This is a genomic window from Paenibacillus barcinonensis (assembly GCF_003217495.1).
Classification (GTDB): Bacteria; Bacillota; Bacilli; order Paenibacillales; family Paenibacillaceae; genus Paenibacillus; species Paenibacillus barcinonensis.
In genome coordinates, this window is sequence record NZ_QJSW01000016.1 from 57,672 (window position 1) to 114,797 (window position 57,126).

A 57,126-nucleotide genomic window follows, 5' to 3' on the forward strand; every position below is an offset into this window, starting at 1 on the left:
CGTTATCTGTGTTTCCGGCTGAGTGATAGATACCTTTGTTTCCGGGTTTTCAATCACGAACCCTTCAGCTTTCGTTTCTACAAGTGTATACACACCGTAAGTGAGGTTGCTGAATTCAATGATCCCCTGTTGGTTCGTAACTCCGGTATCAACAACGCTATTGGCAGAATCACGTAGTTCGAATTCAACCCTGCTTAATGGAGACTGATCCTTGGCATTCACTTTTGTCAGGGTCAGTTTACCTCCTGTACCGATCTGATTTGTTTTTGTAAGTGTCACAATCTGTGTCTGGTTCACTGTAATGGTGAATGGAATCGGTGTACTATCCACCATGTAGAAATCGGGTGCCTGAATTTCAACCAATTCATACGTGCCTGCTTCCAGATCTCCCTTGGCAATTCTGCCGCTCACTCCTGTCGTAAGCTCATCGAGCTTCTCACGCGTGGAGCCCTGAATGTGATATAGCGCAAAAACGGCTCCCTCCAGCACCTTGGTGGAGTCGGCTGCATCCCTCTTGGTCAGCTCAAAACCCTGGTGGATTTGTTCGTTGATGATCTCGAAGGCTGCTTCTGCATCCTTGAATAAAATGGTTTGACCTGAAGCCGAAGCAAAATTCGGATCTGGCAGATATCCTGCAGGCGCTGTAACCTCCTTCAGTCGGTAAGGAACACCATTTGTCAGATGCAAACGATACTTCCGGCTGCTTTCAGCCATGCCGTTCTCATCCGTCGCTTTCAACGTTTCCAGAAGAATCGTGCCGGATGCATTGTAGATGGCAAAGACAGCTCCTTCCAGTGGCTGCCCGGTGTCATCCACCTTATACACTTTCACTTTACCCATACCGGTGGATGCACCGCCACCTGCACCTGCCATCGAAACCCGAATACCTGACTGGTTGCCTTCTCCCACAACGGATGAAGACTGACCAGCATATTCAACCTTGTTCTCAATTCTCTCTCCGTGATCTGCGTTAATAAAGGACTGGTACTCCAAAAGATATGCTGTGTTTATATCGTTCTTAAATGTGAAGGTAAAGGTGTTGCCCTCCACCACCAGCTCATATTTCGATGGATCAACCAACCCGGCCTTCACCGAAATATTGCCCGAATTGTTTGCAGGCAATTGCACCTCGTACAGCTTCAATGAATCGGCAAGCAAAATCTGATTATCGGACAAGGTGTCGGTTAATCGAGAACCGGCAGCAACAAAGGACTGGCTCGGATTCATATTTACAACCCATGAAGCCAGATCGGATGTCCCTACCTGATGCCCTGTTTTGTTCACATATACTCCGCCATGAGCAGGTGTAACGGCTGCTGTTTTATCAAAACGTACAGGCCCGCCTGCACCATCTGTCAGCACAGCATGATTGCTGTACGAGCCCTCTACTGCAAATTCTCCATCCAGACTGGTTTGATACACTACGCGGTAAGCCTTTTTACCGATGTCACCTAGGTTAAGCGTGAAGCCTTTGCCATCCGGGTCAAGCTGGAATTGTGCCGATGATATCGTGACTTCGTCCCCAACCGAAGTAACGTTGTTGGCGCCCTTCAATTCAAGCTCATACACCTTCAATGATCCATCCACAAAGGATTGATTTCCAGTATAAGCATCCTTGAGAATAGCATGCTGAATATCAAACAGATTGTAATTCACATCAATTGTCCAGGTCATCGCTTTGTCTCTGGCGCTATAATCCCCCCGCTTGTTACCATTCTCAATCGTATAGTTTTGAGGTCTGACCACAGCAGATTTGGTTATGGCGGTCTGTGCAACGTCTGCTTCCTTCCAATTCAACGTTGCTGTGTTGCGATATTCATTGTTTGTTGGCATGCCTGCCGTTGGATCAAAGCTTGTTTTATACGTGATCACATGCTGTTTATCAATGATGCCGTCCGGCTTCAGACGAATTGTGAACCCTTTTTCAAAATTCACATCCGACGGGTCAGCCACAGCAGGTGCCAGCTCAAACTGGTCCTGCTGATCACCAGTGATTCGCAGACTGCCCGGAACAAGCTTCATGTGTCTGCCTGTATAATCATCCGTGATGACAATATCCGTCATCTCTTTCTGATCCCGATTCAGCACAATCTGCCACTCGATCTCTTTGGCATTGAAATCTTCACTTTTTACACTCTTCGCCAAAATGACTTCTTCAATATTTTTACGACCTTCCTTGGTCGTGCCATCCTGTGTATTCACGGTATTCACTACTGTCTCATTAGCGTATATACGCGGTATCGCTTGCGTTTTGTATTCAATCTCATAAGCTTTGTTAATATCACTGTTGAATTGAAGCTTGAACCCCTCCTCAAAGCCTGTGCCAGCACCACTCACTGTGTAATCAGAGGCAACAGCCAGCGTTTTTGCCCCAGGGCGACCATCCGATTGAATCTCGACTTCATACACATTCAGTGATCCTGCTACAAGTCTTTGCTTCGCCGTATCAAAACGATCCTCCAGCCACGCATTAGCTTGTGCAATCGTTTGCTGATTATAGTTATACTGCACCTTCCAAGTAATCGTCTGAGTAGCCGGATCGTATGCACTCTCTTGTCCCGACTTGTTCAGAGGTTCATTGAAACTGACCGTCACACGGCCAACATCGGATTCCTTGTACTCGCTTTGATCCGCAGTCAGCGTCACCTCATTGGCATACACTACTCCCGTATAAGGAGCACTCGTTGGTGCCTGAACACTTGTTGTGTAGGTGATGCGATATGCTTTGTCGATATTGCCCAGGTTCACTGGGAACTGAGTTGCTGTGTTGACAATCTGGCCTTCCTTCACAGAACCGTTTAACTGAACCTGCAGCTCGCGGATCTCGATACTCCCCTGAAGCGAAAGCTCTGGTGGCAGTGTATCCTCCAGAACAACATTGGTCATGCTCTTCTCGCCTTGGTTAAAATCTACTGTCCATTCAATCTCATCCGAGTTGAAATTATTTTTGTTTGCTTTTCCGAACTTCTGAAGTTCATCCTTTGCGGTATTTGCAAAATTTACATCAATAGGGCCTTGGCCTACACCGCTAAAGTCAATCCTCTGTTTCAGTCCGTCTTCCATCTTGCTCTCGTCAAATTTAAGCCACACATAGAAGTTCCCTTCCAATTGGGCGTGTTCGAGCATCTCATTAAAAGTAAATGCAATTGTACCGTCCGGGTTCACGACGTATTCGCCAACACCCCCATCCAGATTGCCTCTCAGCTGTGAGCCTATAATAAATTTGTCAGGCAAACGGAAAGTAAAGGTCGATCCATCTCCGTAAGAGTGGGCATCATTCTCAAACGCCCATTTGAAAACAACTGCAACCTCATCCGATATTCGTGGACGAATATCTTCAATCTTGTCTCCTTTAACTTCGATCTGACCGTTGCCATTGTATTCCGGCTTCTGATTGTACATTTGTACATCGGTAATCAGGTTCTCCTGAATTTCTGAAGCTACGGCAGCGGCAGCCAAGGGAGATACACTTGCCGTTTCGGATTTGTCGGGAGTTGCAGTAAGTTCCGTCTCCTCGGTCTCCAGCGATGTTTTTCCATCCGCAGTAGCATCAGCACCATTATCTACCTGATGTTCAGGAAGCTTGCTCTCCTCCTCTGCAGATGGTGAAGATGGATCATTCATTGTACCGACTGACATATGATTTGTGTCATCCTGAGCATACACCGTTGATGTTAAGACCAGCCCTTGCAGCAATTGCGTCACCAGCAACAGTGCAATCAACATGATGCTCACTCGTTTCTTCATGTTCCACGTATCCTCCTCGTTCATATGGTTAGCCAACGCCGAGGAATAGAATAACAGGGCGACCTATACAAATCATAGACAACGAACAATCGCGCAAAACGTTTACCAATTCATATGACAACGCTTGGTAGTTTAATGAAATACACACCGTTCAGTGCGTCCTACCCTCCTCATATCTCGAAAGTCTTGATAAAGTTCCTCGCGCTCTTGGAGAGGTAACGATCCTTGATCCATATCAAACCCACTTCCGAATAGAGCTCTGTATGCGATAGTTCATACAAGGCAATACTCGTCAGCGGAAACGAAGCGAGTACCGACTTCGGCAGGATCGTCGCACCGATACCTGCGGTCACCAACGCGAGAATAATTGCGACGCTGGAACACTCGCATAAAATATGTGGTTCATGGCCAGACTCACGAAACGACTTCAATACACGGTCATGCATGCCGGTGGTCAAATCACTTTTCAAGCTGAGAAAAGGATACTGAGCCATCTCGCCCATCTCCAACCTTCGATCTTCTGAAGCTTGAGGCCAACTACTGGGTATTAGGGCGACGAACGGATCGGGAGGCAGGTGTATTACAGTGTAACGATCAGGATCGGAAGCAGCTTCAAAAGGAAGACGTGCAACAATGAGCTCCAGGTTCCGTTTCTCGAGTTGGTCCCCAAGAAGGAAGTGGTCACCTTCGTTGATTTTGAAGGTAACGCGTGGGTACAGTTCGTGGAACCGCTCGATCCGCTGTGGCAGTAGAGAAACGCAAGAAACGACCGAGCCGATCGAGAGCGTACCATGAACACCCTCGTCCAGTTCCTGCACCTCCTCGATCGTCTCTTGGAACTGGCATAGAAGCTGCTCTGCTCGTTGACGTAGAAGCTGGCCCGCGTGCGTGAGTGTCAGGCGTTTGCCGCTGCGGTCAAACAAAGTAACGCCAAGCTCACTCTCAAGAAGCTTCATCTGCCTGCTGAGAGGCGGCTGCTCCATATTCAAACGCTTGGCTGCGCTGGTAACTTGTCCTTCCTCAGCGACTGCAACAAAATATCGAAGCTGGCGAATATCCATTCGATGCGTAGGCCTCCTTGTCATATACCTTAAAGGTATATTCTTTCTACAAAATAGATATTTCCAATATACCTTGCTAATAGTTACTATACAATTAACAAATACATCAACTAAGGGTGGCGTAACAATGATGCAGCCAATTCATATCGAACACACGAGCGCTCCTAAACCAAGACCGAAGGCTAGCGACATAGGGTTTGGAAAATATTTTACGGATCATATGTTCATTCTCGACTATGATGCTGCGAGAGGATGGCATGATGCGCGAATTTTACCGTACCAGCCGATTACACTGGATCCAGCGGCCAAAGTATTCCACTATGGGCAGTCGATCTTCGAAGGGCTTAAAGCGTACAGGACCGAAGCAGGTAATCTCGTGCTGTTCCGTCCCGAAATGAACATAAAGCGATTAAACCTCTCGAATGACCGAATGAGTATCCCGGTAATTGATGAGGAACTGGTGCTTGAAGCGCTGCATCAGTTGGTCTTGATCGATCAACATTGGATTCCGGACGCGCCCGGGACGTCACTCTATATTAGGCCTTTTGTGATCGCAACAGAGGAGCTGTTGGGAGTCTCGCCATCGGAACAGTATAAGTTCATGATCATCATGTCGCCAGTCGGAGCTTATTATGAAGAGGGAGTCAAGCCTGTTTCTATCTATGTAGAATCTGAGTTTGTTCGTGCAGTGGCGGGCGGGGTTGGTCATGTGAAAACCGCCGGTAATTATGCGGCAGGGCTAAAAGCGCAGGAGGGCGCGACGTTGCAGGGCTGCGCGCAGGTGCTCTGGCTCGATGGGATACATCGCAAATATGTGGAGGAAGTTGGCAGCATGAATGTGTTCTTCCACCTCGGCGACAAGATCGTAACGCCTGCGTTGACAGGTGGTCTGTTGCCAGGTATTACGCGGGATTCCGTCATCCATTTGCTACGGTATTGGGGGTTGAAGGTGGAAGAGCGTCTGTTCTCAATCGACGAACTGGTTCAGGTGCAGAAGGACGGTAATCTCAAGGAGATGTTTGGCACTGGTACAGCGGCGGTTATTTCCCCGGTCGGATCGTTAGTTTGGAAAGGCGAGAGGCTGACGATCGGTGACGGATCAATCGGTGAGCTGGCTGCACACTTGTATGAGACGATAACAGGTATCCAAATCGGACGAATCGAGGACCCATTCAATTGGCGGGTCGTTCTTAAATAGCAAATGTAAAAAGGATAGAGTGTACAGATGTAATCTGAATCTCTATCCTTTTTATATTTCATCAATAGTATATCTAAAATTGTATTCCATTCCATCAGGCTACTGGTTAGAGTAGGATTTTTCCGATTTTTATAAAATCCTTCAGGCTGCCCTTGTTAGAGTGGTGCATTTGATTAATATTACGGTGTAGATGAGACGCTTGATTGATGTTATAACCTGGCTGTGTGCTCTCTACTATAAGGCCCAGGTGATTTTGACACGCAGGTCTGTAGTGCCCTCCATTTTAGATACAAAATAAGATATTGATTTCATGCCTAATTGATACAAGTCCTGCAAATCTTCAATTAGACTACTCTCGGTGCCCTTATACCTGAACGTCAGCGAGGTACCGCCATCCTTCAGCACCGTTTGAACTTTGGTTTTCAGCACCTTTCGCTCCTTAACGGCGTCCTGCTCGTCATATAAAGAATACTCCAGTGCATGATAGAGCTTCTCATAGGCCTCCTTCTTGCTTCCTCCAGCCTTCACCAGTTGAAGCAATGCATCGCGGTAAGGCGCAGATGCCACAGGATACTTGTTGTTGCCTGTCCAGACGTGATCACGCGCCATCTCCTTGTCACTTAACAAGTAGTAGCTGTGGCTCACGATGCCTTTGCGGTCAGGCGTCGGGTCATCCCACGTTGTATCCATGTGATACCATTTGCCGTCCAGCTTCACCAGGTTCCAGGCGTGGAGCTGTCCGCCTGCTGTTCCTTCAACGATACGATTTTCAATTCCCACACGCTCCAGCATGCGGTAAGCAAGCAAGGAATATCCCTGACATACGGTACTGCCTGTGGCCAGACCGTCATATGCTGTATATTTTTTCAAAGAAGTATCATAAGATAGATTAAGCACAATCCAATCATGAATCACTTTTACTTTCTCATGGCTGGTCATGCCGGGTTTGATAATTTCTTTGAGTACATTAGCAACTTTCTGGTTCACATAATCGGTCTGTGCTTTGGTCTCACGATAAGAGAGTGTCACATTGACCTCGGCTGAAGTATTCGAGCCTTTATAGTTAAACGCATAGCTTTTCACCGTATATTGAATATAGGGGTCACTCTTCATCGCTTCGTCGATGGAGGTCTGTAGCTGTTTCTTGAGGCCCTTCACATTGCCCTTGTAGGTAAACACCAGTTCCTCTGTACGCTGTGACATCGCATTTAACAACGTCTGACGTAAATCCGTCGCTGTAGACAGTTCCGAATTACCTGAGGCGGCATATAATTGATCCAGGTCAACCGTACGCGGCAGCCAGGCCGCAATGAGACAACCTGCCAGTAATAAGGTCATCACTCGTTTACCATTTTTGCCCATGAAAGGAACCCACCCCTCTTCGCTACATGATCATGCTTTATTGTATCATAAAACCTTTTGCTTTCCCCGTTCTATATTTCTTATTTTAACATGCACAAAAGAAACAGGAACCTCCTACGGAAGGTCCCTTAATCTTTCATTCATGCATCACATTTCCCGCTTCATTCATCCTATGTCTTCTCTGTGAAAAATATGAGAAGCACTGCTAAATGGCAGAGGAATGACAGTGCATCGAAACTTCTGTCTGATATTAATAGAGGCGACTGCTACTCATAAAGTGGTCTGTCTTCCCCTGTAGCTTGGCAAGACGTTCGAGGACCTGGGCCGCTTCAGCTACCGTTACTTTACGGGCAGGCATAAATCTGCCCTCAATGGAAGGTAGCAATCCAAGCTTGAGGCTTAGCGATACCGCTCCCTTGTTGCTGATCGCACCAGCATCTGCAATGTTAGGCAAATCGGATGGCAGTGCATAGAATCCAGCCATCTTCTCGTAACGCAGAATGCGTACAAGCAGTACCGCCAGTTCTTCGCGAGTCATCTCTTCCTCGGGCTTCAGCTTCTTCTCAACATCTGCCAAGCCAAGCCAGCGCTGATCCAACAGCACTTTTACAGACTTGTAATACGGACTATCTATCGTAACGTCAGCAAAAAGCTTGTTACTGCTATCGCTGTTATAATACATATCCATGTTCGGGTTGATTGCCCGCGCCAAGTAGTCAAACCAATCACCACGGGTAATCACCCGATCTGGGAATACACGTCCCTGCTCATCCGGTAGCAATACACGGTGCTTTGTCATGCTTTGCAAGGCTGATTCGGCAATATGACCAGCGATGTCTGCCGGCTCTGCCGGAGGTGCTGAATCAGCTCCAAAATTCGTGAAGAACCATTCGCCTTTATTGGCATCCAGCATCTCATACAGATTATAGATGGACTTCATGTCGCTGACAGGTACGTAAGCCAGGTTAATACCCAAAGGTGCTGGTTCATTATAGCCTAGAATGTATCCACCATAACGTGCGTAATTCAGCATTAATTTGTACTTTTGCAAATAAAGCTGCTTGGCCTGCTCCTCGCTAATCTCCGGTTTGATGCTCGCAGGAAGCTGTTCAGACGTTGCCACCACATGTGTATAGAACTCATTAATCGCTCCGTCGTTCATAACCTGCACTTGTGCCGTGTCATCCTGAACCTGAATACCATTCATATAACGCTGGAACAGGAAGGTACGGGCATTGTCCGTTTCAATAACTTTTTTCAGCCGGAACTGCTCTTTGGCATTCGGGACAACGGAGATCATTGTATTCATTGCCAGCTTCTCAGCCTGCTGTGCAGTGATTTCCTTACGCTGCTTCTCCTGATCCGGCTTCTCCTGTCCCATCTCTGGTCCGACCCGATGCATCAATGTATAGCTGTATATCTGGCCGGTCACCGCGTCAACCTGAGCCGAAATGTCCCGCATGAACATGTAGGATATGTTCGCATTGCGATTGCTCCAGCTCAGACTCCATACCTGATTGTTTGTGCTCCCATAATCCCCCTTGTTTAACTGGCTATGATCGAGCTTGTAATCCTTCGGTATTTCAAAGTGGGCTGCTACACGCTCCGCCGCCTGCTGTACATTCAAGCGTGAGCCACTTGCTGCGGTAAAGGCCGATGCCGTCCCCGTTACTTTTTTATTTTGCAGCTCTCCGCTCTTGTTCTCCGCTTTACCCGTCAATGTGTCAATTCGCTCTAATGTATTGGCATTGATCGGCCCCATGCTGTTGCCCTTTGGCAAATAACCAAGAATATAGGACTGGCCAAGCTTGGAAGAAAGACGGGTCTTGGAGATATACGCAAGCTCGACTTCGAACTCATTTTCAAAGATCTTTCTCGCTTGCTCCTCTGATGCCTTTGGCTGGGAGGAAGGATATTTCGCCGCGATGGTTGTACGTGAATAAGCTGTCGCCTGTCCTCTTTCATCCACACTTATGTAGACTCTCTCTGCCTCGGATACGATGCCGTCATGTTTGAGCTGGTAGGCAAACTGATATTGTTTGCGGCCAAACAGTGCTTCCTGCTCCATCGGAGAATAAAGATCACCCAAACTCACATACTCGTCTGCCTTAAGTCCGGGAATAGCCTGGTACATCATGTCCAAAGCGGTCTTCTCTGCTTCTTCCCTCGTCAGTCGAGTATTGGAAGCCTCCAGGTGATTTTCTACAAATTCAGAGGGCAGATGAACATTTAATACTTCCCCTGTACCTGCATGTACGCTCGCTCCGAATCCCATAGAATGGTTGCCCTGTGTAATCTGGAATCCGATATCCCAAGCCTTGTAATCCGGCGGAGGATACGAACTCGGCGAATCAAATTTGACAGACGAGATCGTTGCCTTTTTTAATATTGGAAATAGCTTTAATATATTGTCAGCGGCTTGCCTGGATGAGATCTTTGCACCCTGCGGCACGTCATTGCTTGTTGCATCCTGTTGATTATTTCCCCCTGTTACGGCTTCATTCACTGAGCCAGCTTCCGCCTGAGCAGCGGATGCGCTGCCTGTCAAGCCCGGCGCCTGTGTCGTAAACAGCAGTGTCGCCATCGCAGTGGCTGCGGCCTTGGCTGTGAACGTTTTAAGCCTTCCATTCATGTTCCAATCCCAACTCAAAATGGTTACCTCTCCCTTCATTTTCATGCGAAATGCATGATGAATACTTTTGTATGAATTTTACCATTCAACTCTATGATACCATAAGCTTCCTTTTTAATCGCTGTTTTCCGGGTAATTTACAATTGTGAATTTTTGTATAGTTTATCTTCATAACAAAAAAACGCCAATTCCATTGGCGCCTTCTCATAGGTACTCATTTCTTTAATACATCAGGATACAACGGCTTAGTTCTCTGTGCTGCTTCTGCCCGGCTCCGAACAGCCGGGTGTTACATGGAACGAACATGCGTCTTGAGGAACGGAATAACCGTATCCCAGAAGGCAGGGTCCTCCTCAGAGCAGCTGTGACCTTCACTATTGACCCAAAGATGCTCTACAGGCGGATCGGCCTTGGACATAAAATATTCCAGTTCGCTAGGCGGAATAAAATTATCCCCTTTGGAATGTACCATAAGGAGTGGCAACTGCACGCCTTTTCGTCGTTCGTTAAGCAGCATCACCGGATCATTCTGCTGATAGGTCTTCAAGGACTCGCCCAAACGCCAAAACCAGATTCGCGGAATGACCTGTGCCAGCGGAAACAATGGCAAACGCCGCCGTCTCAGCTCTGAACTAACGATGACCTGAAACTGCGATGGCATGGAATCGGTTATCACAGCCGCTACCGGAATGCCCTCTGTCAGTGCGAGAATTGTTCCCAGTCCGCCCAGCGAATGTCCTAACACACCGATAGCTTCCGGGTTAATTTCGGGTCTGCCAGATACGTAGGTCAGCGCGGCCAACAGATCATCCCGAAACAGATAGGCCGAGGCTGCGCGGACCGGGTCACTGGCACCGTGGCTGCGTACATCATACATGAGCAATGCATATCCGGCTTCCCAGATCGGACGTGCGTATCGTAGCACACGGGAGCGGTTGGAGCCCCAGCCATGTGCAATAATGACAAGCGGCCAAGGCTTGGCAAGATCGGATTTTGCCGGAATGAACCAGCCCTGCACCTGTCCTCCGCCGCTCTCAAACGTAATATCCTCAAAGGGCATTGGTGGCTTTACCGTAATCGGAATTTTTTTGGGTGTCTGGCTTTTGACCGCCGCCTGCCATAATCCTCCCGCCGTCACAGCAGCTACAGCCAGCATACTGCCTATCATGGTTCTCGCTTTCACAAGTCATCTCTCCTTCCCGGCTTCTGACATCAAGTCATCCTATAACAACATTAACTTGAATTTGAAAATGATGCATTTTTCCGCCCCTGAACCGATCATCTTTTTGCAGCTTCTACAAATGCCTGAGCACGAGCGACAATCTGTTCCGCATCGCCTGAAGCCAGTGCTTCCTTGGGTAGAAGCGCACTGCCCAAGCCTACTGCGGCTGCACCCGCCGCATAATATGTCTCAATATTCTCCAAGGTCGCTCCACCCGTGGCCAGCAGCGGAATATGATCCAGAGGTGCCTTAATCTCACGCAAATATGGGATGCCCAGACTGGCCATAGGAAACAGCTTTACTGCCCGTGCTCCTGCTTCATGCGCAGCAACAATCTCCGTTGGTGTCATCGCTCCTGGCCATATCTCTATGCCGTGTTCTACAGCATATTCAATGACAGAGAGATCGACATTGGGTGACACCAGAAATTGTGCTCCTGCGGCAACTGCCTCTTTTGCCATGCTCACGTTCAGCACGGTGCCTGCACCGATATAGGCTTGTCCTTCATGACGTTCACGCCAATCAGCAATAATCTGATGCGCATTCGACGTGTTGAGCGTCACTTCCATAAGGCGAATGCCCCCGCTCGTCATGCCATCTCCGGCTGTTACCGCCTCATCCCGGCTTATCCCACGTACAATGGCAACAAGTCTGGATTCCAATAGTATTTCGGTCAAGTTCATGTCTACTCATTTCCCCTTGCTTCGTTCAAATTCGGTAGCCGAGGACCCGCCGTCGTGTTCATCGCTTTTCCGTTAATAACTATTGTAATGCATATTCTCTCCAGGATAAAATACATTAATCCATCTTTCCCTTCAGGATCAAAGCCGTATGTACATGCATAGGGACTATTCATTTCCCTTTTTCCATACAAACAAAAAACCTCTTCCAGACTACGAAGAGGCATAACAAAAGAATTACAATAGAAACAGACCGTTATCAGTTTATTTTGCTGATATACCACGCTGATTACCAGCACTCCGTCATGCCTATCCTTGAATGCTTATTGCTTATGCGTTCTCCAGCACATTTTCCTTCTGCAAATCCTTAAAATATTGATCATTATACAGCATGCTTGGATGCGTTGGATGATACGTGAGCGCAATATCGTTGTGCTCCTTCGCCTTCGCCCGATTGCCCATTCGGTCATAACATACGCATAATTGCAGATGTGGCATCCAGGTCCAGGCCGCTTCGTTCAGCACCACCATCGGATCAGCCGGACGTGTCGCCTGAACAGCCTGTTCGTACCAGAACACCGCTTTGCGGTAATCTTCTCTGTCGGCAAAATATCCCCCCAGACGGCAGCAGACCTCCGCCCTCGGCAGATCGTATAGAAAGGAGCGGAACAGCGCTCTTGCTTCCTGTTCTGAACGACTTGATGCCGCTTCACAATCTGCGATTTTCTGGCATGCCGCAATCTGATCCTCGATCCAGCCTAATCCGGTATCCAAAAACTTGCCATAATAGATTATCGCATCCTCATATTGACCGTGATCCTTCAGCTCATTGCCAAAATAATATAAATCCCGCGGTGAGAACTCTTCCCCCGCCTGCTCGCGTTTGCGATAAATACGCAGATTGCGATCGGTGTATTCCTTGTCTTTTTTATGCGTCACGGCGATATCGCTATGCAGCAGATGACCCGCTACAGCCAGGTATTCATGCACCGCACCAATCCAGCGAAACTGACGATCACGCCGCACCAGCCGATTCCGCCGCAGACTATAGGCCACGCTGCCCTCTGCGGTAAAAGAAAGGTTGTAATCCATCGTCACACTATCTACCGCCGGATCAAGGTTCCGCTTCAGTGCAATCAGCTTGGCCCGATCCTGCACTTCAAATACATCATCTGCATCCAGCCACAGGATGTATTCACAGGATGCCTGATCAAAGGCAAAATTACGGGCTGCAGCAAAATCATCTACCCATTCAAAATCATAAATACAGTCCGTGTAGCGGGCCGCGATCTGACGTGTCCGGTCAGTGGACCCTGTGTCCACAATAACGATCTCATCGGCAATACCATTCACCGAGTCCAGACACCGGGCAAGAGAATTCTCTTCATTTTTTACAATCATGCACAAAGTAATCGTAATCGTCTCTTCTCCCCGTCGAGCCCTGCGGTTATACGCAGCCACACCTGGCAGTTCAGATAAACGATAGATGTGGTAGGCTGGCATATGAGTATCCACAAACAGTTTAAACCCGTGTGCCTGGGCTCGGATGCAGAAATGACGATCCTCCCCCCAGAACGATACATTCGGAATACGGTCAAAATTCACTCCTGCTTCTAGCACAGACCGTCGAATCAATGTACAAGCGCCTAGCCCGCCGACCTCATAACACCCCGGAATGCGCAGCTGGTTTAGAAAAGCGCTTGATTGTGCCCCCTCGTCCTCCGACGCTGCACCCGGAAAGGCTGGCCCCCCGCGCCGATAAAGCGCGTACTCATCCTGCAGCCATACCTGCGGCATTTCCTTGGCTTCCGGCTGCCATCGAGTCCAGAAAATGTTGGATATAATCTCATTCCCACTGGAAGCAAGCTGTTCCAGCGTTCGCGGATGCAGCACCAGATCGGAATCAATCAGGAAGACGGCATCGTATCCATGCGCTAGGGCGTATTGCAACATGTTATTTTTCAGCCGGGCGACACGCCAGATTTGCTCGGTTTTCCAATAATGTCCGCCCTCATCCTTGGCGTAAATGCCCTGATCTACCGCTCCCTCATCATCAAATAAATCACGGGCATGGATCACCTCGCTGGTCCCATCATGTCGAAGCACAAAATCACGCAGCATCTGGGAGGAAGCCTCTTCCTCGTTATCATCCACAAATAAATAGTTCGTCCGCACGGTCTCCCGCTCAAGCATCTGCAATGAATCCAGAAATTCATGCAGCACAGCAGCCGTCTGCCGCACAGGGCTCGCAATCAAAATACGCTCCCGATTATTTTGCATGCTGCTCGTATCTGTTTGCTGAATCGTCTGTTTATCCTTTGCTTCTTTATTCAACTAGCCCTCTCTCCCTTCAACCTTAATCCGTCCATGGAACAAGCCGGGGCTCTGCATCCAAAATGGACTCATACTGCTCCTTCCAGCCGTATCGCGCCTCCGGATCGAGTGTCTGGTATCTGACGTATTTGCGGACACGATCCTCCTCTCTGGCCCAGCCGTAATGCTTCACCCGCGGCACATGACATGCATAAGGCAGATGCTGTATGCTCAATGGAAAGCGGCCACAATGCTGCGGTGTTTCCTTCCACTCGTAGGACATACTAGGCCGGTATTTGATCAGGAAGGGTCGATAATACGCATGAGCCTGCCAAAAGGCATCCTCCCGGTACGCCGTCTCATTCCACATATCAAACAATCGAAAATAAATAGCTTCCTCGGTTCCATTCAATAACTCATCCCGCAGCTCCCCGAAGTCCGCTGTTAAAATCTCGTCCGCATCCAGATTGAGAATCCACTCCGGGTTAGTCGCAATCGTCTCCTCCCACTGTTGCTTTCTTAACCTCACTTCATCGGAAAAACGAGAGACCGGATTCTCCACCAGCACCAGCGGGATTCCATCCAACAGTTCCCTGCACAGGGCAGCGGTCCCGTCTGTACTTCCATCATCAATAATGACAGCCTGATCAATCCATGGCCGATGAGTTTCCAGTGCCTGTCTCAAATAACGCCTCTCCTCATTGCAAACAATCATTGACAAAGTGATCTGCGGCCTGTTTCTCGCAAGCTGCTCCTGTTCATCCAAAATCTCACCTCCGCGCTTACTTCTCTGTCACATATCAAACTCTCTCTCCCTAATCTATGCGAAGCCTGAATCCAGATATGCTGATCATCCTGCTTCAAGCTGCCAACGACAAAAAAGAAGCACCCGCGCTCAGCGAATGCTTCGTATAAAATGCTCTCTTGGTTAACAGTTCAGCTACATATGAGGTCAAAAAAACCACAAGCACACGCTTCTCATTAACGATATGCCGCCAAACGATCATTCAAGCCGCGTGTCTGCCCATACACTTCCTGATAAAGGGCGAACAAGCCGTCATATACAGCTACTGTTTCTGGATTAGGTACATAAGACTTCGCAGGACGAATAAAGGCTTCCGCACATTGCTGCAAAGTCGGGAACCAGCCACTGCCGTAAGCCGCCAGCATCGCAGCCCCCATGGCCGGGCCCTGCTCACTCTCCAGCTTGACAATCGTTGCATTAAAAATGTCGGCCTGCATCTGTAGCCAAGCCTCATTTTTGGCTCCGCCGCCAATGGAAATAACCTCGTTCACCGTTTTGCCAGCGCCGCGTAAAATATCAATTGACTCGCGCAGCGAGAACGTAATACCCTCCATGACCGCGCGTCCAAAATGCTCCAGATGATGCCCGGCATCCATACCGATAAAGCTGCCACGGATATTGGCATCCGGGTGAGGTGTCCGTTCTCCAACAATATATGGCGTAAACAGCAGACCGTTGCTTCCTGCCGGAATCTCATCAATGCCCTGCAACAACACATCGAAGGATTTCTCCGCTGCAAAGGTATCCTTGAACCAGGATAGGCTGTAGCCTGCCGCCAGTGTCACCCCCATAATATAGAAGGCATCTTTCTCCCCGTGATTAAAAAAGTGTACCTTCCCTTCGAAATCCAGGTCTTTCCGTTCTTCGTACGAGAGAACCACCCCGGACGTACCGATGCTGCACATCGTTTGTCCTTCACTCAGGATGCCTGCGCCTATCGCTCCGCAGGCATTATCTGCGCCACCGGCAAATACCTTGGTCGCTTGCGCCAAACCGGTTTGCTCTGCAATGTCAGGCAGCAGTGTGCCCACTTGCTCGAACGATTCAACCAAGCGCGGACACAGGGACATCGGCAGGTTAAATGCAGCCGCAATCTCCTTACTCCACTGCTTGCCTGTCACATCTAACAGCAGTGTACCTGCTGCATCGGAGTAATCCATAGCATAGTCGCCTGTCAGACGGTAACGAACGTAGTCTTTAGGCAGCAGGAACAATGCCGCTTGATCAAGCAGCTCCTGTTCGTTTTCCTGAACCCACAAAATTTTGGGCAATGTAAAACCTTCCAATGCACGATTTCGGGCAATGCTGAGCAGCTTGCTGTCCAGTGCCTTCTCGATCCGGCGGCACTGCGCTGTCGTTCTGGTGTCATTCCACAGGATCGCATTGCGCAGCGGCTGGCCTGCTGCATCCACCAGCACCAGCCCGTGCATTTGCCCCGAGAAGCTCATGCCTTCAATCTCGGATGGCTGCACGCCTGATACCTCAAGCAGCTTGCGAAGCGACACAATAGTCTGCTCCACCCAATCCTCCGGATTTTGCTCACTGTATCCAGCCTTAGGCTGGTATAGCGGATATGCCTCCGATGCTTCAAATGCCACTTTTCCTTCGCGATTGACCAGCACGGTTTTGACCGCACTTGTGCCGAGATCGACGCCGATGACGTAACTCATAAGTAGACTCCTTTCGTTTATACAGGATTGAACGGGAACCTTTGGGGCGGCTTGGATGGACACTCCGTGGTCAGAAAACCCTCCGTTCGCCCTTACCCCCGGATTTTTTCATTCCCCTTCTTCAAGGGTGAAATCCGGTTGTAAATGCGAGCTTATGCTTACGATGCCAGCTTTCCTCTAGAAAGCTTTCAGCTTCGCTTCTCCGGGTCCTTTCTGCCCACTTCGTTCTGCATGCCGCTTCTAGACGTTCCTTCAAACGGTACTAACGCACTCGTTGAAGGGCATTGACGCTGCAATGACAACAAACCGTTCCCGCCTTCCCGGAGGAAAGCGGGGACGGTTTGAATGTCACGCTTATTCAACGTCCAAGGCACAAGCTTGAATTTGCACCAGGTAGGAAGCTGTATGTCCCTGCTCCTTGCCTATGATCTCCAGCAGAAGCAAGCTGCAGACCAAGACATACGCCTCTTCCTCTATGACTGTTATTAGTCAGCCAGAATGTATTGGTTCAGTTTTGCTCTTAGCAATTCCTGACGTCCGGATTGATTTTTGCGCGGGCTTTCGTTGTTCAGAGCGTACTCAGCCAAGGAAGCAAGTGTTGCTTTGCCTGCAACAACATCGGCACCGACGCCTTCGTTGAAGCTGCTGTAACGCTGCTCGATGAATTCATCAAATACGCGGTCTTCGATCAGCTTGGAAGCTACCTTCAAACCTTTCGCGTACGTATCCATACCTGCGATATGAGCCAGGAACAGGTCTTCAGGCTCGAATGAACCACGGCGAACCTTCGCATCGAAGTTGACGCCGCCTTTACCCAGACCACCGTTTTTCAATACTTCATACATGGTCAATGTTGCATCATACATATCCACCGGGAATTCATCCGTATCCCATCCGATCAGCAAATCGCCTTGGTTGGCATCCAGGGAACCAAGCATTCCATTGATGCGGGCTACACGGATTTCATGGTCAAACGTATGACCTGCCAGTGTTGCATGGTTCGCTTCCAGGTTCAGCTTGAACTGTTTGTCGAGATCATATTTTTGCAAGAACGCAATGGAAGTGGCTGCGTCAAAGTCATATTGGTGCTTCGTTGGCTCTTTTGGTTTAGGCTCGATCAGGAACTGAGCGTCAAAGCCGATTTCTTTGGCGTAATCCACTGCCATATGGAACATACGAGCAATGTTGTCCTGCTCCAACTGCATGTCCGTGTTCAGCAAGGTATCGTAACCTTCACGACCACCCCAGAAGACATAGTTTTCTGCGCCGAGACGTTTACCTACTTCCAGACCTTTCTTGATCTGAGCTGCTGCATGAGCATATACATCTGCGTTACACGTCGATGCTGCACCGAACATAAAACGCGGGTTGGAGAACATGTTTGCCGTATTCCACAGCAGCTTTTTGCCGCTTGCTTTCATGTGTTCTTCCAACAGATCAACGATCGTATCAATGTTGCTGTAGAATTCCCGCAGCGTTGCACCTTCCGGAGCGATGTCTACATCGTGGAAGCAGTAGTAAGGCAGATTCATTTTTTCCATAAATTCAAAAGCCGCCTCTACGCGAACTTTAGCTTTATCCAGACCGGAGTAGCTATCCCATGCACGCACTGCTGTTTCAGCACCGAACGGATCGCTACCGCCTGCTGTTAATGTGTGCCAGTAAGCCATACCGAAACGGAAGTGCTCTTCCATCGTTTTGCCAGCGACAACCTCTTGCGGATTATAATGTTTAAAAGCAAATGGATTCTTGGAATCTTTACCTTCGAATGCAATCTTATTAACGGATTCAAAATAGGCCATGTCGTAAATGCCTCCTCAATAGTTTTAAAAGAGTTTATAAAGAAATCGTTTACAACGTTATCCTAACACATCGTTTTGACTTTGTCTATCGGTTAAACAAAGTTAAAATAAAATTGTTTTTTCCGCGTTTGTTTACGCTATAATAGTCGAATAGCTTCTTAGCGGATAAGCATGAGTGGCCTTTACTTATATAAGTTAGACGATTTAATTTACACATGAACGGAGAGGACAGAAAAACATGTAGATGCGACGTGTTCGCGTTTATCACCGGATTTCCCCGTTCAATTTATATAAAAAGAGAAAGAATAGGAGTGCCTAAGCGATATGAAAATTACTGGAGACCAGATGCTGGTCAAAAAAATAAACAAGTCGATCGTACTTGATACGATCCGCCGTCACGCCCCCCTTTCACGGGCCAAGGTATCCGAAGTGACCGGGCTTAACAAGGCAACGGTATCCAACCTGGTTGCGGATCTGATCGGTGACGAACTGGTGCAGGAGATTGGTCCGGGGGAATCCAGCGGTGGACGCAAGCCGTTGATGCTGCTTTTTCGCGGAACAGCAGGTTATGCAGTCGGTTTGGAGCTGACCGTCACCCGCTTGAAAGGCGTGCTTACCGACCTTGAGGGTCATATCGTTGCGGAATATGCCACCGATCTGGTGCAGCATGATGCAGCGTCTGTATTCGAACAATTAAAGCTGGCAACCGATTATCTGATGAGGCAGGCTCCTGCCTCCCCGCATGGTGTAATTGGTATCGGAATCGGTGTTCCCGGTATGGTCGATGAGCAAGGCACGGTACTGTTTGCACCTAACCTGAAGTGGGAAATGGTTCCCCTGCGAGCGATGATGGAGGACAGCTTCAAGCTGCCTGTTACGATTGATAATGAAGCCAACGCAGGAGCGCGCGGAGAGCTGAATTTTGGTGCAGGTGTCGGCGTGCGCCATCTGATCTATATCAGTGCAGGCATCGGGATTGGTTCAGGCATCATTGTGGATGGTGAATTATATAAGGGTGCATGGGGATATGCAGGCGAGACAGGGCACATGTCCATTGAAGCAGAGGGTCTGCCCTGCTCTTGCGGTAATCGGGGGTGCTGGGAATTATACGCCTCGGAAAAAGTATATGAGCACCCGGATCAGCAGCATCTGCCTGCACATACGACCAAGGAGCTGATCGAACTCGCTCAGGAGGGCCATGAGGACGTACTAACCCTGTACGAAACAGTTGGACGCAAGCTCGGCATCGGCATTACCAACATCGTCAACAGCTTCAACCCGGAACGCATTATTATCGGCGGACCGCTTTCGGAGGCTAAGCCCTGGGTTGAATCGGCGCTCAAACAGGTGGTAGAGGAACGTACCCTGCCTTATCACCGCCGCAGTCTGCAAGTCGAATGGGCTGCACTGGGCAGCCGCTCAACCCGAATTGGGGCAGCTTATGCTGCTATATCCCAATTTTTAGGTAATGTACGGGTGTCAGTTTAATAATTAGCTAATAATCAGTTGAAATTGACAAGATTTTGCCCCATTTCCTCCCTTTTTGTTAAAGAAATCCAGAGGTATAATGAGACTATGTGATTTTTGTCATGGCAGCGCTCTCGCTGCTGTGTTATCCGATAATGAAACGGAGTGAAAACTCGTGACCTACGTGGATACATCAGATATCTCGGCGCAAATGTTTGTCACCGTACTCCTGTTCCTGATTGTGCTTGCGCCCCTGTTCAGCCTAGGCATACTTCGTTTTTTTCAGAGCAAAAAGAAGGCTGGTTTCATGTACATGCTGTCAGGCTTGCTGGTGTATGTCGTTTTTCAGACGTTTATGAGTATTTTTTTCTAGCGTGAACTAACAGAATATCTTAAATGAAAAATCCCCTTGTAGGTTGTGTACAAGGGGATTTTTCAGATTTCGTTATTCACCAAATGACATTAATTAAATTAGTATAAAAAAATATTCATTCCCTTCTGTCTTCTACTATTTTAATGGGATGTTCGTTTTTTGGTTTGAGAAATAGCAATTGATGTGACTAAACCAATAAAAAAAGGGAATATAAACCACGTAATAATAAGTAACAAACCTGTGACTGGAGAAGGATTCTCTCCTGCCCTAATAATTGGTAAATAGAGTCTGTTTAGAACAATTAAAATCACATAAAAAGGAATCCATATCATCATTGACCAATATGCTATTGAAACCCGATCATTGAATAACTTTCGAGTGAGTACATAAAGAGTAATCGTCATAGCTATGAATAATAAAATACAAACTATCGTTATAGCAATACTTGTAAAGTCATATGTCCATCCAGTTAGTCTTGCGATCCGGTAGAAATTACCTTGAGGCAAAAACAAAAAGTAAAGAAAAAACGCATTATGTATCCCTAACAATAGCAATTTAGTCAATTGATTCATAATACAACTCCTTTTTTCTATACTACTCATATATAACTTTAATTTCAATATTCAACAAAATATTCATAAAAATATTAAATACCAATAATCCCCTTGTTATAACACACCTTATAACAAGTTGTGGACAGCAAGAGTGAAGAACGGAACTCAATTTAGTACTTCTGAATGGTTTGGAAACTATAACTATCGATTTACAGGAAAAGAATTATTCTCTCTTAGCATTTTATTTGCTGGTGGAGATGGTGCAGGAATCGTCTTTGGAAGCGGACCAGACGATGAGAACGATAAGGCAGCCATTAGACAAGGGTACAATGAGTCTCCGTAAAAACTTGGCTGTTCATCTCTCAGAAATGCACTATAGTGCTTGACAAAGTAGAGATAACCACATTAAATAAGCAATCGCAGCTTGGCTGAAATGTTATAGTACTCGATACTTAATCTGAGAGTAATTAAAGAATAACTGTCTGTTAGAGACAATAATAAATTCAGGCCTTGATCCAGACTAGGATCAAGGCCTTCTTCATTTCTATATTCAAACGGCTCGCGCGAACCGGAATAGCTTTAATTCTTTTATCACACTTCTTGAAATCCACACAAATTTAAAACATATCTTATATCAATCTCACCATGCTCCACAGGGTCAGTCCATATAGCAAATATGCGCTAATTAAGCTTCCAGCACCTTTGCAAATTGCGTTTTGTTCATACCCAGAATGCGGTGTTCACCGATTACAGTCAAAGGAACCGCGCGTACGCCCATGTCCCATACTTGTTGTGCAAACTCGTCGCTGGTTTCGATGTTGCGCTCTTCGTAAGCAATGCCTTTATCAGCCAGGAAAGTCTTGACGGATTTGCAGTTCGGGCAGTTCGTGGATGTGTATACAATTACGTTTTCCATGTTCATTTCACCTCATAATGATTATTTAATTTATACGGTTAATTCTTTATAAGCTTAATGTTGCATTACTCAAACACCGGACTTTTAACGTTTAATCGAATACCCGTTTATCAAATGACTCTGAATTACAGTGCAACCGCGCTGTGCTCCAGGCTTTCAATGAATTTCTCAGCATCCATCGCAGCCATACATCCGCTTCCTGCTGCAGTAATCGCTTGTTTGTAGCGTGTATCCTGAACGTCACCACATGCGAATACACCTGGAATGTTTGTTTCAGAAGTGCCTGGTGTTGTCAAAATATAACCATGATCGTCGGTTGTAATCTGACCGCCAAGGAAGCCTGTGTTTGGTGTGTGACCAATGGCTACAAATACGCCGCTTGCCGAAAGAATTTCTTCTTCCCCTGTCGCATTGTTGAGCACTTTCAGACCTGTCACGCCATTCTCGCCCGCAATAACTTCAAGTGGTGTACGGTTAAGCGCCATGTCCACTTTTTCGTTGCTGCGTGCACGATCCTGCATGATTTTGGAGCCGCGCAGCTCTTCACGACGGTGAACCAGCGTTACTTTGGAGCCGAAACGGGACAGGAAGTTTGCTTCCTCCAACGCGGAATCGCCACCACCGATAACGATAATCTCTTTGTTGCGGAAGAAGAAGCCATCACATGTTGCACATGTGCTGACACCACGACCTACGTTTGTTTCTTCTCCTGGAATGCCCAAATATTTAGCAGATGCGCCTGTGGACAAAATCAAGGTTTCGGATACGAGTTCTCCCATACCTTCCACTTGAATTTTGAACGGACGCTCGCTCATATCAACGCTGTTTACCCAGCCTGTGCGGAATTCTGCACCGAAACGCTCGGCTTGCTTGCGCATATTGTCCATCAGTTCAGGCCCCATGATCCCGTCAGGGAAACCAGGGAAGTTCTCAACTTCCGTTGTTGTTGTAAGCTGTCCGCCAGGTTGCGGTCCTTCAATAACGAGCGGGTTCAGGTTGGCGCGTGCCAGATAGATTGCTGCTGTCAGCCCAGCAGGGCCTGTTCCGATAATAATTGATTTATACATGTATAGTTCCTCCCCCAGGTTCTGCAAAAAGGTCAGGTTCTCCGGCATCAAAAGTGCGGGCGGTTGCATACACTAAAACGGATAGCCCACATCATGTCCACCAGAACTGCCCGCGAATTGACGATTCACCTATGCAGAAACGGAATTCTAATTTATAATCATTCTAATCTGTTGTTCATTATGATCTCTTTTATGTACGGTGTCAATGCTCGGCAGCGATTATGAAGAAGTCTTCATCAGGAGGGAAAATGGAAGCATGAACGACGCTTTAATAGGCAGTATTATTTCGGCCATGTCTACCGGACTTGGGGCCGTGCCCATTTTATTTATGCGTAAAATCTCACATCGGCTGCGCGACATTCTGCTCGCTTACGCAGCAGGCATTATGACCTCGGCATCGGTGTACAATCTCATTCCTGAATCGCTCGGGCAATCCAATCTGTTTGTACTCGCTTTTGGCATTATGCTCGGCAGTCTGGTGCTGCTTGTGCTGGAGATGCGGATTCCTCACGTCGACCTGGAAAATCCAGAGAAGATGCCCTTCAAAATCGAAGGCAAAGCCTTCATGATTATTGCCGCAATTACCATGCACAACTTGCCGGAGGGATTGTCTGTTGGTGTAAGTTACGCCAGTACCGATGAGAATCTGGGCAACCTGATTGCCTTTTCCATAGGTCTGCAAAATGCACCCGAAGGATTTCTGGTCGCTCTCTTTCTGGTCAATCAGAACATCGGACGCTTCAAAGCTCTTGGTATCGCCACATTGACCGGAGCTGTTGAGATCGTCACCGCCATGATCGGATATACGCTTAGCAGTCTGGTCGCTGGTCTTGTACCGTATGGTCTGGCGTTTGCAGCCGGTGCGATGATGTTTATCGTTTACAAGGAGCTCATCCCTGAAAGTCATGGCGATGGCAACGCGCGTGTAGCCACCATCTCCTTCCTGCTGGGTCTGATCACGATGATCGGACTGACCGAGCTGTTCTAAATGAAGCTACGCATGGAACAAATCAAAGAACCCGAACACCAGCCACACGCTGAAGTCGGGTTCTTTATTTTGCCACAAATGAAGATTCCATGAAATTACTGCAATCCTGTTCATCGTTGATCAAGATTGAATAAATCGAATCAGTTCGGCATTATATTTTTCCAATTCATCATAGAATGCACCGTGTCCACTCTCTTCAAACACAACCAATTCCGCGGTTGGAATTGCCTTATGCATCTGTTCAGCGAATTCGAACGGGCAGATCTCATCCTGTTTACCGTGGAAAATCGCCGTGGGCACCTGAATTGTCTCCAGCTCCCCGCGTAAATCCTCATCCCGCAGCGCCATCGCACTGCTGATCGTAGCATAAGACGAGGCCTCCATGCCGAGTGCATGGAACCAATTCATGAAGGGCTTGCTGTGCTCTTTTGCAAAAAACATACCGCCAAACGTTTCCAGCAGCTTCGCTCGGTCTGCAAAGATTGGCTCAATAATCTGCTCGTTCAGCTCTTCCGGCGTCAAGCCGTACGGATAACCTTCACGCTGTGTAAATACAGGTGCGGCTGCCGATAACAGCGCAAGCTTGGATACCCCATGTCCCTGATGACGGGCCATATAATGCGCTGCAATTGCACCGCCCATAGAGAAGCCGGCAAGCACGGCATCCTTCAGCCCCAGATCATCAATGACAGCACGAACATCGTCAGCCATGCGGTCATAATCATATCCAGTGGACGGCTTATCCGATAAGCCGTAGCCCCTGAAATCCATCGCAATAGTGCGAATGTCGTGGTTCGGCAAAACATTTAACTGGTATTCAAACATTTTATAATTCACAGGCCAGCCGTGCAAAAAGAGTACCGGAGTCCCTTCACCAATATCTTCAACATATACTTTTACATTTGGTTCTACTTGTACATAACGGCCCATTATTCACAGCTCCCTTATCATTAGTAATAATCGTTCATCCCAGATACGTCATAACGTCTCATCGACTATTACCCTCTGACCACAGCTTCAAACGGGAGCCACGGGAGCCTATTATGCCTAGCAGTTTCTGCGTTCTAGCTGCTTCTACGTTTGAACGTATATTCAATGACAGATACCTGCTCATTAAAACCTCTATATACATTTGCCGTTATGGCCTTGCTGCTCCATATTGAACCATGAAGCCGTTGATAATTGGGTAACGTACCCGTTTTACATCTTATCGCAGCAGTCTTAGTCCATTCAGAATAACCAGAATTGTACTCCCTTCGTGGCCCACTACCCCAAGCGGCAGTGCCACATCTTGCAGGAAATTCCCCGCGATCAATACCAGAATCACCGTGATGGCAAACCACATATTGTGCTTCACGGTACGTTCTGCCCGCCGAGCCTGCCCGATGACCCAGGCAATCTCTTCAATGTTATCGTTCATCAGCACCGCATCAGCCACTTCGATGGCCGTGCCACTCCCGGACAACCCCATGCCCATTCCTACCGTTGCTGCTGCAAGTGCAGGCGCATCGTTAACCCCGTCACCAACCATCAACACATGACCATACTGCTCGCGGAGCCTTTGCACCTGCTTGACCTTATCTTCAGGCAGCAGGTCTGCATAGACCATACTAACCCCGGTTTCACCTGCGATCACCGATGCTGAACGGGCACGGTCACCGGTTAACATCGCTACTCGGACACCCATACTCTCCAGCTTCTTCACGGCAGCGGCAGCTTGGGGACGAATCATATCCCGCATTGCAATCAAGCCCGCAAACTCACCATCGACGGTTACAACAGAGATGGTTTTCCCTTCCTGCTCCAATCGAGCACATACCTTCTCCCAATCTGTTGCTCCGTTCACCGCCGTTCCGTCCAGCCGGCCAATCTTCCATACGGCACCATGTACCGTACCTTCAATGCCATGTCCCGTAATGGACTGCACATGCTCTGCCTCCTGCAGAGGCAAATTCTCCTTGCTCGCCTGTTCAACAATCGCCCGGGCAAGAGGGTGCATAGAGAGATTTTCAACGGACGCCACAGCGGACAATAATTGCTCTCTGCTTACATGGGAGGCTGTCAGGATATCCGTAACTTGTGGTGTTCCCATCGTGAGTGTGCCTGTTTTGTCAAAAGCGACAACCTGAGTCCGTGCCATATTCTCCATATGTGCCCCTCCCTTGAACAAAATGCCACGGCGTGCGCTGCTGGACATTGCAGACAGCATGACAGGCATAATGGAGGACACAAGCGCGCAAGGTGAAGCCACCACCAGAAAGACCATCGCTTTGTAAAAGGCTTCATTCCACGTCCACCCCAAGAGCAGCGGTGTTCCTGCAATCACAAGCAATGTGACCCCAACCACAATCCGTGCATAAATGCCTTCAAAACGTTCCATAAAACGCTGTGAATCCGGCACCTCAGCCTGCGCCTCCTCCACCAGCTTGATAATTTTGCCGAACAGCGATCCTTCAGCCGACTTGGTGACCTCGACATATAATGCCCCCTCGCCGTTCACCGTACCTGCGTACACTTCATCACCTGTATTTTTATCTATGGGCATGGATTCCCCGGTAATCGAAGCTTGATTGATAGAAGAGCTTCCCCGATAAACCACACCATCCGCAGGAATCAGCTCCCCCGGCTTCACCAGCAGCAAATCTCCCGCTTTCAAATCCTCGATAGCAACGACATTCATCTGTCCATCCTCAATGCGCAATGCCGTCTCCGGCTTGAGTGCCAGCAAGGATGAGATGTCTTTGTGACTGCGCTCGGTTGCGTAACTTTCCAGTGCTCCACTAAGGGCAAAGATAAAGATCAGCATCGCTCCTTCATTCCAGTACCCAATCGCTGCTGCTCCGAGCGAAGCAGCAATCATCAGCAGGTTAACGTCCAGATCACGGTCTTTAACCAGCGTTTCGATGCCCTCCTTGGCCTTGGTCCAGCCCCCGATAGCATAAGCCGCGATGTAGAGTATGACAGATAATGTCGCAAAATAAGGGGCAATGCCCCAGGCAATCAGCATCATAACCCCGCTGCCCAATGCCGCCTGCATCTCCTTGTTCTGCAGCATCGCACGGAAGTCAGGTTTCTTGCCCCGGTTAGGACCGGGGGTGTTAGCCGGCTGCTGTTTTGCTTGTTGTTTTCCTTTTAAAGATTGATGTATCGCTTGCATATGAATCACGTTCCTTTCGCGTATGAGTTTTAGCGTGGTGACGCTACTTTTTCGTCTCTGCTTGTAATGCACTGAATCCAACGTTTCGACTGTTGCCCCAGCTTCTCATCTGACTGCCTTAGCCCAAGTTGTATTGAGAATGAGAGCCATTGTTATTGCCCTAAAAATGGCACATGCTGCTGCGGGAATCCCGCAGCAGCATGGTTTAGAGATGATTTTGCATTCTCAGCGAATCAAAGATTCAGTGAGAATGATAATCATTTTTGTGCTTATGCAATTATTTTTACTCAATACAACTTTTGTTTTATTATATGCCTGTGTGATGCATTTGTAAATGGGTACTCCATATCAAATTCCATACATAACCTCAACACATGAGCATTAGAGGAATTACACATAGTTTCAGGAAAAGGCTGAAAAATGATACCATAGCGTCGCTGGGATCGTTAGAATCTTAATCCCAGCAAAAATAGTCAAATAAGGCTTCTGCGGATCGTTAGAACACCAAAAGTAAGCCTCACCCCATCCCCTGATTTGAATCCTGCCTGCCTACTTGCCTACCTGAGCCTCATCCTCCATTGCATAAGCAACGTGTCCTTACACTTTGCGCTCCTTACACGAAAAGGGTCAAAGCACGCTTAACGCGGCTTTGACCCTTGGTGGAATACTGTAATTCTCGTCTAACTAGTGTAATATTCTTTACGCGCCTACACTTGCTCCTTGGCTCGCTTTGATCGCTTGCTCCAGATCGTAGATGATGTCCTGAATATTCTCTGTACCGATAGACAGACGAATCAGCTCTGGGTTAACCCCAGCTGCGGTCTGCTCCTCATCGGTCAACTGGGCATGTGTAGTGCTTGCCGGATGAATGATCAGTGACTTGGAATCACCCACGTTTGCGAGGTGAGAGAACAATTTTACATTTTCGATCAGTTTACGGCCCGCATCCACGCCACCTTTGATACCAAAGGTTAAAATGGCACCTTGCCCTCTTGGCAGATACTTCTGCGCAAGCTCGTAGGATGGGTGACTTGGCAAACCTGCGTAGCTTACCCACAGAACATCTTCATGTTTCTCCAAGTATTCCGCAACAGCCAGTGCATTCGTGCTATGACGCTCTACGCGCAGATGTAATGTCTCCAAGCCTTGCAGCAGCATCCATGAGTTGAATGGAGAGATCGACGCGCCCAGGTCACGCAGCAACTGTACACGTGCTTTGATAATATAAGCAATTGGTCCAACCGCTTCCGTATAAACAACCCCGTGGTAGCTCGGGTCCGGCTCCGTCAAACCAGGGAATTTGCCGCTTGCTTTCCAATCAAATTTACCGCTATCTACGATGACACCGCCAATGGATGTACCGTGTCCGCCAATAAACTTGGTTGCCGAATGAACAACAATGTCTGCTCCATGTTCAATTGGACGAAGCAGATACGGGCTTGGGAATGTGTTATCTACGATTAAAGGAATGCCATGCTCATGAGCAATCGCCGCTACAGCTTCAATATCAAGTACATTACCTTGCGGGTTACCAATCGTTTCAGCGTACAATGCTTTGGTTTTATCCGTAATTGCTGCCCGGAAGTTCTCAGGATTACTGGAATCCACGAATTTCACATCGATACCCAGCTTGGGCAGTGTGATGGAGAACAAGTTATACGTACCACCATACAAACTTGCTGCAGATACAATCTCATCTCCAGCACCAGCGATGTTCAACAACGAGAACGTAATCGCTGCTTGACCGGAAGCTGTTGCGAGTGCTCCGGCTCCACCTTCCAAGGCAGCAATGCGCTGCTCGAACACATCGGTCGTCGGGTTCATCAGACGTGTGTAAATGTTGCCAAACTCTTTCAAACCAAACAGATTAGCAGCGTGCTCCGTATCCCGGAATCCATACGATGTTGTCTGGTACAAAGGTACAGCTCTAGCATGAGTTGTCGGATCAATCTCTTGGCCTGCATGGATAGCTAATGTTTCAAATGAAAGCTCACGTTCGTTTGACATAAATCTGAATCCTCCCTTGATATCTGCATTATGATGTTTCAATTAATTCTCGATTCTAGGCTTCGTGATGTCTTCTCATGGCAGTTTATGTTTTACATATTCTCTCATAAGATGTCGGTTTTGAAAAGAGTTATTTCCGATTTTTCCGATATGAAATAAAAATTATCATCAAACCCTAATCCGACTTGCTAACTAACATCACCAGTCAGCCAATTAACCTAACTATACCATTAACACTTTAAAACGTTAATACCAAAAAAGCCTTTGCTTGCGCAAAGACTTTTCCATACGTCCTATCACTTGTCGATACTTGCTTCATTCCATCACACTTTAACCGAATTCCAAACCGCCCGCAGATGCTTAGCAGCAGGTATAGCCTCTTCTGCATTCACACCTTCCAGCGAGATATCAATATGTGGTTTATAGGTTTTCAGCAGTTCGAAGAACAAAGGATAATCTAGAATTCCCGCACCAGGAACAGGATTGTACTTCTCCCCCTGTGCGTTGAAGGCTACATCCTTCGCATGAATTACGATAATCCGCTCATAGAGCTTCTCCATCACTTCACGCAAAAACGCACCTTGATCCGCCGTATGATGGTACTTGATCAGATTGCACGGATCAAACAGCATGCCGAGATTGGATGAAGGGATCTCTTCAAACAAACGAGTCATATGCTCATGCGTATGAAGCGTATGGGTCGCAACCGGTTCAATAGCGGCATGCACGCCCCACTTTTCGGCTTCCTCCGTGATCTCCTCAAGCGTATCCTTCAGCACACTCCAGGACTTCTCATCATAGTTATCCGGGTGAGTGTCACGATACGTTGTGCGCTCCCCTGTTTCGGTGGCCACCATGCTGCAGCCAAAATCTCGGGCATAACGCAGATGCTCCTTAAAGCGATTAATGTCTGCGCGGCGACTCACAGGATCAGGATCAATAGGGTTAATATAACAGCCGAGCACGGCGATTTTCACCCCACGGCTGGCGAATTGCTCCCCAACCTCATTAGCCAGACCTGGGCTCAGTTTGCCGTTCGCAGAATCGACATCCGACAAGGCTTTCGCCAGAGCCAGCTGCACAGCATTGAATCCATTGTCGGCAATAATCTGCGCAAGTTCGGCGGTAGGTCGCTTGCCAAACGTGTGTGCAAGAACGCCAAGTTTCATCTCACTGCCTCCTTGTGCAAAATGGATATTGGCATTGAATTATCGCTTAACGCGCCATCCATCCGCCGTCCACATTCAGTACGTGACCGTTCAAATAATCCGAGGCGGAGGAAGCCAGGAATACAACCGGGCCCTTCAAGTCCTCTGGTGTGCCCCAACGACCTGCTGGAATACGCGCTGTAATATCGCGGTAACGATTCTCATCGGCACGGATTTGCGTTGTGTTATCTGTTTCCATATACCCTGGAGCTATGCCGTTAATTTGAATTCCCTTGCCGGCCCATTCATTGGCAAGTGCCTTCGTTAATCCGGCAACGCCGTGTTTGCTCGCTGTATATCCTGGAACATTAATGCCACCTTGATAGGAGAGCATTGATGCAATGTTAATGATTTTACCGCTTCCGCGTTCGATCATATGTCTGCCAGCCAACTGACTCAGGAAAAATACACTATTCAGGTTCAAGGCGATGACATCATGCCAGTCCTGATGTGCATGATCTGCTGCCGGAGTACGGCGAATGATACCAGCATTGTTGACAAGAATATCAATCTTACCTTGGAACGACAGTGCTTTTTCGAACACAGCCGTCAGTTCCTCTTCCTTGCTCAGATCCGCTTCAATGATATATGCTTTACGTCCCAGCGCTTCGATTGCAGCTGCCGTTTCGGCAGGTTTAGAGTAAGACACCAGCACCACATCAGCGCCAGCTTCCGCGAGGCCAACAGCCATCCCTTGCCCTAGCCCTCCTGAAGTACCTGTAACCATTGCAACCTGTCCGCTTAAATCAAATGGGTTCATGAACGATTCCTCCGCCTGTCTTTGATATGCAAACAACAACATCAATTGATTATGTTTTATACCGTTAAAGATATATGAAGTTAACTTTGGTAATCCACCTGAACACCACTCTGCCTGTATAACGCCGCTGTCTCTTCATCCAGATGCCGGTCACTGATAATATAATCCAGTTCAGCACACTGTGCGAAGGTACGAAGAGCAAATTGCCCGAACTTGTAATGATCCACCACACCAAATACTTGCTGTGCAGCGGCAATCATCGCTTTTTTCAACGGAACCAGATCCCCTGTATAGATGGAAAGCCCGAATTCAGGATGAAGCGCCGTCGTTGAGATAAAAGCCTTATGAATGTTCAGACCGGAGATAAATGCCGCTGTATCGTCACCTACCAGCATGTTACGCACACGCGCGCCACCAGGCACGACCAGCCTGATCTGCTCCTTTTTGGTTAGCTCCGCAATGACGTACAGATCACTTGTGATGACGGTCAGCGGCTGGTTATCGAGCCGCTTCGCCATCTCCAGCGTGGTGCTACCGCCATCGAGCGCTACAATATCACCAGGCTTGATATACGCAAGAGCACGCTCGGCAATCTCCGTTTTCTCGGACTGATGCTTCTCCAGCGCTCCCCGACTGTTCAGAATACCATATTGGTCGTTCTGAGCCAGCATAGCCCCGCCATGCACACGCACAAGCAATCCCATGCTCTCCAGCTTATCCAGATCCTCACGTACCGTCTTGCCTGTCACCTGCAGCAGCTCGCTCAGATCACTGACCGTAACCTCCTGGCGCTCCAGCAGAGCCTCCATTATTTTTTCATGTCGTTTCAATGGATTCATCTAATCAACTTCCTATACCTCCGAGTTACCCTGTCAAATTAACTCAGACATCTGTAATTTCTTATTTCAGGTCCTTCATCGCTACGCCATCCATATCCTCGAACGTTTGATTTTCTCCAGCCATCGCCCAGCAGAATGTATAGTTGCTTGTACCCACACCACTGTGAATGGACCAGCTTGGAGAGATGATCGCTTGACGATCGCGCACCACGAGGTGACGTGTCTCATTCGGTTCACCCATCATGTGGAATACAACGCCATCTTCAGGCAGGTTCCAGTACAGGTAAACTTCGGAACGACGGTTGTGCGTATGCGCTGGCATCGTGTTCCACATATTGCCTTTGTTCAGCTCCGTGATACCCATTACCAGCTGACAGCTCTTGATTCCGCCCTCACCCTGGTGAATGTAACGATAAATGGTACGCTCGTTGGAGCTTTCAATGCTGCCGAGGTGGTTCGGCTGTGCTTGCTCTTGAGTTGCTTTTACCGTCGGATAGGTATGGTGAGCTGGTGTGGAGACAAAATAGAACTGAGCCGCTTGCTCTGTACCATTGCTCTTGAACACAACTTCCTTAACCCCTTTACCGATGTAGAGGCACTCTTTGGCTCCGATCTCATACACTTCTCCATCCGCTGTAACTGTACCTTGTCCACCAACGTTAATGATCCCGATCTCGCGACGCTCCAGGAAAAAGTCTGTTCCGATATCTTTCAGATTGACTTCGAGTGCGATATCCTTGCTTTGTGTTACAGCCGTTCCTACAATATAACGATCCACATGGGAGTAGACAGTTACCAGTTCATCCTTCGCAAACAATTGCTCCATGAGGAATTCCTCACGCAAACGAGCTGTATCATATTTCTTTACCTCATTCGGGTGTGCTGCATAACGGTTTTCCATCTGTAATCCATTCCTTTCGTCTTGTGAGATGAGTTAGTGTACGCCTGATGGCGCCTGATGACCTTGGATGATGTTCACTGATGTTCATTAAAGTTTATATAAGTTCATTTTAGTTCATTTTGTATCATTTGTGTACCTTTATTTTATATAATGATCAAAATCATTGGATCGGGTTGGCAATGTCCAGAAGCCTTGTGGATTGCTCCGTTACTTCAAACGGTACAGCCGTATGATGGTTACTTCTCGTAAACGCTATCATGCGGAGGCCGATAATCTTCGCTAGTTGTGCAAAAATGCGTCCAATTGCCGAGCCACCCGCATTCACAAGCAAAGTGCTCTCGGACGTAAGATTAAGAACCCGAGTACATAATAACCATGCGGTTATCGGATTAATGTAGATTTGGCTGGCGGATGAATCACGAATATCATCAGGTACGATGATGGTGTAAATTCTTTAGTTCAACTTATATAGAAACAAAAAAGAGCCTCCCCGCCTGATATCAGACGAGAAGGCTCTCTATTACAGCATATTAATGTGCAACTGCGTTGTTAAGCATGATCCAGATGGAACCAATGACGATGGTCAACATGATCAGCAGGCCGAAGATCAGAGCCATAACGTTCCAGCGTGGTTTCTCTGTCTCACGAATATGCATGAAGAAGAAGAGTTGAACCACAAACTGCAAAGCTGCTGTACCCAGAATGACAATCATTGTTCCAGTCTTACCCATCATGTCGTTCAGCACCACAACCAAAGGAATGATGGTCAGAACGATAGACAGGATGAAGCCGATGACATACGACTTCAATGATCCATGCTGCTCGTGGCCGTGCGTATCATGTGAGTTATGTCCTGCCATCTTACATCACCCCCATGAGATAGACGATCGACAGGAGGAAAATCCATACGACGTCCAAGAAGTGCCAGTACAAGCTGATTACGTTGATTTTACCGCGAGTCACATCGGTAATACCACGTTTTTTCAGTTGGAACATCAATCCGATCATCCAGATCAGACCCAGAGATACGTGAAGTCCGTGAGTTCCCACCAGGGTAAAGAACGCGCCGGATGCTGCACTAGTGGTGTAGCTGAATCCTTCGTGAACCATCTCAACAAACTCATAAATCTCCAAGGCAAGGAAGCCTGCGCCAAGAACAGCTGTAACGATCAGCCAGTTAATCAATTGTTTCACTTTACCCTGGTTCATTGCCAGAACCGCAAGTCCGCTCGTAAATGAACTTGTCAGCAACAGGAATGTTTCAGCAATGACACCCGGCATTTTAATCAGTTCAGACAAGATTGGTCCGCCCGCCGTATTGTCACGCAACACAATAAAGGTTGCGAACAATACGGAGAACAGGATCACGTCGGAAATCAGGAAGAACCAGAATCCGAGAATTTTCATTTCTTGTGGATCATGGTGGCCATGGTCATGACCGTGTGCATGATTCTCACCGTGCTTAGCGGCTGCTTGAGCCATCTATACCGACCCCCTTAACGACGCTTCGGTACGCTTGATTTCATCGACCGGAATGTAATAATCCGTATCGTAAGAGAAGGAACGAGCAATCATGCAGATACCCACGCCAGCGAGTCCGAGAATTGCCATCCACAACCATCCAAAGACGAAGCCGAAGCCGGCTACGAACCAGAAGACAGACATAATGAACGGAATTGAAGAATTCTTAGGCATATGAATTGGCTCATATACAGGCTCAGGCGGATAGATGCCTTTCGCACGACGTTCTTTCTCTTCCCACCACTCATCCACATCATCTCCGCGCGGTGTAATGGCGAAGTTGTATTCTGGAGCTGGTGAAGGAATCGACCACTCAAGTGTACGACCATCCCATGGATCGCCGGAAGCTTTAAGTGTTTTGTATTTGCGAATACCATCTGCAATTTGTGCAACCTGGAACAAGAAGCCGACACCCATCAGGAATGCCCCGATTGTGGAAACAAAGTTCAGTTCCCACCAGCCGGTATCCCAGCCGTAAGTGCTCAGACGACGTGTCATACCCATCAGGCCAACAGCGTATTGCGGCATGAAGCAGACATAGAAACCGATATTCCAAGTCCAGAATGCCCATTTGCCCAGTTTCTCTTCCAGTTGGAAACCGAACATTTTAGGCCACCAGTAGTACAGACCTGCGAAGTATCCGAAGACAACGCCACCGATCAATACTTGGTGGAAGTGGGCAATCAGGAAGTAGCTGTTGTGGAACTGGAAGTCAGCAGGCGCAACGGACAACAGGACACCTGTCATCCCCCCGACGATAAAGCACGGGATAAAGGCAATCGTCCACATCATCGGAGTCGCCATGCGAATCCTTCCTCGATACATCGTAAACAGCCAGTTAAAGATTTTAACCCCTGTTGGTATTGCAATCAACATCGTCGTAACCGCGAAGAATGCGTTGACGTCTGCTCCAGAGCCCATCGTGAAGAAGTGATGCGCCCATGTGAAGAAGGACAGGAAGCTGATGATCAGCATCGCGAATACCATGGATTTGTAACCAAACAATTTTTTGCGTGAGAACGTACTTACGATCTCGGAGAATACGCCGAATGCCGGCAAGACGACAATGTATACCTCAGGGTGACCCCACATCCAGATCAAGTTGATATACATCATTGGGTTACCACCCAGATCAAGTGTGAAGAAATGCGCCCCGGCAAACCTGTCGAGGAAGAGCAATGCAAGTGTCACTGTCAAGATCGGGAATGCAAACAAGATAATGATACAAGTAGAGAATACCGACCATGTGAACATCGGCAGTTTCATCCATTTCATGCCTGGCGCACGCATTTTAATGATGGTAACCATAAAGTTAATACCGGTTGCCAGGGAACCGATACCCGATATCTGGATACCCCATATATAGAAGTTCTGTCCTACCCCCGGACTGTGTGACAGCTCCGATAAAGGCGGATAACTCAGCCACCCTGCGTCTGGTGAACCACCGATAACGAAGGACAGGTTGAACAGCATCGCGCCCAGGAAGAACAACCAGAAGCTCAGTGCGTTCAGGAACGGGAATGCAACGTCCCTTGCTCCGATCTGTAACGGCACAATGACGTTAAACAAACCGAACATAAACGGCATCGCCATGAACAGGATCATGATCGTACCATGTGTTGTGAAGACCTGATTATAGTGTTCTGGATGTAAGAAATCCATATTAGGCATAGCCAGCTGCAGACGCATCATCAATGCATCCACACCACCACGGAACAACATGATAATGGAAGCAATGATATACATAATACCGATCTTTTTGTGATCGACAGTAGTTAACCAGTTACGCCAGAGCCAGCCCCATTTTTTGAAATAAGTCAGCACCGATACGATCGCAATAATCGTAATTCCGATAGCCACGTCTGCTCCATAGATCAGCGGGTCGCCGGTAACGAAAAACTCCGATGCAAACTCCTTTAATCTCTCTAACATTGGGGGCCTCCTTTCCAATCTTTAGTTCGTACTTGTATTTACTTGCGGTACAGATAAGGATTTGTCTCCAGCAGCAGACTCGTTCGAGCTTGAACCTTCATGCTTGCTGTGAGCACTCTTGCCGTCAACAACATATTTAGTCACGATTTTCTGGAATAAGCCCTCTGGGAACTCAGAGAAATAAGCAACATTGCTTGTTCCCGGCTTAGCCAGAGCATCATACGTTTCTTGTGTCATTGGTTGAGATTGCTGTTTCACTTCTCTCACCCACTTGTCAAACTCTTCATCCGAGGTAGCATTTACATCAAAACGCATCTGTCCAAAGTGTTCACCAGTGAAGTTAGCACCTGAACCCCAGTATTTTCCTTCGTGATCAGCTTGCAAATACAACGTCATCGCCATTCCTGACATCGTGTAAATCTGTCCACCCAATTGCGGAATCCAGAACGAGTTCATCGGTGAATCTGCAGTGAGCTCAAATTTCACAGGCCGATCTGCCGGAATATTCAGCGTATTAACTGTTGCAATGCCTTGCTCAGGATAAAGGAACAGCCATTTCCAGTCCAGTGAAGATACCTGGATCGTAATTGGTGTTTTCTCTTCGTGAACCAGCGGTTTCGAAGGTTCCAAATCGTACGTATAACGTACAGTAACAATAGCCAGAAGCCCGATGATGATAATTGGAATCGTCCACCATACCACTTCCGCCTTTGTGCTATGAGCCCAATTTGGCTCATAAGCAGTTTTATTGTCCGGCTTGTCGCGGTAACGCCAAACGATTACAGCAGACAAAATCAACACAGGAACAATGACGATCGCACAAAGAATGGTTGAGATGATAATCAAGTCTTTTTGCGAAGCGCCGATAGGCCCCTTCGGATCCAGAACAACATACTGCCCGCCTGCCATCATTGGCCAGACAATCAATGCAATTGTAACCAACGTCAGGACAACCGGAATGATAATCCGAATCAGCGACCTAGGTTTCTTGTTCATTTTGATCCCCTCTCCTCAAATATTCGCTAATACTAAAAAATCAGTATACTACTCTCTTCCTACTAAAGATATCAGAAACGAGCGACTTTTTTATTCTTGTTAACAAATTTGTCGATTTTACACCCTAAATGTGTGAATTTTTTCTCACAAATCGCTGGATCGGTTGATATTTGTACATCGTAATCTTTACACTCCGAGTCACAAAATAAAACCCTTTGCAGGCCCGTTGAACGATGGTCAACGAATCCGCAAAGGGCTTTATTGACTGGATTCCGGGGAATATTCCAGTCTTATTATGGACGATAATGCACCAGATTATAATTAATCTGCGCCTTCATCTTCAGAGCGTGTATGAACGAGACCAATGGCTTTGGCAATCACATAAATAAAAACACTCCCTACAAGAAAGCCAATCCCGACCATTAACCCCAGATTACGATCATTAAAATCATTCAAATTAATCAGGCACAGCACAACTCCGGTGATCAGTGCGACCCATGCCAGAACCGTCATCGTTAAAACTGCGCGCCGCATATTTTTATCTTTACGCTCTAATTGGCTGACCATTGCTGTTTTCGATGCCATAGTAAACACTTCCTTTTCCCTTTTTGTAAGTGCTTTCCTAATACCAATATACCACATCAATATGATTTTTAGTCAACAAATGTTCAAATTTATTTCTTATTTTAGACACTTTATTTATCGAAATATTGTTGACAAAACCAGAAACACTCCACCTTTACTTCTTATAACCCAAAACACCTGATTTCATAACAGAAATTATTTTTTATTGCCTTCGACGCTTCATAACCTTCAATTCTGTTCAAAATACAGAGCCCCACCTGAACCAGTGAACCACAGCACAACAAAAAGACGGCACATCGGAAGAGTCCGATAAAGCCGCCTGAATGCCTATATATAATAGAAGAAACTTATTTTTGTACAAAACTCCAATTAGTTCCGAATCTCAAGCCAATTGTTTTTGATTACACTCTGATACCAGTAAAAGCTTTCCTTCGGTGTCCGAACCAGTGAACGGTAATCCACATGCACGAGACCAAAGCGCATCCGGTATCCTTCAGCCCATTCGAAGTTATCCATCAAGGACCAGGCCATGTACCCTTTCAGGTTAATGCCATCATTGATAATACGATGAATCTGTGCCAAGTGCTGCTCATAATAAGAAATTCGGCGATCATCATTGATTTTACCGTTTTCCAGATCATCATTGATACATGCGCCATTTTCGGTAATATACACGTCCACGTTTCCGTACTTTTGCAAATAATGCATGAATTCATACAGTCCGCGTGATTCCACTGGCCAGCCAATATCTGTTTTGATGAGCCCCATGTTCAATTCTTCCGACTGAAGCACACCTGCTTCTGGATTGAAACGGTTAATGCCCATGGTGTAATAGTTAATACCCAGCAGGTCGATAGGCTCCGAGATAATCTCCATGTCTCCGTCCTGAATCGGAACCGTTGCTCCGGCTTCTGCAAACCAGTCAACCAAAAACTGCGGGTAGGAGCCTTTGTAGATGGGATCAAGGAACCAATCTGTATTCAGCGCGATGGAGCGGTCACAAGCGGCCTGATCCTCAGGGGACTTGCTGTAAGGTTCCGCCCAGCATACATTAGGAGCGATACCAATCTGCCCAGTGATGCCCATGCGGCGGAAGGACTGAACTGATTTGCCATGTGCGACGAGCAGGCCGTGCGCAACATTGATTGCTGTTTGCAAGTCTTTGTTCCCTGGTGCGTGAATACCCAGCATATTGGACAGAAAGGCGATACACCATGGTTCATTAAAGGTAAGCCAAAAGTTGATTTTGCCCGAAAACTCTTTAAAAATCACTTCGGCATATTTAACAAAGGCATCCACCGTTCTACGGTTCCCCCAGCCTCCGTCATCCTCCAGCGTTTGCGGCAAATCCCAATGATACAGCGTAAGAAACGGTTCAATTCCAGCATCCAGCAATGCATCTACAAAACGATGATAAAAGTCCAGCCCCTCACGGTTGATCTCTCCGTCCCCGTCCGGGATAATACGCGGCCAAGCAATGGAGAAACGATATGTATTAATGCCGAGCTTTTTCATCAGCTCAATATCTTCCTCATAGCGGTGGTAGCTGTCGCAAGCTACATCCCCATTGTCACCGTTGAATACTTTGCCAGGTGTTCGTGCAAACGTATCCCAGATCGAAACACCTCTCCCTCCCTCTTGCGCAGCACCCTCAATCTGATAGGATGCCGTAGCCGTACCCCAGCGGAAATCTTTTGGGAATTGGAAAATCGTCATATTAAACTCCTCCGTCTCTTGGATGTAACACGCAATGCTTCTGTCCTGCGGTCACAATATTATTTTTTTGTTGCACTCTTGCCTCGTTCAGCCTCTGCGGACACAATTTCGGTGTCCATTCGAATTTAACGAAACTAGTTTCCTAAAACGTTTTCGAAGTAAGGTAAATAAAAAATGATTCTTACTTGATCTACTTATACATGTGCAATCCAGCAGTTCAGAGCTGTTCATAACCTGAGAGTGCTTTCAATAAGAGGATTATATTCGATTAAAAAAAAGTCGTCAATGCCCTTCCTCATCCACTGTCAAAAAAAAGACCCCTGAAGGGTCTTTTTAGATAAATTCCACTGAATGCGAGTGCAACTAAACCGGTTCAGGTACTGTAGAACATTATTTTACACTTTTCCCTGTCCAGAGAGCTACACGATCCTTAATCCATTCGGTATACTGTTTCTCCATTTCTACTGCACCTGCTTTGTCCAGTTCCGCAAGAAATGCATCATACGTTGCATCAAAGTTTGCTGGCGTAGTCAATACCGCTTCTGGAATACGTTTGCGCACGATATCCTGTGTTTTCTGGAATTTCACACTGTAATCTGTACCCGAAGGCACCGGCATATTGTAGGCTGCTCCCCATTCTTTCAGCTTCAGATCATCTTCAGACGGGAAGAAATCCTTCCAGGTTGTAATGCCATACGCTTTCAATGTTTCCTTCTCAGCAGCGGTATAGCCAGCCTGAATCTGCTGAGGGAAGTTGGTTGTGTAATAGTTGTCTGTGGCATCTTTCACCCCATCACCGTATCGTGCACTGAAAATATTGTACATGCCAATGCCCGTTTCTTTGGTGAAATTGGAGTTGTCATTCACTTTGCGATCCTGAATATTCTGCGGGATGACACGTTTGCCATCTTCGACTTTGTAGTGCTCGCCTTCAATGCCCCAGTTCCGCAGCACCTGGCCTTCATCCGATGCAAGCCAATCCATGAATTTGATGATGCGTACCGGATCTTTGGCAGACGTGGTAATCCCGATACCGTAACCGTCAAAGCCGGTTGGCTGGAATGTATGATCCACAATGTCTTTGTTCAGGGATACGGAGAAGTGGGCATACGTGCTATCATCTTTTCCTGCAGATTTCAATGCATTTTCAGCTTCGCCATAGTTCCACTCCTGATCAATCAGACCCAGCACACGACCGCTGGCAATTTTGGATTTGTATTGGTCATCCTTTTGTACAAAGGTATCTTTGTCCAGCAAACCCTCATTGTACATTTTGTTCAGCCAGCGGAAATATTCCTTCTCCTCAGGACGTTTGTAATGCAGCTTCGCTTCATACGTCTCGGGATCAATATAATATTCACCGTCATCCGGTGCACCAGTGGCCTGGAAGGCCGGGTTTGTTACGGTAATCATAATCTTCCAGTCATCTGCATTCAGCGTGAGTGGAATTGTCGGCTGTCCATCGATGGTTGGATGCTTTTCATAATAAGCACGCAGAACATTTTCATAGTCCTCCAGCGTTTTCACTTCAGGGTAGCCGAGCTCTTTCAGCACTTTCTGCTGGATTTCGAATCCACCTGTAGCATCAAAAACGACGTTGTCTACACCCATATTGGTCGGAATCGTATAGATGGCCTGATCTTCCGTGCTGTATTTCAGACGATTCATCTGGTCACCATAGATTTTCTTCAGATGGGGCGCATGCTCTTCAATCAGATCCGTCAGATCGAGCATGGCACCCGCATCCACCAGCTTTGACAGATTTCCTTTGGGGAAAATCATATCAGGGTAGTCACCGCTCGCTGCCATTAATGCAACCTTCTGGTCACCGCCGTTATTCACATCATATTCAGCTTCAATGGTAACGCCCGTTTGCTTTGTAATTTCTTTGCCTACAGCATCCTGCATATTGTTCCAGGTTGGACTTGGGTCCGCACCGAAGAACTTGATTGTAATCGGGTCTGTTCCGCTGGAATCAGAATTTTCTTTACTGCCGGAATTGCCACATCCAGCCGTCACCAGCAGTGCACTGGCAAGTATTAACATTGCAAACGTCTTGGGTGTCTTACCTGTCATTCGGCCTTTCATGTTGCCTCTCATTGTCTATTTCCCCCTATTTATGAAGGTTTTATCTGTATAACAGGCCGTGGCCTGAGAATACCTCTTATTTTACGTCTTTCCCTGTCCACAGGGATACACGATCCTTGATCCAAACCGTATATTGTTTTTCCATTTCCACTGCACCGGCTTTATCCAGCTCGGCCAGCAATCCATCATACAGCTTGTCGAATTGATCCGGCTTCGCCAGAATCGCTTCAGGAATCCGTTTGCGGATGATGTCCTGTGTTTTTTGGAATGTAACATTGTACTCCGTATCGGAAGGCACAGGCATGTTATATGCTGCTCCCCAATCCTTCAGTTTCAGATCTTCTTCAGATGGGAAGAAGTCTTTCCATGTCGTAATACCATACGCTTTCAACGTTTCTTTCTCTGCTGCCGTATATCCAGCCTGAATCTGTTCAGGGAAGTTGGTTGTGTAGTAGTTATCTGTGGAATCTTTTACGCCGTCACCATATCTGGCACTAAAAATGTTATACATCCCGATACCGGACTCTTTGGTAAACGCGGAGTTATCATTGGTTTTACGATCCTGCACATCCTCAGGTACGATGCGTTTCCCATTTTCAACCTTGTAGTGCTGGTTCTCTACGCCCCAGTTTCTGAGCACCTGACCTTCGTCAGAAGCAAGCCAATCCATGAATTTAATAATGCGTACCGGGTCTTTGGCAGAGGTTGTAATCCCAATACCGTAACCGTCAAAGCCGGTTGGCTGGAATGTATGATCCACAATGTCTTTGTTCAGGGAGACAGAGAAGTGAGCATATGTGCTCTCGCCATTATTTTTGGACTTCAGCGCATTTTCGGCTTCGCCATAGTTCCATTCCTGGTCAATCAGACCCAGCACACGACCACTCGCAATTTTGGACTTGTACTGGTCATCCTTTTGCACGAAAGTATCTTTATCCAGCAGACCTTCGTTGTACATTTTGTTCAGCCAGCGGAAGTACTCCTTCTCCTCAGGACGTTTGTAATGCAGCTTCGCTTCATACGTCTCAGGGTCAATATAATATTCACCATCGTCCGGTGCACCTGTTGCCTGGAAAGCCGGGTTTGTAACCGTAATCATAATTTTCCAGTCATCTGCATTCAGTGTGAGCGGAATCGTTGGCTGACCATCAATAGTGGGGTGTTTCTCATAATAGGTTCGTAGTACGTTCTCGTAATCTTCAAGTGTTTTCACTTCCGGGTAGCCCAGCTCTTTCAACACTTTCTGCTGAATTTCAAATCCACCTGTAGCATCAAAAGCAACGTTGCCAACGCCCATATTCGTAGGAATTGTGTAGATGGCCTGATCTTCCGTACTGTATTTCAGACGGTTCATCTGGTCACCATAGATTTTCTTCAGATTAGGCGCATGCTCCTCAATCAGATCGGTAAGATCGAGCATGGCACCCGCATCCACCAGCTTCGATAAGTTTCCTTTAGGATAGATAATATCAGGGTAGTCACCACTGGCAGCCATAAGCGGAATCTTCTGGTCGCCACCATTATTTACATCAAATTCAGCTTCAAGTGTAACTCCTGTTGCCTTGGTAATCTCTTGCCCGACAGCATCTTTCATATTGTTCCAGTTCGGACTAGCGTCTGCACCAAAGAATGTAAAGGTGATTGGGGTCGTTGTATCCCCCGTATCCACCGGTTTCTCTGAAGCTGTTTTTTCTCCGTTGCCGCTGCATCCTGCCGTAATGGCTAGTGCGCTGGCCAACAGAAGCATTGCAAATGTTTTTGGTGTTCTGCCCTTCATGTATTAATCCCCCTTTTGGATAAAATGAAGCTTTGTATTTGTACAACAGGGCGTGCCTGCTCATACCGTCATTCGGGTGAATCCTGTAATGATCGCAGATTCAATTACATTAAAAGCGCTTACTTATTCGATTAGAGAAAGTATTGCATTCTGGCCTCAACAAGACCCGTTGATGCTCAAGTTCACTTGCAATTTTCGTTTTGGGCAAATAATGATATCTTAGTACAAGTTTTGTAAGTGCTTTCACAGTTGTATCATAATATCATAAAATTCCCTTGTCAATAGCCAACAATAAATTTCTAAAACGGTTTCACTAAAACGTTTTCTGTATAAAATAAACCCGATGTCTCAGGTTTTATTTCTTTTTCGAAATGGACAAACGTATCGTGCTCTAACCGGGTTTTTCATTCCATAAGCGAACACGATTCCGTATCAGCTCTGTATATTGTTTTTCCATTTTTCTCGCCCCCGCCTGGTTAAGCTCTGTAAGCATGCCATCAAAGATCACATCAAATTGCTCGGGTGAGCTGAGCACCGCTTCGGGAATCCGTTTGCGAATAATATCCTGTGTTTTCTGATAAATGACCATATACTCCGAGTCACTTGGTGCGGGCATATTGTATGCTGCTCCCCACGGTTTAACCGGGAATTGCTCCTCGCTCGGGAACAAATCCTTCCATGTCGATGCACCATAGGCTTGTAACGTTTCTTTCTCTGAATCAGTGTATCCAGCTTCAATCTGTTCAGGAAAGTTGGTCGTAACATAATTATCCGTGGAGTCCTTCACCCCATCTCCATACCGTCCAGACATATTTTTATATAATCCAATACCAGACTCTTTCTGGAACATGGAGGCATGATTCGTTTTTTGATCCTGAATAGCCGCAGGAATAACCCGCTTGCCTTGTCTGATCTCATAATGCTTGCCTTCAATGCCCCAGTTAATCAGAATCTGTCCTTCCTCCGAAGCCAAATAATCAAATAACTTGATTGTTTTCACCGGATCAGGGTTTGCAGTAGTAATGCCTACTCCCCAGCCCGATACAAATCCAGGGTTCTGGAAAGAATGATCTCTCATCTCTTCAGACAGGGTCACCGGGAAATGGGAATAGGCTGCTTCTGCTTTACCCGCAGATTTCAGTTCGTTCTCTGCCTCAGCGTAGCCCCAATCCTGATCAATAATCCCGAGTACGCGTCCACTGGCAATTTTGGATTTATATTGGTCTGATTTCTGGACAAAGCTTTCCGGGTCAAGCAGACCCTCGTTGTACATATGATTCAACCAGCGGAAGTACTCCTTTTCCTCCGGGCGTTTGTAGTGCAGCATCGCTTCATAGGTTTCAGGGTGGATATAGTATTCACCGTCATCTGGTGCACCTGTTGCAAGAAATGCCGGGTTGGTAACTGTGATCATAATTCTCCAGCCCTCTGCATCCAGCGTTAACGGAATGGTAGGCTGACCGTCCATCATCGGATGTTTCTCCCTGTATGCCCGCAACACATGTTCATAGTCCTGGAGGGTGTGAACTTGAGGATAACCAAGCTCTTTCAGTACACGATGCTGAATACCAAATCCCCCGCCTGCATCAAAATAGGTCTGGTTCACTGCATAATACGTCGGCAGCACATATATTGCCTGATCGTCATTACTGTATTTCAGCCGATTCATGAAATTACCATATAGCTTCTTCAGATTGGGAGCATGTTGTTCAATAAGGTCGGTCAGATCCACCATTGCTCCAGCATCCACCAGCTTGCTGAGCTCCCCTTTGGGTGACACGATGTCGGGAAAGTCTCTGCTTGCTGCCATCAGAGATATTTTGTCCTGCCCCCCACTTACGGCAAACTCTCCGTTCAGGGTTATCCCTGTTTTGGCTGTAATGACCTTGCCAACGTCATCCTTCATGCCATTCCAGTTGGGACTCGGATCTACACTGAAAAACTCTAACGTAAGTGCAGACGATGCTCCGTCTGTATTTATAAATGACGCCTCATGACCATTCCCTCTGTCACAGCCTGCAAGCATTGCGAAGGCCAGAACCGAAGCCAGTGCGATCTTCACTTTGGAACTGGCCATTATGGTAATCCTCCCGTTTCATATGTCAGTCTATGTTTTTATGTCCGTCTATCTCTGTATGCAGGTTGTCTCTATCCATCGAATATATCCGGTTTTCACATCTGCCTGCAGCATTTATGCTTTTACCGCCCCAAGCGTCATGCCACCCACAAAGTATTTTTGCAGGAATGGATATACGATCAGAATCGGAACCGTTACAACGATAGTAATCGCCATCTTGATGGATTCCGGTGAAATTTGTGCCATCTGCTGCGCCATATCGTTGGCGTTCCTTCCGGCTCCTGAGCCCTGCTGTGTACTCTGCAGCACCTTCATCAGCTCATATTGGAGCGTGGTTAGATGTGCCTTCGAGCCATTGTACAGGTACGTATCAAACCAGGCATTCCACTGACCCACAGCCAGGAACAAAGCAATGGTGGCAAGTACCGGCTTACACAATGGAAGAATAATGCGGTAATAGATCGTAAAATCATTGGCTCCGTCCAGCTTGGCTGATTCCTGTAAGGCATATGGAAGACCATCAATAAATGAACGGATAATAAATACGTTCCAGGCACTGATCATACCAGGCAACACATATACCCAGAATGTACCGATCAGGTTCAGGTCACGCATTAGAATGTATACCGGGATCAGACCACCCGAGAAATACATCGTCAGCGCCAACGTTGTGGAAACAAATTTTCGAAGTCCGAAATCGGGTCTGCTCAGTGTAAAAGCGATCATGGAAGAACTAATCAGACCGAGCAACGTCCCCACAAGAGTACGCATGATGGAGATTTTCAAGCCTTGCAGCAAGCCGTCATATTGAAATATAGTCTGGTAGTTCTGCAGCGTAAACTCGCGAGGCCACAAATAGATTCCGCCACGTACTGTATCGGCTGAGTTGTTCAGCGAGATCGCCAGTACGTTAAGAAATGGATAGAGTGTTACAACCAGCACCATGGTCATCGCGAGGATATTAAATATATCGAACACTTTATCGCCCCGTGTGGCATTGAATGCTTTGTTCGCCATAATGTCTCCCCCTCCCTACATGATGCTTTCTTTGGTGAATTTTTTGAACAAGCCGTTTGCCGTGAACAGAAGGATGATGCTGACAACCGAGTTGAATATACCGATCGCTGTACCATACGAGAATCGTCCCATATTCAAACCATAATTGAGTGCATAGAGATCAAGTACCTCAGAGTAATCTAACACCAGACTGTTCTGGAGCAGGAATTGTTTCTCGAAGCCGATGCTGATCAGATGTCCGATGGACATAATGAAAAGTACGGAGATGGTTGTCCGAATGCCCGGTAATGTAATGTGCCACATCTGTCTGAAGCGGTTCGCACCGTCCACACGGGAAGCTTCATACAATTCCTGGTCAATACCCGTAATGGCCGCCAGATAGATGATTGCATTCCAGCCGGTTTCCTTCCACATATCCGAAGCGGTAACAATGTACCAGAATAAATTGCCCTTTGCCATGAACTGTATCGGTTGATCAATGATATTCAGTCCGATCAATAAATCATTGATGATCCCGCCGTCCGTAGATAACATCTTGGTGATGATCCCCGCGACAACAACCCAGGATACAAAGTGAGGAAGGTAGGATACGGTCTGTACCGCACGTTTGAAGAACATACCTTTCATCTCATTCAGCAAGATGGCAAATATAATCGGTACGACAAAACCGACAATCAGTCCCATCAAGCTCATGGCCAGCGTATTCCGAAGCACCAGGTAGAATCGGTCATCACTGAACAATTCCACAAAATGTTTAAAGCCGACCCACTCCTGCTGTCCAAAAGATCTGGCCGGTTTATAGTTTTGGAAAGCCATCGTCCATCCCCAGAGCGGCAGATAGTTGAATACGAAAACCCACGCTACGAATGGCAATGACATCAGATAAAGGTACTTCTGTTGTTTCATTCTGTCCCAAACTCCGTTTCGCCGCTGCTTCAAGGGCGGTTTGGGGTTATTGCTTCTTTTCGCGGAAGCGGATTTCTTTGTTAGCGTTTCCATCTCCGTTCCCCCTCCTCTGTTTTTATAAAACCATCATAATATATAGAGCGTTTTCAAAATACCATCTGGATTTTAGAGAAAATCATATAAAAATTAGATATCTACCTCTAAAATAAGACATTCTGCCGTTAAAATGAGTGATATTTAAACCTTGTTAGTATAACTAAATCTATATAAAGTAAAATTTCAATTTTTTAATCCGAAAATCGAAAACGTTTTTTAGAAATCGCTTGCTTCACATATCAGGCATTAAAAAAGAGACCTGTATAGGTCCCTTTAGTAACCAGGTGCGTAAAGTCTGCGATGCATAGTATGGACAAACCATTGTATATTCGGTAAGTACATGGACTATATTATGATGAGCTCCCGTACCATCGCGGGTTATTCACCCTCATTGTCATGGTGATTCGTTTCGCTTCCTTGAGATTGCAATCTGGCCTGTTTATACGCTGAAGGGGATTCCCCTACATACTTCTTGAATTTACTGTGAAAATAGTCCACGTTCGCATATCCCACTCTTGCAGCGACCTGATGAACCTTTAACCCTTCGTCAAGCAGCGTTTTGGCTTTTTCGATCCGCACCTTGTCCAGAAAGGCGTTAAAATACTCGCCGGTATGGTTCTTGAACAATTTCCCCAAATAACTGCTGTTATAATTAAACACCTCGGCCAGAACCTCCAGCTTGAGATTCTCACCGGGGTTACGCTGAATGAATTCGATCATCTGTTTCATCACCGTGTCCTTGCTGCCACCACCCATACGCTGAATCAGACGGTTCAAATGCTCTGCCGACATCGCTTTGAGATCAGCCATCGTCAGTTGATGGTATACCTCGTTAATCAGCACCGAGTGCTCCTGCATAATGGACTGCATCTGTTGATTGGCAGCGGCAAGCTTGTTGAAGGCAAGAGAGAACACTTGCGAAAATGCTGTTTTGACCGCCTGCTCTGTCCAATAATACGTAACCAGACGATCCTGCATCTCTCCCAGCACACGCATCACCGACTCACTGCTTCGTATATCCAGCGCATAATACAGCTTGTCTGCCAGTTCTACCTCGTCAGGCGCCTGCACACCATCCGCTTCCGCTATCGAATGGTGCTCATGCTCGCCTTGCGGAGAGATTCGGCCTTCCTCCCAGCGTTTGATCCGCTGCTCTGTGAACAGGAACCGCTCGGCAAGCAGGCTGTTAGCTTGTGTGTAAGACCTCGCAATCTCCGCAGTAGACTGCACAGGCTCGCCGGTAGCCGCATACATCTTCACATCCCACTCGGCAAGCAAGGCTCGCAATTCGTCATAGAGGCTCTGTGACGTAGAAGCCTGATCCACCACCTCATGTGTTAACAGCCCCAGACCGGAATGGAATGAAAACACAATAGCCCGCTGCTTCTGATCAAAGGCTTCCACCAGCTTACGTTTCATTTCATTGCTCCGCTGCAGGTCAGGCGCTGCATGAATCTCCAGCAAAATGACCTGATACTGCGGCCAGTGCAGGCCAAGGCTATCTTCTTCACCACTACCTTCACCCTGAAGAGAGTCATACAGCAGCGCCTCAATCTGATGCTCCCGGTAAGCCGTATCTTCTCCCGCATAGCGAGCCAGCGTCTCCCGTTCCTGGTGAAGCTGCAGCGCAATCCGCTCCAGTTCCACAATGATCTCATCCTCATCAACCGGCTTCAGCAAATACCCGTCCACGCCAAAGCTGATTGCTTTTTTGGCATAATCAAAGTCAGCATAACCGCTCAGGATCAGAAAATGCGCATCTGGATGCTGCACGCGGAGCTGCTCAATAACCTCCAGGCCCGTCATGCCTGGCATCCGTATATCAATAATCGTCAGGTCCGGCTTTATTTCATTGAAACAGGCGATGGCCTCTCGGCCGCTTCCGGCTGTAGCCATGACCTGAAAGCTGTATTTTTCCCAATGGATAATCGTTGTCAGTCCCTCGCGAATACTCGGTTCATCATCGACCAACAATACTTTATACATGCTGGTTCCCTCCTGCTGGCAAGGTGAAAGAAACCTCTGTTCCTTCCCCGTACACGCTGTTAATCTGTAACCCGGCGCTTTCCCCGTACGTCAAAGTCAAACGCTGATGCACATTGCGCATCCCGATCCGGCTTCTCTCCTCTTCCTCTGGACCACTGACAAACTGCAAGACCTCCGCAAGCCGTTCCGGCGTGATCCCCGCTCCATCATCCTTCACCTTCACTCGAACCATACCATCCTGCATACAGATGTGAATATGCACCTGTACCTGTCCTTCTTTGTTCTCCAGTCCATGCACAATGGCATTCTCCACAATTGGCTGAATGATCAAAGGCGGGATAGACATCTTCTCCACCGCAGCGTCCAGATGAATCTCAAATGCCAGTCTGTCTCCATACCGGAATTTCTGAATTTCCAGATAGGAACGCACCATCTCCAGCTCCGCCCGGAACGTTGTTTTGCCGCTGCCAATCTCCAGACTCTTGCGCATCAGCTTGCCAAGTAGCCTGACAATATTCGCAATCTCCGCTTCCCCCTTGATATGAGCCTTCATGCGAATTGATTCCAGAGCGTTAAATAAAAAATGAGGATTAATCTGGCTGGCCATCATTTTCAGTTTAATCTCTTTCTGTGCGATTTCCAATTGGTTGTTCTGCTCGGTCGTCTCCACCACCTGAGTCATCAGCTCGTTAATACTTTTCACCATGTAATTAAACTGGCGTGACAATTGCCCAATCTCATCATTTCCGTCAATGCGGGAAGTAACATTCAGATCCCCAAGGGCCAGCTTGTTCAGATGTTTGCTGAGCCGGAGCAGTCGGTTCGAGGTCAGAAAAGAGATAATGTACACCAGCAGCAGCGCAATCACCAGCACAAGCGTAATAAAAATCATACCAATCTGGCTGATCTGGTTCGCATCCTTCACAATATTTTTGGTCGCAAATACCGAGATGACCTTCAGCTTGTTAAAGCTTGATCCGGGACCCAGTTCATCAATCACAATATTGGAAGGCTCCCCTTGAAAATCTGCTTCAATCGTGCCCTTGGGCTGGCTCTGCAGATCTACGCCAAAATCAAGCTCGTCCAGCGTTTTACCGACCAGTTCGGTATTTTTGGCTGCCACAACATACCCCTGCTCATCCGTAATCAACGTCTCAAACTGCTCCTGACGCAGCAACCCGTTAAGCTCCTCCTGATTGATTACAATCATCAGCACACCTTCGGTCTTATACTCGGCAAAAGGAACCTTACGCACCAGACTGAGCCGATGAACCGGATTGTCTTCCTTGCCAGGGATATAAAACCAGCCAATGCTCGTTGTTTTCAACGCCTCCTTGTACCAGTAACTCTCTTGGGTGCGCTCATTGACCGGGATAAACTCCAGATTGTTAATCAGGGTTGGATTGGTCGAGTAAAATCGAATGCCGGCAACTTCACGATACAGCCGCCGATACTCCTGAAAATCTTTATAAGCGAGGTATGCCGAGGTCAGCTCCACCACACTCTTGTATCGCCGATTCACGATTTCCTTGAGATCGGTATTAAACATCAGCATATTGGAGATATCTGTGGGCACACGCAGCATCGTGGCGGTCTGGCTTTTGATTTTATCTACGTTGATGATGGTCTGCCCGATGGCATTATCCAGCGCCTGCTGACGAAAGTAACCGGTGACCGCAAGACCGATAATCAGGACTGGAATCATGACAACAAGCACATAGGAAATAAGCAATTTATGCTTTATTTTGAGATTGTTTGAAATTCGAATCAGCCGTTTTAACATATCTGCACCTTCCGTCATCTGTATAAGCGCTTACATCCTTTGATGATCAGCAACAGTCCATGTTCGTGCCTGCGCATCCATCATACCACATGGTTACAGAGCCGTGAGCCCTTGTCATACTTTATGTCGTATTTGCATAATGAATTTACCGGAAATCCAAAAGGGAAAGACACTCCCATCATTGGAAGCGCCTTTCCCTATCTTACATCACATTAAAGCTCTATATATTAAGGACGCGGTGTGCTGACACCATTCAAAATCAGCTTCGGATGAATGTCTGCGCTCAGGGATGCGGACACCGCGCAGTACTTCTCTTCAGCCATCTGAATTGCTTTCCAGATCCGATAATCCGGGATGTCTCCATCCACCTTGAAGATCAGATCAATGGATGTGAACCCTTTGGGCATGTCCTCGCTGCGTGTGCCTTGGGCTTCAATCTCAATGGAATCAATTTTGTCCAGAAAAGCATCCAGAATCATCGTAATGTCGATCCCCATGCAACCGCCAAGTCCAGCCAGCAGCAGTTCCATCGGTGTTGCCCCTTGGCTGTCACCGCCATATGCCGCAGTAGCATCCATGCCTACCGCATACCCTGAAGGTCCTTCAGAGGTAAAGGCACGTTTGCCTTTCCATACTGTCGTTACATTCATGATGTTATCCTTCTTTCTCTATAATCTTAAAACTCGGTAATCTGCCGCAGGAACTGGCGTGTGCGTTCTTGTGCCGGATGTTCGAAAAAGGCCTCCGGGCTTGCCGTCTCCACAATGGAGCCATCCGCCATAAACACAATTTTGTTCGCCACATTACGGGCAAACTTCAATTCATGCGTCACAACCAGCATCGTCATGCCATCCTGTGCCAGCTCTTTCATCACCGACAGCACCTCTCCTACCAGTTCGGGGTCAAGAGCTGAGGTTGGCTCGTCAAACAGCATTACTTCCGGCTCCATCGCCAGTGCCCGTGCAATCGCTACGCGCTGCTGCTGTCCGCCGGATAAACGGGAGGGATAGGCATCCTGCTTGTCCGACAGGCCCACACGATCCAGCAAAAGTCGTCCGCGTTCGGCGGCTTCGTCCCGTTTTATTTTTTTCACCGTAACAAGGCCTTCCATCACATTGCCCAGCACCGTCTTATGCGGATACAGGTTAAACTGCTGGAACACCATGCCCGTCTGACGACGGATTTCCAGCACCCGGGCACGCTGAACGCGCAACGAATCTGCACTGTTCACCACAATACCGTTCACTTCAATCTGTCCACCAGACAGCTGCTCCAGTCCGTTGAGACAACGAAGCAATGTGCTTTTGCCTGAGCCACTTGGGCCCAGCAGTACAACAATGTCCTTGGCATCCACATGCATATCAATATTGGTCAGCACTTCATGATTCTGAAAACGCTTCGTCAGTCCAGTCGTTGTAATCATCGCTTCTCTCCCCCTCTAGTAAGCCCGGGCCAGCCGGCGCTCCACTTGCTCCAGAATGGCCGAGAAGCCGATGCTCATAATCCAGTAGATGACGCCGATTGCCAGGTAAAACGGCATGTTCTGCGCATACTGCGATACCAGAAGCTGTGCAGAACGCAGCAGCTCCGTAACACCAATCGCCGCCACCAGTGACGTTTCCTTCAGCATGCCGATAAAGGTATTGCCCATCGGTGGAATCGCAATGCGTACAGCCTGTGGGAAAATGATACGTCTCATTGCCTGAGCCGGCGTCATACCCGTCGCATATGCGGCTTCAGTCTGTCCTTTGGGTACAGCCTGAATCGCACCACGGAACGTTTCCGACAGGAACGCCCCTGCGTTCAAACTCAGCCCCAAACAAGCGGCTGTAAGCGATCCAAGCGTTACACCATAATCGACAAGCCCGTAATAAATAACGAATAATTGCACCAGCAGCGGGGTGCCCCGCATGATGGATACATAAAATCTGGCGATCAGCCTTAACCACATCGGCCCTTTAAGTCGGGCAATAGCCACAAGCACTCCGATGATAAAGGCAAAAAACATGGAGATCACCGTAACATAAAGCGTATAATAAGCCCCCTTCAGAAAGAAGGGGATATTCTCAAATACGAGTTCCATGGATCAAACTTCCCTTCGCCCTGCCGGTTCATTATTGCGCAGGCTCTTCACCAAACCATTTTTTGAAAATGGTATTATACGTGCCGTCATCCTTCATGCCTTTCAACGCATCGTTCAGTGCTGCTACAAGCTCAGGATTGTCCTTACGCACTGCGATCCCTGCCTGGTCACTCTTGATGGCTTCGCCTACGGCTTTGATTTTGAATCCATTGGCATCCACAATCGGTTTCAGAGCATACAGGTTGTTAATTGTTGCATCAATTCGGCCTGCGTTCAGGTCCTTCAGGGAAGAAATAACATCATCATACGTTTTGATTGTAAAATCTCCGACTTTAGGCAGCACTTCATTGCGCAGGTACGTTTCATCGTTTGTACCCAAGCCTACACCAATCGTTTTGCCTTTGAAGTCTTCCAGCTTTGTAATATCGTTGTTGTCTTCTTTGACAATGATTTTGACCTGGTTTGTGATGTATGGATCACTGAAATCCAGCACTTTTTTACGATCATCGGTAATCGTCATCTGACTGATAATTGCATCCAGCTTTTTGGCTTGCAGACTTGGTGTCAGGCCGGAGAACTCCTGGGATACAAATTCCACCTTAACTCCGAGACGTTTTGCCACCTCACGTGCGATATCGGCATCAAATCCATCCATTTCCTTCTTGTCATTCAGGAAGTTATATGGACGATACGTACCCATCATACCGACCTTGATGACACCTGCTGATTTGATCTGCTCCAGCTCATTGCCGCCAGACTGTGCTGCATTGTTTGTATTGCCAGTGTTCGTATTCCCATTATCCGCAGCCTTACTGCCGCAAGCGCTTAGTACAAGCACAACCATGAGCAGAATAGCGGTGAGGGACCACCCTTTGCGAATTTTTGATCCATATGTGTTATTCATGACGTTAACTTCCTCTCATTCATCTTATGTTCTGTTGGTGATTCCATTATTCCCTGTGTCTGGCTTAATCATGTGAAGAAGTATGAATGTGCGTGCACCTTTTACCTTTTGGCGTGAAAATAAAACCACCGACCTTGCCGACATCTATGTACCGAGCAGGCCGTAAAACTCAAAGCTTGCCGCTTCTGCCGCAAGTGCAGCAGCGTCCATCTCCGGAAATCGGCTGTGCAGCTCCACCGAGCCGAATAACCAGCGTGAAATCATGCCCTCGATCATGCTGACAAGCAATGCCGCTCGCAGCGGAACATTCATATCTGCCGGCAGCATGCCCAGTTCAATCGCACGCTCCATATTGTGGCGGAAGGCTGTCTCTACCGCATTGCGTGTTTCTTCAACCAGCCTCTGTACGGAGCTTTCGGTCACAATTCCCTTGAGCAGCAGCTCCATAAAGTACCGATTCTCTGCGGCAAAGTTGAACAGGTCGGTAAAAAGCCTCTCCGAAGCCTTCACCATATCCTCAACCGATCCGGCATCCTTGCGATACCCTTGTCCTATCGCCTCAAGAAGTTCCCCTTTGCCTGTTAACAATATCTCCGAGGCAATAGCTTCCTTGCTCTTGAAATGCCAGTAAAACGTCCCTTGAGCGACTCCGGCTTCACGAACGATATCGGAGATCTTCGTCTGATGATACCCTTGGGTTGCGAATCGCTCCATCGCTATGCGTATAATCTGGTCCCGACGTTCTTCTCCGGGCTCCAAACCGTTGGTTTTGGTCATACCTGAATGCCTCCCGATTGATTAGTCAGTCAGTTAATTCATATCCTATTGGATAACTCGGCTTTTGTCAATATCGTTTTAAAAAGCAGGTTACAAGCATACAGTTGAAGTAGAGGACAATTCTGAGCATAATAGAGGATAGTCTTGTTCGAAAGAACAGACATCGTTTATAGCAGGACAGGCCTCACGGGCTGTCGTCTGCAATTCAAGGAGGAAGAACATTGGACTTTATATCATCCATTATTATGGGCATCATCGAAGGTTTGACTGAGTTTTTGCCCGTGTCCTCAACAGGACACATGATTCTGACAGCTCACCTGCTGGGACTATCAGAGGACAACGAGTCAGTCAAAACGTTCGAGGTGGTTGTGCAGCTAGGTGCTGTGCTGGCTGTCGTTGTACTGTACTGGAACAAATTCATTGATATGTTCCGCTTCACCGGGGGTAAAAGGCCGTATTCGCGCCGTCTTAATCTGGGGCATATCATTCTGGCGATGGTACCTGCTGTTGTCATCGGACTTTTGTTCCGGGACTGGATCAAGGCTCATCTGTTTGGTCCGGAAACGGTGCTGTACAGCCTTGTGATTGGTGGTATATTGATGATCGTAGCTGAACGCTGGAGCCATAAAAGCTCACGCATCACAACCCATGATGTTGACGATATTACCTACAAGCAGGCCTTTGCCGTAGGTATGTTTCAAATTTTGGCGTTGTGGCCAGGATTCTCTCGTTCAGGCTCTACGATCTCGGGCGGTCTGTTTGCCGGAATCAGCCGGGTTGCTGCCGCAGAGTTCACCTTCCTCGTGTCCGTGCCAATCATGATTGGCGCTACAGGATATGACCTGTACAAAAGCATTGGCCATCTGAACAGCGATGACTTCGTCATCTTTGCCATCGGCTTTATTGCCGCATTTATCGTAGCTATGCTGGCGATCAAGACGTTCCTCTCCATTTTGAAAAGATTGAGCCTGACCGTCTTCGCTATCTATCGCTTTATACTTGCTGCAATATTCTTCGTAATCCTGATGATGTAATTGTTATACTTCACTAATCAGATCAGCTGCTTTAACCAAAAGTGGCGGCCCTGCTTCCTGTACGGAAGGCAGGGCCGCCATTTTTATATTGATGCCATATGTAGATTAAACTGATAGATCATGCCATGTTCAGGATGTTCGATCGTTATTCCCAAGGATCAGCCTGAACACTTCTTAACCTTTTACGCTCCTTCAACCTGCCCATCCACCGATATCTATTCTGTTTCTGTTCGTGTAACAACTGTTTGACACCGATCATTAGCAAACGGTATCGGCGTTCATCATCGTGGCTTAACTGGTGCATCTCTTCCAAAATCTCTCTGCTCATGATGGTATTGTTCACTCCAATATTCAGTTTGTTCTATAAGTATACAGAATGATACTGAACAAATTCTAAACAAGGAAAATTCAAAGGGGCTGTCTCAAAAGCCCTTAAAAACAAACATCGGTGAAGAGAATGAACACCGAGACGTCAAACGAGACCAAGCAGAGGGTTATCCTGCTTGGTCTCGTTTACGTTTTTCTGCCATTGTTGCTTTTTTGAGCAGATTGTGGGCAAGACAAAGCCACCCGACCTCCAGGCTTACTTTTTGCAAGCCGCGAAGCAGGAATCTTCGAAATCCCCGATTGTTTTTCATTTGTCCAAACACGCTTTCCGGCTCAATCATGCGTCGAACCGATAAGGTGTATCCTTCCTCGCTACGCAGTCGTTCTCGCATCTCGTTTTTTTGCCGCATGTAGATAAGACTTATTGCGATTTGCCGATCTCCCTGAGCCTTGGTGCATGTCGTTTTTAGAGGGCACTGGCTGCAATCTTCACTCTGGTAATGACGTGTGCAAATTGTGTAGCCACTCTCTGTGGCCGTCCGGCTTTCAACCCGAAAATGCAATGTCTGTCCAGCTGCACAAGTCCATGTATCTGACGTTTCATTGTAGCTCCAGTTGTCCACTTTACCGATGGCTCGCTGAAAAGCCTTTGTTTTTTCCTTGTGATAGGTCCCGTACTTCACGATGCCCTGGATATTTTTTTCTTCCAGGTAGCTGTAGTTTTCTTCGCTACCATACCCCGCATCGGCAATGACGATCTTCGGTTTTCGGCCCAGCATTTCTTCCAGGTGC

General features: G+C 47.4%; 46 protein-coding genes and 1 pseudogene (1 of these 47 cut by a window edge). 7 read left to right on the forward strand and 40 right to left on the reverse strand.

Annotated features, from left to right (window positions below; translation table 11 throughout):
- Positions 1–3,747, reverse strand: partial view of a collagen binding domain-containing protein gene (locus tag DFQ00_RS20700; protein WP_167433790.1) — the 5' portion only. Its footprint begins 813 nt before the window's first position; 3,747 of the gene's 4,560 nt are visible here — the first part of the coding sequence; the start codon lies at positions 3,745–3,747; the stop codon falls past the left edge of the window.
- A gap of 170 nt (positions 3,748–3,917) precedes the next feature.
- Entirely contained in the window at positions 3,918–4,808 is an 891-nt protein-coding gene (locus tag DFQ00_RS20705; protein WP_110898388.1) for a LysR family transcriptional regulator, read from the reverse strand.
- A 127-nt stretch (positions 4,809–4,935) separates the two neighbouring features.
- Between DFQ00_RS20705 and DFQ00_RS20710 the strand changes: the two genes are divergently transcribed.
- Positions 4,936–6,006 (forward strand): branched-chain amino acid aminotransferase, encoded by a 1,071-nt coding sequence (locus DFQ00_RS20710; protein ID WP_110898389.1) that lies wholly within the window; start codon positions 4,936–4,938, stop codon positions 6,004–6,006.
- Positions 6,007–6,240: 234 nt separating this feature from the next.
- Here DFQ00_RS20710 and DFQ00_RS20715 read toward each other — a convergent pair whose 3' ends face one another.
- From DFQ00_RS20715 to xylA, 9 genes and pseudogenes are all read right to left on the reverse strand, one after another.
- Positions 6,241–7,368, reverse strand: a complete 1,128-nt coding sequence (locus tag DFQ00_RS20715; RefSeq protein ID WP_110898390.1) for a transglutaminase domain-containing protein — start codon at positions 7,366–7,368, stop codon at positions 6,241–6,243.
- 250 nt (positions 7,369–7,618) lie between these two features.
- Positions 7,619–10,045, reverse strand: a complete 2,427-nt coding sequence (locus DFQ00_RS20720; RefSeq protein WP_208643809.1) for a YcdB/YcdC domain-containing protein — start codon at positions 10,043–10,045, stop codon at positions 7,619–7,621.
- A gap of 244 nt (positions 10,046–10,289) precedes the next feature.
- Entirely contained in the window at positions 10,290–11,183 is an 894-nt protein-coding gene (locus tag DFQ00_RS20725) for an alpha/beta hydrolase (RefSeq protein ID WP_244213942.1), read from the reverse strand.
- A gap of 95 nt (positions 11,184–11,278) precedes the next feature.
- Positions 11,279–11,905 (reverse strand): bifunctional 4-hydroxy-2-oxoglutarate aldolase/2-dehydro-3-deoxy-phosphogluconate aldolase, encoded by a 627-nt coding sequence (locus DFQ00_RS20730; protein WP_110898392.1) that lies wholly within the window; start codon positions 11,903–11,905, stop codon positions 11,279–11,281.
- Between the two features lie 327 nt (positions 11,906–12,232).
- Positions 12,233–13,303 carry a glycosyltransferase family 2 protein gene (locus DFQ00_RS30345; protein WP_425271047.1) on the reverse strand — a complete coding sequence of 357 codons (1,071 nt, stop codon included), beginning with the start codon at positions 13,301–13,303 and terminating at the stop codon, positions 12,233–12,235.
- 423 nt (positions 13,304–13,726) lie between these two features.
- Positions 13,727–14,236: pseudogene (locus DFQ00_RS30350) on the reverse strand (hypothetical protein); the annotation flags it as partial.
- Positions 14,237–14,258: 22 nt separating this feature from the next.
- Positions 14,259–14,981, reverse strand: coding sequence for a glycosyltransferase family 2 protein (locus DFQ00_RS20745; protein WP_244213944.1), 723 nt, complete (start codon positions 14,979–14,981; stop codon positions 14,259–14,261).
- A 215-nt stretch (positions 14,982–15,196) separates the two neighbouring features.
- Positions 15,197–16,690: a xylulokinase gene (gene xylB, locus DFQ00_RS20750; RefSeq protein WP_110898394.1), complete on the reverse strand. Its 1,494-nt coding sequence runs from the start codon at positions 16,688–16,690 to the stop codon at positions 15,197–15,199.
- Between the two features lie 485 nt (positions 16,691–17,175).
- The gene (gene xylA / locus DFQ00_RS20755) at positions 17,176–18,492 is read right to left on the reverse strand and encodes a xylose isomerase (protein WP_110898395.1); all 1,317 of its coding nucleotides are present in this window, start codon (positions 18,490–18,492) and stop codon (positions 17,176–17,178) included.
- Between the two features lie 324 nt (positions 18,493–18,816).
- Between xylA and DFQ00_RS20760 the strand changes: the two genes are divergently transcribed.
- From DFQ00_RS20760 to DFQ00_RS29615, 3 genes are all read left to right on the forward strand, one after another.
- Positions 18,817–19,980: an ROK family protein gene (locus DFQ00_RS20760; RefSeq protein WP_110898396.1), complete on the forward strand. Its 1,164-nt coding sequence runs from the start codon at positions 18,817–18,819 to the stop codon at positions 19,978–19,980.
- 154 nt (positions 19,981–20,134) lie between these two features.
- Entirely contained in the window at positions 20,135–20,332 is a 198-nt protein-coding gene (locus DFQ00_RS20765) for a hypothetical protein (protein WP_110898397.1), read from the forward strand.
- A 690-nt stretch (positions 20,333–21,022) separates the two neighbouring features.
- Positions 21,023–21,229 carry a hypothetical protein gene (locus DFQ00_RS29615; RefSeq protein WP_208643810.1) on the forward strand — a complete coding sequence of 69 codons (207 nt, stop codon included), beginning with the start codon at positions 21,023–21,025 and terminating at the stop codon, positions 21,227–21,229.
- 342 nt (positions 21,230–21,571) lie between these two features.
- Here DFQ00_RS29615 and DFQ00_RS20775 read toward each other — a convergent pair whose 3' ends face one another.
- Both DFQ00_RS20775 and trxB read right to left on the reverse strand, forming a co-directional pair.
- The gene (locus DFQ00_RS20775; RefSeq protein WP_110898399.1) at positions 21,572–21,802 is read right to left on the reverse strand and encodes a glutaredoxin family protein; all 231 of its coding nucleotides are present in this window, start codon (positions 21,800–21,802) and stop codon (positions 21,572–21,574) included.
- 125 nt (positions 21,803–21,927) lie between these two features.
- On the reverse strand, positions 21,928–22,869 hold the full coding sequence (gene trxB, locus DFQ00_RS20780; protein ID WP_110898400.1) for a thioredoxin-disulfide reductase: 942 nt from the start codon (positions 22,867–22,869) through the stop codon (positions 21,928–21,930).
- Positions 22,870–23,125: 256 nt separating this feature from the next.
- On the opposite strand from trxB, the gene DFQ00_RS20785 reads away from it, so the two are divergent.
- Positions 23,126–23,857: a ZIP family metal transporter gene (locus DFQ00_RS20785; RefSeq protein WP_110898401.1), complete on the forward strand. Its 732-nt coding sequence runs from the start codon at positions 23,126–23,128 to the stop codon at positions 23,855–23,857.
- Between the two features lie 120 nt (positions 23,858–23,977).
- On the opposite strand, the gene DFQ00_RS20790 is transcribed toward DFQ00_RS20785, so the two are convergent.
- Complete coding sequence (locus tag DFQ00_RS20790) at positions 23,978–24,787, reverse strand: alpha/beta fold hydrolase (protein ID WP_110898402.1); 810 nt, start codon at positions 24,785–24,787, stop codon at positions 23,978–23,980.
- A gap of 277 nt (positions 24,788–25,064) precedes the next feature.
- Positions 25,065–27,014, reverse strand: a complete 1,950-nt coding sequence (locus DFQ00_RS20795; protein ID WP_110898403.1) for a heavy metal translocating P-type ATPase — start codon at positions 27,012–27,014, stop codon at positions 25,065–25,067.
- Between the two features lie 139 nt (positions 27,015–27,153).
- Here DFQ00_RS20795 and DFQ00_RS20800 point away from each other — a divergent pair, with 139 nt between their 5' ends.
- Positions 27,154–27,348, forward strand: a complete 195-nt coding sequence (locus DFQ00_RS20800) for a hypothetical protein (protein ID WP_110898404.1) — start codon at positions 27,154–27,156, stop codon at positions 27,346–27,348.
- Positions 27,349–27,713: 365 nt separating this feature from the next.
- Here DFQ00_RS20800 and DFQ00_RS20805 read toward each other — a convergent pair whose 3' ends face one another.
- From DFQ00_RS20805 to DFQ00_RS20920, 23 genes are all read right to left on the reverse strand, one after another.
- Entirely contained in the window at positions 27,714–29,021 is a 1,308-nt protein-coding gene (locus DFQ00_RS20805; RefSeq protein ID WP_110898405.1) for a homocysteine synthase, read from the reverse strand.
- 323 nt (positions 29,022–29,344) lie between these two features.
- Entirely contained in the window at positions 29,345–30,190 is an 846-nt protein-coding gene (locus DFQ00_RS20810) for a sugar phosphate isomerase/epimerase family protein (protein WP_110898406.1), read from the reverse strand.
- Between the two features lie 46 nt (positions 30,191–30,236).
- Positions 30,237–30,989 (reverse strand): 2-dehydro-3-deoxy-D-gluconate 5-dehydrogenase KduD, encoded by a 753-nt coding sequence (gene kduD, locus DFQ00_RS20815; protein WP_110898407.1) that lies wholly within the window; start codon positions 30,987–30,989, stop codon positions 30,237–30,239.
- Positions 30,990–31,069: 80 nt separating this feature from the next.
- Positions 31,070–31,828: a DeoR/GlpR family DNA-binding transcription regulator gene (locus DFQ00_RS20820; RefSeq protein ID WP_110898408.1), complete on the reverse strand. Its 759-nt coding sequence runs from the start codon at positions 31,826–31,828 to the stop codon at positions 31,070–31,072.
- A 61-nt stretch (positions 31,829–31,889) separates the two neighbouring features.
- Entirely contained in the window at positions 31,890–32,729 is an 840-nt protein-coding gene (kduI, locus tag DFQ00_RS20825; protein ID WP_110898409.1) for a 5-dehydro-4-deoxy-D-glucuronate isomerase, read from the reverse strand.
- A gap of 530 nt (positions 32,730–33,259) precedes the next feature.
- On the reverse strand, positions 33,260–33,589 hold the full coding sequence (gene cyoD, locus DFQ00_RS20835) for a cytochrome o ubiquinol oxidase subunit IV (protein WP_110898410.1): 330 nt from the start codon (positions 33,587–33,589) through the stop codon (positions 33,260–33,262).
- Position 33,590: 1 nt separating this feature from the next.
- Positions 33,591–34,211 carry a cytochrome o ubiquinol oxidase subunit III gene (gene cyoC, locus DFQ00_RS20840; RefSeq protein ID WP_110898411.1) on the reverse strand — a complete coding sequence of 207 codons (621 nt, stop codon included), beginning with the start codon at positions 34,209–34,211 and terminating at the stop codon, positions 33,591–33,593.
- Positions 34,212–36,182 (reverse strand): cbb3-type cytochrome c oxidase subunit I, encoded by a 1,971-nt coding sequence (locus DFQ00_RS20845; protein WP_110898412.1) that lies wholly within the window; start codon positions 36,180–36,182, stop codon positions 34,212–34,214. It abuts the gene before it with no gap.
- 21 nt (positions 36,183–36,203) lie between these two features.
- Entirely contained in the window at positions 36,204–37,178 is a 975-nt protein-coding gene (gene cyoA, locus DFQ00_RS20850) for a ubiquinol oxidase subunit II (protein WP_110898413.1), read from the reverse strand.
- A 321-nt stretch (positions 37,179–37,499) separates the two neighbouring features.
- Positions 37,500–37,763 (reverse strand): hypothetical protein, encoded by a 264-nt coding sequence (locus DFQ00_RS20855; protein WP_110898414.1) that lies wholly within the window; start codon positions 37,761–37,763, stop codon positions 37,500–37,502.
- Between the two features lie 369 nt (positions 37,764–38,132).
- Positions 38,133–39,479 carry a GH1 family beta-glucosidase gene (locus DFQ00_RS20860; protein ID WP_110898415.1) on the reverse strand — a complete coding sequence of 449 codons (1,347 nt, stop codon included), beginning with the start codon at positions 39,477–39,479 and terminating at the stop codon, positions 38,133–38,135.
- A gap of 390 nt (positions 39,480–39,869) precedes the next feature.
- Positions 39,870–41,555, reverse strand: coding sequence for an ABC transporter substrate-binding protein (locus DFQ00_RS20865; protein ID WP_110898437.1), 1,686 nt, complete (start codon positions 41,553–41,555; stop codon positions 39,870–39,872).
- A gap of 88 nt (positions 41,556–41,643) precedes the next feature.
- Entirely contained in the window at positions 41,644–43,344 is a 1,701-nt protein-coding gene (locus DFQ00_RS20870; protein ID WP_110898416.1) for an ABC transporter substrate-binding protein, read from the reverse strand.
- A gap of 391 nt (positions 43,345–43,735) precedes the next feature.
- On the reverse strand, positions 43,736–45,421 hold the full coding sequence (locus DFQ00_RS20875; RefSeq protein ID WP_110898417.1) for an ABC transporter substrate-binding protein: 1,686 nt from the start codon (positions 45,419–45,421) through the stop codon (positions 43,736–43,738).
- Positions 45,422–45,535: 114 nt separating this feature from the next.
- Positions 45,536–46,438, reverse strand: coding sequence for a carbohydrate ABC transporter permease (locus DFQ00_RS20880; protein ID WP_110898418.1), 903 nt, complete (start codon positions 46,436–46,438; stop codon positions 45,536–45,538).
- Positions 46,439–46,453: 15 nt separating this feature from the next.
- Positions 46,454–47,437 (reverse strand): ABC transporter permease, encoded by a 984-nt coding sequence (locus tag DFQ00_RS20885; protein ID WP_110898419.1) that lies wholly within the window; start codon positions 47,435–47,437, stop codon positions 46,454–46,456.
- Between the two features lie 381 nt (positions 47,438–47,818).
- Positions 47,819–49,426, reverse strand: a complete 1,608-nt coding sequence (locus DFQ00_RS20890; protein ID WP_110898420.1) for a response regulator transcription factor — start codon at positions 49,424–49,426, stop codon at positions 47,819–47,821.
- Complete coding sequence (locus DFQ00_RS20895) at positions 49,419–51,209, reverse strand: sensor histidine kinase (RefSeq protein ID WP_110898438.1); 1,791 nt, start codon at positions 51,207–51,209, stop codon at positions 49,419–49,421. Before DFQ00_RS20895 ends, DFQ00_RS20890 begins: the two co-directional genes overlap by 8 nt.
- Positions 51,210–51,436: 227 nt before the next feature.
- On the reverse strand, positions 51,437–51,859 hold the full coding sequence (locus tag DFQ00_RS20900; RefSeq protein ID WP_090924948.1) for an OsmC family protein: 423 nt from the start codon (positions 51,857–51,859) through the stop codon (positions 51,437–51,439).
- A gap of 26 nt (positions 51,860–51,885) precedes the next feature.
- Entirely contained in the window at positions 51,886–52,632 is a 747-nt protein-coding gene (locus DFQ00_RS20905; protein WP_110898421.1) for an amino acid ABC transporter ATP-binding protein, read from the reverse strand.
- A gap of 15 nt (positions 52,633–52,647) precedes the next feature.
- Positions 52,648–53,292, reverse strand: a complete 645-nt coding sequence (locus DFQ00_RS20910; protein ID WP_110898422.1) for an amino acid ABC transporter permease — start codon at positions 53,290–53,292, stop codon at positions 52,648–52,650.
- Between the two features lie 31 nt (positions 53,293–53,323).
- Entirely contained in the window at positions 53,324–54,136 is an 813-nt protein-coding gene (locus DFQ00_RS20915; protein WP_420873314.1) for a substrate-binding periplasmic protein, read from the reverse strand.
- 204 nt (positions 54,137–54,340) lie between these two features.
- Positions 54,341–54,973, reverse strand: a complete 633-nt coding sequence (locus tag DFQ00_RS20920) for a TetR/AcrR family transcriptional regulator (protein WP_110898424.1) — start codon at positions 54,971–54,973, stop codon at positions 54,341–54,343.
- A gap of 245 nt (positions 54,974–55,218) precedes the next feature.
- Between DFQ00_RS20920 and DFQ00_RS20925 the strand changes: the two genes are divergently transcribed.
- Positions 55,219–56,007, forward strand: a complete 789-nt coding sequence (locus tag DFQ00_RS20925) for an undecaprenyl-diphosphate phosphatase (RefSeq protein ID WP_244213946.1) — start codon at positions 55,219–55,221, stop codon at positions 56,005–56,007.
- A 145-nt stretch (positions 56,008–56,152) separates the two neighbouring features.
- Here DFQ00_RS20925 and DFQ00_RS20930 read toward each other — a convergent pair whose 3' ends face one another.
- Together DFQ00_RS20930 and DFQ00_RS20935 are read right to left on the reverse strand one after the other, a co-directional pair.
- The gene (locus tag DFQ00_RS20930; RefSeq protein WP_110898426.1) at positions 56,153–56,335 is read right to left on the reverse strand and encodes a hypothetical protein; all 183 of its coding nucleotides are present in this window, start codon (positions 56,333–56,335) and stop codon (positions 56,153–56,155) included.
- A gap of 166 nt (positions 56,336–56,501) precedes the next feature.
- Positions 56,502–57,126: transposase (locus DFQ00_RS20935; protein ID WP_146236204.1), on the reverse strand; the 625-nt coding region annotated here is incomplete at its 5' end.

What these genes read in the sequence shown, in the direction of transcription:
- DFQ00_RS20845 (WP_110898412.1), bottom strand. Translation starts at nt 36,182, where the DNA reads ATGTTAGAGAGATTAAAGGAGTTTGCATCGGAGTTTTTCGTTACCGGC.
- DFQ00_RS20820 (WP_110898408.1), bottom strand. Translation starts at nt 31,828, where the DNA reads ATGAATCCATTGAAACGACATGAAAAAATAATGGAGGCTCTGCTGGAG.
- xylB (WP_110898394.1), bottom strand. Translation starts at nt 16,690, where the DNA reads ATGAGTTACGTCATCGGCGTCGATCTCGGCACAAGTGCGGTCAAAACC.
- cyoC (WP_110898411.1), bottom strand. Translation starts at nt 34,211, where the DNA reads ATGGCTCAAGCAGCCGCTAAGCACGGTGAGAATCATGCACACGGTCAT.
- DFQ00_RS20880 (WP_110898418.1), bottom strand. Translation starts at nt 46,438, where the DNA reads ATGGCGAACAAAGCATTCAATGCCACACGGGGCGATAAAGTGTTCGAT.
- DFQ00_RS20905 (WP_110898421.1), bottom strand. Translation starts at nt 52,632, where the DNA reads ATGATTACAACGACTGGACTGACGAAGCGTTTTCAGAATCATGAAGTG.
- DFQ00_RS30345 (WP_425271047.1), bottom strand. Translation starts at nt 13,303, where the DNA reads ATGATTGTAAAAAATGAAGAGAATTCTCTTGCCCGGTGTCTGGACTCG.
- DFQ00_RS20910 (WP_110898422.1), bottom strand. Translation starts at nt 53,292, where the DNA reads ATGGAACTCGTATTTGAGAATATCCCCTTCTTTCTGAAGGGGGCTTAT.
- DFQ00_RS20920 (WP_110898424.1), bottom strand. Translation starts at nt 54,973, where the DNA reads ATGACCAAAACCAACGGTTTGGAGCCCGGAGAAGAACGTCGGGACCAG.
- cyoD (WP_110898410.1), bottom strand. Translation starts at nt 33,589, where the DNA reads ATGGCAGGACATAACTCACATGATACGCACGGCCACGAGCAGCATGGA.
- DFQ00_RS20705 (WP_110898388.1), bottom strand. Translation starts at nt 4,808, where the DNA reads ATGGATATTCGCCAGCTTCGATATTTTGTTGCAGTCGCTGAGGAAGGA.
- DFQ00_RS20890 (WP_110898420.1), bottom strand. Translation starts at nt 49,426, where the DNA reads ATGTATAAAGTATTGTTGGTCGATGATGAACCGAGTATTCGCGAGGGA.
- DFQ00_RS20800 (WP_110898404.1), top strand. Translation starts at nt 27,154, where the DNA reads ATGAGAGCCATTGTTATTGCCCTAAAAATGGCACATGCTGCTGCGGGA.
- DFQ00_RS20805 (WP_110898405.1), bottom strand. Translation starts at nt 29,021, where the DNA reads ATGTCAAACGAACGTGAGCTTTCATTTGAAACATTAGCTATCCATGCA.
- DFQ00_RS20790 (WP_110898402.1), bottom strand. Translation starts at nt 24,787, where the DNA reads ATGGGCCGTTATGTACAAGTAGAACCAAATGTAAAAGTATATGTTGAA.
- DFQ00_RS20915 (WP_420873314.1), bottom strand. Translation starts at nt 54,136, where the DNA reads ATGGTTGTGCTTGTACTAAGCGCTTGCGGCAGTAAGGCTGCGGATAAT.
- DFQ00_RS20730 (WP_110898392.1), bottom strand. Translation starts at nt 11,905, where the DNA reads ATGAACTTGACCGAAATACTATTGGAATCCAGACTTGTTGCCATTGTA.
- kduI (WP_110898409.1), bottom strand. Translation starts at nt 32,729, where the DNA reads ATGGAAAACCGTTATGCAGCACACCCGAATGAGGTAAAGAAATATGAT.
- DFQ00_RS20895 (WP_110898438.1), bottom strand. Translation starts at nt 51,209, where the DNA reads ATGTTAAAACGGCTGATTCGAATTTCAAACAATCTCAAAATAAAGCAT.
- kduD (WP_110898407.1), bottom strand. Translation starts at nt 30,989, where the DNA reads ATGAACCCATTTGATTTAAGCGGACAGGTTGCAATGGTTACAGGTACT.
- DFQ00_RS20710 (WP_110898389.1), top strand. Translation starts at nt 4,936, where the DNA reads ATGATGCAGCCAATTCATATCGAACACACGAGCGCTCCTAAACCAAGA.
- DFQ00_RS20795 (WP_110898403.1), bottom strand. Translation starts at nt 27,014, where the DNA reads ATGCAAGCGATACATCAATCTTTAAAAGGAAAACAACAAGCAAAACAG.
- DFQ00_RS20715 (WP_110898390.1), bottom strand. Translation starts at nt 7,368, where the DNA reads ATGGGCAAAAATGGTAAACGAGTGATGACCTTATTACTGGCAGGTTGT.
- DFQ00_RS20775 (WP_110898399.1), bottom strand. Translation starts at nt 21,802, where the DNA reads ATGGAAAACGTAATTGTATACACATCCACGAACTGCCCGAACTGCAAA.
- DFQ00_RS20785 (WP_110898401.1), top strand. Translation starts at nt 23,126, where the DNA reads ATGAACGACGCTTTAATAGGCAGTATTATTTCGGCCATGTCTACCGGA.
- cyoA (WP_110898413.1), bottom strand. Translation starts at nt 37,178, where the DNA reads ATGAACAAGAAACCTAGGTCGCTGATTCGGATTATCATTCCGGTTGTC.
- trxB (WP_110898400.1), bottom strand. Translation starts at nt 22,869, where the DNA reads ATGTATAAATCAATTATTATCGGAACAGGCCCTGCTGGGCTGACAGCA.
- DFQ00_RS20860 (WP_110898415.1), bottom strand. Translation starts at nt 39,479, where the DNA reads ATGACGATTTTCCAATTCCCAAAAGATTTCCGCTGGGGTACGGCTACG.
- DFQ00_RS20870 (WP_110898416.1), bottom strand. Translation starts at nt 43,344, where the DNA reads ATGAAGGGCAGAACACCAAAAACATTTGCAATGCTTCTGTTGGCCAGC.
- DFQ00_RS20875 (WP_110898417.1), bottom strand. Translation starts at nt 45,421, where the DNA reads ATGGCCAGTTCCAAAGTGAAGATCGCACTGGCTTCGGTTCTGGCCTTC.
- DFQ00_RS20720 (WP_208643809.1), bottom strand. Translation starts at nt 10,045, where the DNA reads ATGAAAATGAAGGGAGAGGTAACCATTTTGAGTTGGGATTGGAACATG.
- DFQ00_RS20925 (WP_244213946.1), top strand. Translation starts at nt 55,219, where the DNA reads ATGGGCATCATCGAAGGTTTGACTGAGTTTTTGCCCGTGTCCTCAACA.
- DFQ00_RS20760 (WP_110898396.1), top strand. Translation starts at nt 18,817, where the DNA reads ATGAAAATTACTGGAGACCAGATGCTGGTCAAAAAAATAAACAAGTCG.
- DFQ00_RS20930 (WP_110898426.1), bottom strand. Translation starts at nt 56,335, where the DNA reads ATGAGCAGAGAGATTTTGGAAGAGATGCACCAGTTAAGCCACGATGAT.
- DFQ00_RS20810 (WP_110898406.1), bottom strand. Translation starts at nt 30,190, where the DNA reads ATGAAACTTGGCGTTCTTGCACACACGTTTGGCAAGCGACCTACCGCC.
- DFQ00_RS20865 (WP_110898437.1), bottom strand. Translation starts at nt 41,555, where the DNA reads ATGACAGGTAAGACACCCAAGACGTTTGCAATGTTAATACTTGCCAGT.
- DFQ00_RS20885 (WP_110898419.1), bottom strand. Translation starts at nt 47,437, where the DNA reads ATGGAAACGCTAACAAAGAAATCCGCTTCCGCGAAAAGAAGCAATAAC.
- DFQ00_RS20900 (WP_090924948.1), bottom strand. Translation starts at nt 51,859, where the DNA reads ATGAATGTAACGACAGTATGGAAAGGCAAACGTGCCTTTACCTCTGAA.
- xylA (WP_110898395.1), bottom strand. Translation starts at nt 18,492, where the DNA reads ATGGCCTATTTTGAATCCGTTAATAAGATTGCATTCGAAGGTAAAGAT.
- DFQ00_RS20855 (WP_110898414.1), bottom strand. Translation starts at nt 37,763, where the DNA reads ATGGCATCGAAAACAGCAATGGTCAGCCAATTAGAGCGTAAAGATAAA.